Genomic DNA, 55345 nt, shown 5'->3' with positions numbered 1-55345 from the left:
GATTGCGCCGACAAGGCGACCCGATGGGGCTGTTGCCTGGCCCGCAGTTCAAGCAGCTGTCCCAGGGTCTTGCCGGAAAGGGCATCCCACGAAGGCGGGAGCGGATCATCGTGTGGCGCTTCGGATTCCATGGTTCTTGCCTCTGCTGCGGTTGGACGATGGGATCACGCCTGCGCGAGCAGGCGCGGCGCATCATGGCTTTCCTGCGTGGCGGCGCGGGCCTTGAGGACGTGCTTGAGCACCTTGCCGGTGGCGGTGCGCGGCAGATCGTCCACCACGAACATGCGCTCTGGAAATTTCTGGCGAGCCAGCCTGGCGTCTTCCAGATAGGCCAGAAGACCGGGAAAATCCAGTTCGCGTCCGGGCCGCAGGACCAGGTAGACGCAGGGTGTTTCGCCCATCCTGGCGTGGGGAAACGCGACTACCGCGGCCTCCTGGATGGCAGGATGCTGATGCAGGAGATCTTCGATCTCCTTGGGGCTGATATTCTCGCCGCCGCGGATGATCAGATCTTTCTTACGGCCGGTTACGGTGATGTAGCCGTTCTCATCGATGTAGCCCAGATCGCCGGTGTGGAAATAGCCGTCCGCATCGAAGGCCTCTTCGGTATCGCTCGGGTCGGTATAGCCCAGCATCACTTCCGGTCCTCGGGCCGTGACTTCGCCGGCCAGGCCAAGCGCGAGCGGCGCGCCGTTCTCCGGGTCCACGATGCGGACCTCGTGGTTGAAAATCAGGCCGTCGGTCGTGGCGCCCCTTTCCGCCGGGTCGCCTTCGGCGATACCGAGCGAAATGGTGGGCGCCTCGCTGCTTCCGTAGATGCGGAAGGTCTTGCAGTTCGGCAGTACGGCATTGGCGCGTTTGACGACCTCGGGTGGCACAGGGGCGCCGCCGCTGCCATAGAGCCGCAAGGAGGGCAGCTGGATGCCGCGCCGGTCGACTTCGGCCACCAGCTCGACCAGGAAGGGCGTCGCGCCTATGCTGAACGACGCTTGGTGCCGCTGGATCGCGTCCAGCGCGGCGCTCGCCTCCCAGCGCTCCATCAGCACGGCTTTGGTTCCCTGCAGGAAGGGCAACTCCAGCGCATACAGATAGCCCGTGATATGGGTAACCGGAGACGGCATGAGCAATACATCGTCCCTGGACAACCCCCAGAAGTCCGTGACGGCCTGGACTTCGGCGCGGAGGGTGTTCTGGCTGTGCAGAACGCCCTTGGGGTTCCCGGTGGTGCCAGAGGTATAGAGCAGAAGCTTGACGGCGTCGGGGTCGGTGCGGGCGAACGGCTCCAGGGGGGCATCGCGGCCTGCCCAGGAAGCATACGAGGCCAGCCCGTCCGCTTCGGCTCGAACCAGGACCAGGTGCTCCAGGTGAGGCAGATCCGGACGCAGCCGCTGGATCATTTCAAGGTAGTCGATGCTGCGGAAGCGATCAGGAATGAACAGGACCCTGGTCTTCGAATTGGCAAGGATGAACTTGAGTTCCGCATCGCGATAGATGGGGACGATGGGATTGCAGACGTACCCGCCGATGGCGCAGGCCAGATTGATGGCCAGTGTTTCGCGCCAGTTTGGCAGTTGGAAGCTGACGACGCTGCCGGGCCGCAGGCCACGGTCGCGCAATGTCCCCGCGAGGCGCAGCGCCTGATCCCACAGCTGCTGAAACGTCAGTACGCCGGAGTCGTCCGCCACGGCGACCTGGTCCGGGTAGTCGCGTGCGCATAGCCGCGCGCTCTCCGCCAGCGTGATGTTCTGCCACCGGCCGTCACCCGCATAGCGGGCCGCCATGTCTGGGTCGAGCCGCGTCTGCCAGCCACTCGCGTCTGTGTGCATTCCTGTCTCCCGCATTGTTTTTGCCGGCGCCCGCCTGCGTGGACGGGGCCGTGCCGATTGCGTTCAGCTCAAGCCGCCGCGCACCAGCTTCATATAGGTTTCGACCACCGATTCCGGCAGGGTCACGCCTGCGCCGCTTTCCGCTTCCGCGTCCTTGACGTAGCGCAGGTAGAGATAGCTGCGTGCCGCCATGAACATGTAGGCCAGGGTTTCCAGTTCCTGTTCGCGGTAGTTGACGATCTCTCCGGCCTGGACTCCTCTGGACAAGGCGTCGACGTAGTGTTGCGTGATCAGCTTGAAGTGCGCCAGGTACGCGACCGGCGCCGCGATTTCGGCTTCGTTGAGGATGCGGAAAAAACCCGGGTGGTCCTGCAGATACTTGAAGAACGCGCGGAATCCTCTTTCCTCCATGTCCAGCACATTCGCCGCGCCTTTCACCTGGCTGCGGATGAAGACCAGCATGTCCTGACCGACATGGGGCAGGAGTTCGTCGAACAGCGCTTGGCGCGATTCGAAGTAAAGATAGAACGTGCCTTGCGCGATCCCCGCGGCTTCGGTGATGCGGTTGATGGACGCATCGCCGTAGCCGTGCTTTCCGACGACCTGAGCCGCAGCGCGGAAGATGGCCGCCCTGGTTTCTCCGGCCCGTTCGTCGCGGGTTTGTTTTTTACGAGGACGGCCCTTGGGGCCGGCGGAAGGGGACGCGGAGGGCGCCGATGCCGGTTTATTCGGGTTGCGTGCAGTCATGGAGCATCATCAGTGTGTGACAAGTTCAGACCGCCAGATAGCGGTCGGCAATTTCAGGGTGGGCGTCGAAGTGATTCCAATCGCCCTCGAACACGATTCTGCCAGTATCGATCACGAATACGTAATCGGTACACTGCCGCGAGAACCACAGGTTCTGTTCCGCCAGCAGCAGCGCGGCGCCTTGCTGTTGGCGGGCCCGATTGACCTGCCCGGCCATTTGCTGGACCAGCAAGGGGGCGACGCCTTCCGTGGGTTCGTCCAGCAGCATGCACTTCGGTCTGGACATCAAGGCCCGCGCGACCGCCAGGATCTGCTGCTGTCCGCCGCTGAGTTGGTTTCCCATGCGCATCCGGAGTTCGGCAAGCGCTGGAAATAGTCCGTAGGCCTCTTGCAGCGGCAGGCAGCCCCGCGGGCCGCTGGCATGCCGCGCCAGCAGCAGGTTTTCCTCCACGGTCAGGTGGCTGAATATCCTGCGGTCTTCCGGCACCAGCGCCAACCCGGAACGCGCGCGCGCATGCGTGCCGATCTGCCTGAGATCGCTGCCCATGAAGCGCAGCGTGCCATCGACGGTGGGGCCGCCGCCCACGATGCTCTTGAGCAAGGTCGTCTTGCCCGCGCCGTTGCGGCCCAACAGGGCGACTCCCTGGCCGGCGCCGACCTCGATGCCGACGCCGTCGAGGATGAGGCTGTCGCCGTAGCGTGCGCGCAGGTTTTTCACTTCAAGCACTTTGCACCTCGTGGCCCAGGTAGATTTCCCTGACTTCGGGAGAGGAACGCACGTCCTCGGGCGTTCCGCTGGCGATGATCTCGCCGTAGTTCAGCACGGTGATGCGGTCGGCCAAAGAAAAGACGACGTCCATGTCGTGCTCGGTCAGCAGGATCGAAATCCCGCGTTCCCGCACCACCGATTTGATGGTTTTCACCGCCGCCGCCCTGTCTGGCGGAGACATGCCGGCCATCGGCTCGTCGAGCATCAGGAGTTTGGGCCGCAGCGCCAGGCTCATCGCGAGTTCCAGCCGTTTCCGGTCGCCGTAGGCCAGCACTCCCGAGACGTGATCGCGCTGCGAGGCCAGGCCCATTTTCTCCAAGGCGTCCAGGGCTTCGTCATAGACATCGGCGGCGGGCGCGATCCGCCAACTGAAGCCGCCGCCCGCGCCCTGGTGGCGGCGGCTGGCCTCGACGGCGACCACCATGTTTTCCAGCACGGTGTCTTCGCCGAAGACGCGGGCGACCTGGAAGGTCCGTCCCACGCCCAGGCGCACGCGCTGGTAGCCGTCGATGCCTTCGACCCTCTTGCCCGCGATCGAGATTTCACCCGCATCCGGCAGGAGTTCGCCGCTCAAGGTTTTGAACAAGGTGGTCTTGCCTGCGCCATTGGGTCCGATGACGACATGCGTTTCACCTTGCTGCATGCGCAGCGTTACGTCCTTCAGGACAGGAATGCTGCCGTACGCCTTGTAGAGTCCGCGCGCGTCGAGTATGTGCGTAGTCACGATGTCTGCCCCTGAATCTTCGAGCCGGAGCCGCCGTTGGCGGATTTCCCGCGCCGGCTTGCCGCGAACAGGCGCTGCGCGCCGCCAATGACGCCGCCGGGGAACGCCAGCACCACGATCAACAGCACCGCGCCTATCAGGATTTCGGAGAGGCCGACGATGTTGCGGGTCATGTGTTCGAGCCCGATGAAGATCACCGCCCCGGCGACGGGCCCCCAGAAGTAGGCGACTCCGCCCACCAGGCAGAACAGGATGGGCAGGGCGGAATATCCCCAGTGCGCGATTTCCGGCGTGAGCAGCTGGGCCGCCGGCGCGTACAGGCCGCCGGCCAGGCCGGCGAACGCGCCGCTGGCTACAAAGGCCGAGAATCGCATGGCGTGGACATTGATGCCGAGAAAGCGCACCCGCTCGGCATCCTGGCGGATGGCCGCCAGCAGCCTTCCGTACCGGTTGTGCCACAGGATGTACAGGATCAGGCCCAGGAGCGAGACGCAGACCAGCGTGACGTAGTAGAGGTTGCTGCCTTTTGCCAGGTCGAGGCTGAACAGGCCAAATTCCACGACCGGCCGCTTGATGCCTGTCATGCCGTCCTCGCGGCCCAGGAGATCCGATTTCGAAATCAAGATGTGCACCAGCTCCGCCAATGCGAGCGTCAGGATGGCGAAGTAGATGCCGCTGGCGCGGCGCAGGGCGACGACGGCGACGGCCGCGGCGACCAGCCCTCCCGCAATGCCCGCGGCCAGCCAGGCAAGGGGGAAGGGCACCTGGGAGTAGCTCTGCAGCAGCAGGCCGGTGGTGTAGGCGCCAGCCGCGAAGTACGCCGCATGGCCGAAGCTGACCATCCCGGTCAGGCCGAAAACGAGATTGAAGCTCAAGGCGAAGGTGGCGTTGATCAGCACCACCGACGCGAGAAACACCAACCCCTTGTCCGCCCACCACGGGACGCTGGCGAATAGCCCGATCACCACGCCCGCTACCGCGAGGTCGAACGAGCGCCGGCTTGTTGTACTGGCAAGCTGGTTCATTACCGTAGCCCCTTCAAAAGTCCTTGCGGACGCCACATCAATATCGAAATGAGGGCGATATAGAAGAACAGGCCGGGCACTTCCGCGAAGACGCGGTCGCCTATCGCCGTGATGATGCCCAGAAGAATGGCGGCAAGGAAGGCGCCGCGGATGTTTCCCATGCCGCCGACGATGATCACGCCGAAAGCCTGAATGATCAGGGCGCTGCCCATGTTCGGGGACAGGCTTTGGTTGACGGACAGCAGCGCGCCGGCGGCGCCAGCCAGCGCGATGCCCACGACCACGGTGCCCGTCAGCACCAGGCGCACGTTCACGCCGAGCAGCGAGGCCATCCAGGGATCGACCGCCACCGACTGCACGGTTTTCCCCAATTCAGTGCGATGCACGAGATAGTCGAGAAGGAGGAAGGCGAGCACGCCGCAGCCGATCACGAATAGCACGAAGTTGGGGGCCAGCACGCCGGCGATCTCGGTCGCGCCGCGCAATACCGGCGGAGGCGGCACGCTGAGAAAGTCGATGCCCCAGATCACCTTGACCGCGCCCTGGCAGAGCAGCAGCAGCGCGTAGGTGGCGATCAACGAATAGGATTCACTGACGCCCCTGAGCCGCTGGAACACCAGCCTGTCCATGGCGGCGCCCAGCACGCCCAGCGCTACCGCGCACACCACGGTGGCGAGCATGAAAGCCCAGAAGGAAGGCTCTCCAAGCCTGGCCAGCAGACTGTATGCCAGGTAGGCTCCCAGCATCACGAAGCCGCCATGTGCGAAGTTCAGGACGTGCAGGATGCCAAAAACCAGCGTGAGGCCGGCGGCGGTCAGGAAGACCGTCATGCCCCACGACAGGCCGTTGAGCGTCATCAAACCGTATTGGTCCATGATTCTCCGCCCTTTCAAGCAGCCCGCAAGCTCAAGGCCTTTCCGGGCGTGGCCGGGTCGATCACGTCCTCGCCGGGGATGCGGATGACGTCCACGATCTCGAAGCCTTCCGCTGCCTTGGCCGACCCGCGCAGGCGGTACATGACAACGGGCTTGATGGCCTGATGGTCTTCCTTGCGGAAGCGGCGAGGTCCGGTGGCGGTTTCGAACGTGACCGATTCAAGCGCATTCAGAACTGCCCCGGTATCGGCCGAGCCAGCCGCCTGCAGCGCGCGGGCGTAGGCCATCACCGCGGCATGCCCCTCGGAAATGAAGCCCAGCGTGAGCGGATCCTTGGCTCGGCGCACGGCTTCCGCCTGGAGCTCGCGGCTGACCGCGATGTCCTCGAACGCACCCGCGTACCAGTGCGTTCCCACCCACATGTCCGGCAGATCCTGTTTCATGGCCTTGGCCACGATCATTTCGTTGGCCGAGTCCACGATCAGCTTGGCCTTCTTGAAGAAGCCGAATGGTTCGGCCTGCTTGTACAGCGTCACGGCGTCGCCGCCATACACGGAGATCATGAAACCCTCGGCCGGGGTGGACATGGTGGCGGTAATGGCGTTGCGATAGTCCGCGGCGCCGTACTGCGTCTTCACCGGCGGCGCGATCACGGGTTGCTTCTGGGTGAGGGCCGGATAGAACTCGCGCAGGCCGTCTTCGAAGCAGCCCCAGGTGGTGCGGCCGTACTCGTGGTCGGGAATGACGCCGGCCCAGCGGTTGACGTCCGGATAGCGCTGCGCGGCCATCTTGGCGAGGGCGCGCTGGCGCATATAGGGATTGTCCGTGACACGGAAGTAATTGCGGACGAAGTTCTCCTTGGTGAGCTTTTCAGAGTGCGCGGCGCAGGTGATCAGCAGCGTCTTCTCCTGTTCCAGGATCGCGGCGATCGCCAGGGCCACGGCGCTGGAGACCACGCCGAACAGCATGTTCACGCCGGAGCCCGCCAGCTCGCGCGCGGCGACGGTCGCGTCCGCGGGTTTGGCTTTGTCGTCCCGGATGACCAACTCCAATTTCCTGCCAAGGACGCCGCCCGCCTGGTTGACCTGGTCAATGGCGATCTGCGCACCCAGCAGCATGGGCTGTCCCAGCGGCGCCTGGGCGCCGGACAGCGATGAAATGAAGCCCAGTTTGATGGACGGACTGGCTTGCGCAAAGGCGGCGCGGCTCCACAGGCTGCCGGCGGCCGTTGCGCTTGCGCCGCCCAGGGCGCCCAGTATCTTGAGGACGTTTCTGCGATCCATGTTCATGTCTCCTTAGCTTTTTTCTGCTTTGTTGTGCGGGGCTCGCCCCAGGGAACTTCAGATCAACCAGGCCTATGTCATGCGATGCCGATGTCGCCCGCGCCTCCAAACGCGGACCAACCGCCATCCACCGGCAGGGTTGCCCCCGTGATGAAGGATGCCCATTCCGAGGACAGGTAGGCCGCGGCATGCGCGATCTCCCTGGGATGGCCGAGGCGGGCCAGCGGCGTTCGCCGTGCTATCTGTCCGGTGTCCACCTTGTTTTCGCGTATCAAGGTTTCGACCAGGGGCGTGCGGATATAGCCGGGCGCGATGCAGTTCACGCGGATGCCCAGGCTGCCCCACTCGCTGGCCAGCGATTTGGTCAGCATGATCACGCCCGCCTTGGACGCGCCATAGGCGTTGCGGCGGGGAAAGCCGCCCAGGCCGACGATGGACGAGATGTTGATCATCGATCCGGAGCGGCGCTGCGCCATGTGTGCACCCACGGCCTTGCACATGAGGTAGGTGCCGGTCAGGTCCACATCCACGATCCGCTGCCAGGATTGTGCGCTTTGCTCCAGGGTCGGGGTGTAGGTGTCGGGTATGCCGGCGCAGTTCACGAGCACGTCGATGGCGCCCATGGCGTCTATGGCTCCCGCCGTGGCGCGCAGGCAGTCTTGTTCCACGCAGACGTCCGCCTGGAACCGGGTAATGGTGTCCGGTTCCGTCGCACCGTGCGGCTGGAGGTCAGCTGAACTCACTTGCGCGCCGAGCTCCAGGAACAGATCGACCACCGCCGCTCCGATGCCGCTTGCGCCGCCGGTGACCAGCACTTTCTTCCCGGCCAGGTCGATTGAGGGCTTGTCAGGCATAGGCTCCGGACCACTTGTAGATGTTGTTGCGCTGGACCGCGGAGGAGCCGCCGATGATGGGCAGCAGCAGGGCGTCCCGGACATAGCGCTCCGCGTCGAAATCCTTGACGTAGCCATAGGCGCCGAAGATGGTCTGGCATTCCAGCGCGACCGAGCGGGCGGTTTCCGTGGCAAAGAGCTTCGCCATGGATGTTTCGACCCCGCAGCGCTGGTGTTCGTTGGCCATCCAGGCGGCGTGGTAGAGCACGAGGCGCGCGGCATGCAGTTGTGTCTTCATGTCGGCCAGCTTGTGCTGAATGGACTGGTAGTGGTTGATGGTCTTGCCGAATTGCTGGCGTTCGCCCGCGTAGGCCCAGGCATCGTCGAGCGCGGCGCGGGCGATGCCGATGCCGATGGCGGCGACTTCGAGCTTTTCCACGTCCAGGCCCGAGCCCACGATCATCTGCCAGCCGTTGTTCCAGCCGGCCTCGCCGCCCATCACATTCTCGAATGGCACCTCCACGTCCTCGAAGATCACGTCCGTGGTCGCGGCTCCTTTCATGCCCAACCCTTCGATGGGCGTGATCGTCACGCCTTTGGTGTCGGGCGGGATCATGATCATGGACAGATTCTTGTAGCGCTCGCCCTCGCCGCCGGAGCGCACCAGCGCGTAGATGTAGTCCGATATCGCCGCGCCCGAGCAGAAGCGCTTGGCGCCATTGATCCGCACGGCGTCACCCACACGTTCGGCGCGGGTCTTGACGCTGGCCAGGTCGGCGCCGGCGTCCGGTTCCGTCCAGCCGTAGGCAAAGACGAGCGTACCGTCCACGACCTTGGGCAACAGTTCGGCTTTCTGCGCTTCCGTGGCGCATTCGACCAGATTCATGCCCGCGTAGCAGGCGCTCATGATGTAGGGCACCGATACCGCCAGGCTGCGCCTGGACAGTTCTTCGATGACGACCATGGTGGCTAGGATGTCGCGGCCCGCGCCGCCATACGCTTCGGGCACGGTGAGCCCCATGACGCCGAGGCGCGCCAGTTTGTCGAAGACTTCGCGCGGGAAGTGGTTGCGCTTGTCCCAGTCGGCGGCGGCGCCACGCGGCATTTCCTTTTCGACGAACCGCTCGAGCGTGTCGCGCAGCTGCCGGATGTGATCGGGTTCCGTGAAGTTCATCAGTGGCTCTCTACTTTCCAGAGAAGACCGGACTGCGTTTTTCGCGGAAGGCGTTCACAGCTTCTTGATGGTCCTGGGTGGAATTGGAAAGCGCCTCGTAGGCCAGGGAGGCGTCCATGATCGAGTGCGCCAGCTGCTTCAGGCCGATGTTTGCGGATAGCTTGGTCCAGCGGATGGCCTTGGTAGCGCCCGCGGCCAACTTGTCCGCGAACTGCCCCACGCGTTGCTCCAGGTCCGCCGCGGGGACCACATGATTGATCAGGCCGATGCGTTCCGCTTCCGTCGCGGTCATCAGGTCGCCGGTCATCAGGTATTCCTTGGCGCGCGCATAGCCGATCAGTTGCGGCCAGATGACGGCGCCGCCGTCGCCAGCCACATAACCAACACTGACGTGCGGATCGCCGATCTTCGCGGCGTCCGAGGCGAAGATCACGTCGCAGAAAAGCGCGAGCGTGGCACCCAGCCCTGTCGCGTGCCCATTCACTTTTGCGATGACAGGCTTTTCGCAGTCCAGCAACGAGAACACGATCTGCTTGCCTTCGCGGGCCGTCTTTTCGAACGCGCCGGGCTGGTCGATCATTTTCTGCATCCAGGCTATGTCGCCGCCGGACGAAAAGGCCCGGCCCGCTCCCGTCAGGATCACGACGTCGCATTCCGGGTCGGCCGAAACATCGACGAAGACCCGGGCCAGCTCTTCGTGCATGGCTTCATCGACGGCATTGAGCTTCTCGGGCCGGTTCATCGTGATTTCCAGGACGCGCTTGCGGCGTTCGAACGTCAGGCTCTTGTACTCAGCAAAGTTCATCTAGACCTCGTGTGGAGAGCAGGAGACGCCAGGAGTCTCTTGCGTGGAGTTCGCCTGGAAGAGCCGGCGCGCGTGCCGCGTCATGGCAAGTCGTCAGGCGGTTGGTGCATTCTGGCAAAAAATGAACAATGAGTCATTATTCATTTTTGGTTTTTTGATGGGTGTTTTCCCTAGTCGGAGAGCTGGCGCGGGCCAGACTTTTCCCTGCCGGGTGCGGTACGCCCGGCCTGGCGCTCGTCGCACCTGATTCGCTTATTCCGTGATTTCCGCGGCCGACCAGACCGCAATCCGGTTCCGTCCCGAATTCTTCGCCCAGTACAAAGCCTGATCGGCCTTGCCCATGACCTTCTCGATGTCGAAATCATCCGACGGCCACAGCGCGATGCCGATGGAAACCGTGACATGCCCTACCGCCTGGGGCATGGCGTGGTTGGCCGTCGCCGCCCGGATGCGCTCGGCCACCCTCTCGGCGGCGTCGCGCGAGGCGTCCGGCATCAGGACAAGAAACTCTTCGCCGCCGACGCGGCACGGCGCGTCTTCCGCCCGGACGCAGGTCCTCAGGATGGCCGCCAGCGCGATCAGCACCTGATCGCCAGCCGCATGCCCGCAGGTGTCGTTCACGCGCTTGAAGTGGTCCAGGTCCAGCGCGAGCACCGCGAAAGGCCGGTTGGTCTGCCGCAGCGTGGCGATTTGCAGCGCCAGGCCCCTGCGGTTGATGAGACCGGTCATGGGATCGGTGATGGTGTCCGCGTTCAGCTTGTCGATGCGGCGGGTCTGGGAACTCTGGCTCGTTGTCACGGCATTCCTGAGCCGCGCGGCTTCGTAGTACCAGCCCTTGATCTTGTCCAGGTCGCCGGCCGAGGCGCCGGGCTGATCCCTTTCGATGACCTGTGCCAGTTCCTCCAGCGGCCGGGAGATCCAGCGGCCCAGCAGGTAGACGACCAGGAACATGATCAATCCGACCGGCAGGGCGTAGAGCACGATCCTGCCGGTCAGGCTCTGCAGCGGACTTAGGGTTTCGTCCAGGGGCCGCTGCGCCACCACGCCCCAGCCGCCGTTCTTGAGCGCGGCGTACCCGGCCAGCAGATGCGTGCCGCGCGTATTGACCACGGGCATCGCGCCGGTTTCTCCGCGCAACACCGCCTCGACCACCGCGTTGTTCCGTTCGCTGGTGCCGATGCGCTCCTTGTCCTTGTGATAGATGATGTTGCCGTCGCCATCGACCACATACAGGTAGGAGCCGTCGCGGTAGAAGTGATCTCCCACCAGCTTGTCGAACTCGTTGCCTTGCCTGAGCGACATGGCAGTGAGGATCGTGCCGGCGTAGGCGCCCTGGGCATCCTTGTAGGGCTCCGAGAACGCCAGTATCAGCTGGCCCGCCATGCCTACGTAGGGCGTCGAGATCTGGCCCGTCAGTTTCTTGGGGCCGGACGCCAGTTGCTGGCGCACCAGCGTCTTGCCTTCGAAGTCCGGATTGGCCGGAACGGTGGCCAGGATGGTGCCGTTCTTGTCGGCGATCGCGGCGGTCATGGCGCCGTCGGTCTGGTGGACCAGGCGCGCAAGTTCATCGTCCATGGCGGACCTGGAGCCCAGCAGGCCAGGCGCGCGTTCGGCGGAGAGGACCAACTGCCGTTGTATGGATTCGATATAGAGGTCGGTGACCTCGGCCAGCTTGACCGCGTAGGCCCGATTGGCCTCCAGGGTGTTGGCGATCAGTTGCTCGCGCTGCACCAGGTAGGCCGCATACAGCGTATTGACGAAGGCGATGATTCCGCTCGCGAGCGCGAGCACGGTGACGAGCCGGCGCAGCTTCAGTCTGGGCATCGCGGCGGTGGCCAATGCGGGGCTCCTTCAATACTCGATCGGTCGATTGAATCGGCGCCTTCCGCAACGCTGGGGACTCAAAGAAGAAGGGCGGCCTTGCGCACAGAGCGATCAGTTTTGCGGCAAGCCTGCGGCAAGTCAAGAGCATCCGCGGCTGCCCGGCAGCCAGGGCGCGCGGCCAATTGTCCGTTGCGCAATCACGGGTGTTCGCTGCGCAGGCACTGGCGGTGGGCATGGCAGGGCGCCGCCCGGCGATGCCGCGGGCTGGCGCGGTTCTTGCTTCTGCTATGGGATGCGGCGCGATCCCTCCTCTCGGGCGGGACGCAGGCATGGATACCAAACCACCTGGAGGAAAAATTGAACTTTACCCAGACCGAAGAGCAGGTCATGTTGCGTTCAGCGGTTGAACGGCTCGTGCAGTCCTTGTGCACTCCCGAAAAGGTGCGGCAATGGGACCGCGACGGCACGTATCCGGAGGAAGTCTACGCGGCCATGGTGGACGCGGGCTTTGTCTCCATGGTGGTCCCGGCCGAGTACGGCGGCATGGGCAGCCCGATGTCCGATTGCATCATTCTCTACGAAGAGGTCGCCAAGCCCAGCGTGGACTTCGCCACGCGCATTGCGCTGCAGGCCTGGGGCTGCTCGATCCTGGCGGATGTGGCGCCGGAAGAACTCAAGCGCGAGATCCTGCCGCGCGTGGCGCAGGGCCAGGCCAAGCTTTCGTTCAGCCTGACCGAACCCAACTCGGGGTCGGACGCGGCGTCATTGACCACGAGCGCGCGGCGCGACGGCGATGACTGGTTGATCAACGGCCAGAAGGTGTTTTCCAGCGGCGCGGACGCGCCCGACAACCATATCGTTCTCGCCGTCAGGACCGCGAAGAGCGAAAAGCGGCACGATGGCATTTCCCTGTTCCTGGTGCCCAACGATCTCAAGGGCATCACCATCCGGCGTCTGGACGTCATCGGCCGCCGCGTATTGGGTTTGTCGGAGATCTACTTCGATGACGTGCGCGTGCCCTCCCGCTATCTGCTGGGAGAGGAAGGCAAGGGCTGGGGATACATCGGACGCCATCTCGAGCGCGAGCGCATCACGCTCGCTGCGAACTACCTGGGCTGCGCCAGCAGCGCCTTGAATGACGCCACGATCTACGCCCAGGAAAGAAAGCAGTTCGGGCGTCCCATCGGCCAGTTCCAGGCCATCGCGCACATGCTGGCCGATATGGCGACCGAGGTGGAGTGCGGCCGCTGGCTGACCACCATGGCCGCCTGGCGCTATGACAACGGCTTGTCGTGCCGCAAGGAGGCCAGCATGGCCAAGCTCTACGTTTCCGAGATGCTTCAGCGGGTCACCGCCTCGGGCATGCAGATCCTGGGCGGACACGCCTACACCACGGATCACGCGATGCAACGGCATTGGCGCGATGCCCGCAACGCGACCGTCGGCGGCGGCACCTCGCAGATTCAGCGCGAACTGATCGCGCGGGAATTGGGACTGTAAGCGCTTGACGGCAGGGCGGCCCGGTAGCGGGCCGCCCTTTGAGGGGCGATGCGCCGGCCGCCTAGTCGGCGGTGATGCCTACCTTCTTGATGATGGCGCCCCAGCGTTGCGTTTCATCGCGGATCACCCGGGTCGTTTCTTCCGGCGAGCTGCCCACGGCCTCCATGCCGCGCACGCGCATGGCCTCGCGGAACTTCTCGCTCCTGCCTATATCCATCAGCGCCTTGCTCAGGCGGTCCGTCACCTCCGGCGGCACGTTGGCCGGGGCGAGGATGGCGTACCAGCCGAACACGTTGAAGTCCTTCACGCCGGATTCCTCCACCGTGGGCACGTCGGGCATCAAGGCGCTGCGCGCGTTGTCGGCCACGGCGATGGGACGGACCTTGCCGGACTGGATAAGCGGCAGCGCGCCTCCCACCGTGGCGAATGTCGCGTCGATCCGGCCGCCCAGCAGTTCGGTAAACGCCAGGGACTCGCCCTTGTACGGGATGTGCATGATGGGCATGCCGGTGCGGTCCTTCAGCATTTCCATCGTCAGATGCGCGGTCGAGGCATTCCCTGCGGACCCATAGTTGAGCGCACTGGGATTCTTCTTGGCCCGGTCGACGAGGTCGGCGACGGTCTTGATCGGCTGATCGGGGTTCGTCACCAGCACCAGCGAGAATTTTGCGATCAGGGAGATCGGCGTGAAGTCCTTGAGCGTGTTGTAGGGCAGGTTCGGATACAGAGTGGTGTTGACGCTGGCCAGGCCTTGGCTGGCCAGCGCCAGGGTGTAGCCGTCGGGGCGCGACTTGGCGACGAAGTCCGTGCCGATGATGCCGCCCGCGCCGGTGCGGTTTTCGACGATGACGGATTGGCCCAGGCGTTCCGAAAGATCCTGGGCCAGCGTGCGGGCCAGGATGTCGGAAAGGCCGCCGGCGGCGTAGGGGGTGATCAGGCGTATGGGCTTGTCCGGATAGCTGCCGGCCGCCGCCTGCCCTTGCAAAGCCAGGCTGGCCAGCAGGGCCGCCGCGGCCAGTAGCGGTTTTCTGAAAAAGGTCATTCTTATCTCCAGTTCCGCCTTTCACCGGCGGAAAACACATATGTAGTTATTGTTCAGCCTGCCTCTGCGGGCGGGCTGGCAACATGAACGCAGGGCGCGTCGGGGATAACCTCGCAACATCCGTGCCAGGGGCTGGCGCCGCCCGCCTGCCCGGCAGGGGAGCTATCCACATGCGCGTTGGTGTTCATGGTCCGATCAGCAGTGTATGGGCGGCGCACAGCAGTTGCTCCATCTACTTCCTGCCGAGCCCATGTTCCTTGACGACTTGCAGCGACAGCGCAAGCTGCTCCTTCACATAGGCGGAGAATTCGTCAGGGCCGGATGTCGAGATCGAAATGTGGTGAACGGCAAGCGCGCGCGCCACGTCCGGCTGGGCGAGAACCGCATTGATCTCCGCGCTCAGCTTCCGGCGCAGTTCCGGCCGCATTCCGGAAGGACCGAAGAACCCGCCCCACGGCACCAGCGGCATGTTGGTATAGCCGGAATCGGTCATCGTGGGCACGTCGGGGAACTGCTCCAGGCGTGTCCGGGTGGTGGTCATGAGCGCGCGCACCTTCCCTTCCTTGATGAAGCCCATGGTCGTGGTGGGCGTGGCGAACATGACGTCGATCCTGCCGCCCACCAGATCCACCACGGCAGGCGGCTCGCTGTTGTAAGGGATGTGATGCAGCTTCAGGCCGGCCATGCCCATCAGCTGCGCCATCGCCACGATGGAGGACGAACTGCCGGACGCATAGGTCAGCTTCTTGGGGTTGGCACGCGCGTATTCCACGAACGCGCGGGCCGTCATGAATGGCAGGCTGGTGTTCACGACCAGCAGGAAGGGGAACTCGCCGACCCGGGCGATGGGAGACAGCTCGGTCAGCGGGTCGTAGATCGGTTTGGCATTGAAGGTATTGATGCCGGTGATGGCGGTGTTGGTCGAGAACAGCAGCACGTCGCCCGAGGGATCCGCCTTCATGACCTCCTTGACCGCGATGTATCCTTCGGCGCCGGGCTTGTTGTCGATGAGCACCGCGCGGGACAGGGACCGGCTCAGGTTTTCTCCGATGATGCGCGCCGCGGTGTCGGTGGCCGAGCCCGATTGGAAGGGCACCACGATTCTCAAGGGCCTGTCGGCCGCCCGGGCGGGCCCGGCCAGGAGGGGGGTGGCCAGCATGGCGCCCAGAATGTGTCTTCTGCGAGGGTTCACGATGTTCTCCGGCGGTACAGCAGGGTGGCCGTCATTTCCTGGGCTACCGTGCCGTCGTGCTTGACGCACTGCCGCTGAAAGGTGACGACGCCACGATCCGGCTTGCTGCTGGCCTTTTTGTCGACGACCCGTGAATGCAGCCTGATGGTGTCGCCATGCTTGACGGGGTCCAGCAGTTTCCAGCCGTCGATCTGTAGCAGGGCCAGCAAGGTTCCGTCGTTCAGGCCGCTGGCATACTGCAGGCCGCCCATGATGGCGTACACCAGTGGTCCGTGCGCGATGGGTTCGCCGAATGGCGTGGTCTTGCAGTACTCGAAATTGGTGTGGACTTCGTTGAAGTCGCCCGACAGGCAGGCGAAATTGACGATGTCCGTCTGCGTGATGGTGCGGGCCGGGCTGACGAATTCCTGGCCGATCTCGAAGTCATCGAAGTACCGGCCGCGTGCGGAGGGAGTCGTGGTCATGATTGCGTTGTCCTTGTAATGGTTGCCGGATGCGGCACAGCCGCGTTGAATTCAGCCTTTGTCGCTGGCCAGGATGGCGGTGCCGTGTGAGGACAGGATGCCGCCCTCGTTGTGCACGAGCGCAACCTCCGCGCCTTCTACCTGGCGATCGCCCAGGCCGCCGCGCAACTGGCGCACCGCTTCCACGATGCCGAACAGGCCGCCCGCGGCGCCGGCGTGCGCATGCGAGAGCATGCCGCCGTGGGTATTGATGGGCAGCTTGCCGCCGATGCGCGCATGTCCCTGCTCGAAGAACGCGCCGCCTTCTCCGGGCCGGCAGAAGCCCAGTTCCTCGGCCTCCAGGATGGGGACGATGGAGAAGCAGTCGTAGAGTTCGGCCACGTCGATATCGCCGGGCGCGAGTCCCGCCATTTCGTAGGCGATGCGACCGGATTCGGCCGCGCCGAACTCGGTCAGGCTGGGGGCGCACATCAGATGCTCATGTGTGTGGTATTCGCCTATGCCTTGCAGGTAGGCGGGCTTGCATTTCAAGTCGCGCGCGCGCTCGGCGGACGTCACGATGAAGGCGCCGCCGGCATCCGATATCAGGCAGCAATCCAGCATGCCCAGCGGATCGGCGATGGGCTTGGCCGAGATCACCTGGTCCAGCGTCAAGGGCGTTTTCATGTGCGCGTTGGGATGCAGCAGGGCGTGCGTGCGCGTGTTGACCGCGACATGCGCGAGCTGTTCCCGCGTGGTGCCGTACTTGTGCATGTGGCGCAACGCGATCATGGCGTAGAAGCCGGGTATCGAGGTGCCGTAGGGCTGTTCGAAATAGGGGTGTCCCACCGCCGTCAGCGCCGCCACGGCCGCGTCCCGGCTTTGGCCGGTGGCCCGGTTCTCGCCCGCGCACACCAGGATGGTCTCGGCCTGGCCGCTGACGATGGCCTGCGCCGCATGCTTGAGCATGACGACCGGGCTGGCGCCGCCCACGATCATCGACGCGTTGAGCCTGGGCTTGATGCCGAGGTACTCGCAGATGACCGATCCCAGCATGAAGTACGGTTCAGTGAAGGAATAGGCCGTCAGCACGCCGTCGATGTCGGACACCTGCAAACCGGCGTCGTCCAGCGCGCGCTTGGCGGCCTGGGCGTTGAGGCCCAGGCCCGTCATGTGGGGAACCTTGCCGATGTCCGATTCGCCCACGCCGACGATGGCGACTTTGTTCTTTAGCGATGCGCGTTCTTTCATAACCATCCCAGTCAGGCCTCGGTTCTTTTGAATTGGGGAATCAGGGCGCCATCGCCGCGGTCTTCGAAAACCACGCCGACCTTGTCCCCTATCCGTACCGAAAGGGCATCGGCGCCCACGATGTTGGCGACCATGCGCGGGCCTTCGTCGAGTTCGATCAGCGCGGTGACATAGGGCGTCCTGGACGCGAACGCGGGCAGCGGCGCGCGGCGGATGATGGAAAAGCTGTAGACGCTGCCTGTGCCTTTGCTTTGCACCCATTCGAGTTGATCCGACCAGCATTCGGGGCAGAGATGGCGCGGCATGAAATGCAGTGCTGCGCATGCCTTGCATCTCCGGATCAGCAGTTTGTGTTCGCGGGCTCCATCCCAGTAGGGCTGGGAGTCGGCATTGGCGATGGGTTGAGGCAGATCCTGGCTCATGCTTTGTCTCCCTGGTTCACGACCGCCGCGGCGCCGGGAAAATCGGGGCGGCGGCGTTCCAGGGCGGCGTTCAAGCCTTCGCGGAACTCGGGGTTGGACATGGCCAGCACCTGACCGAAGCCCTCGAATGCCAGCATGTCGTGCAGCGAGGTTTCGAAACTGCGCGCCATGACGGCCTTGGCCAGCCCCATGACCTCGGCGGGCCCTTCGGCCAGGCGTCTGGCCTCGGCGAGGCCGGCGTCATACAGGTCGGCATCGGCGACGACCTTGGATACCAGGCCCAGATCAGCGGCCTCCTGCGCGGAGAACGTGCCGCCGCTGAACAGGAAGTTCTTGGCGCGCGCCATGCCGATCAGGCGCGGCAAGTGGTACATGACCGCGATGTCAGGCACGACGCCCAGCCTGAAGAATCCGGACATGAACTTCGCGCTTTCGCCAGCGATGACCACGTCGCCGGTCAGCGCGAGGCCCATGCCGCCGCCTACTGCATGACCGTTCACGCCGACGACGACGGGCTTGTCCAGCGTGATCAGCGGCGTGAGCCAGCGGCTCAGATTGCGGAAGCGCCGGTGCACCGTCCACGGATCGCAGGCCGTGCGCAGATGATTCAGGTCGCCGCCGGAGCAGAAAGTCGGGCCGTCGCCCGTCAGGAAAACCGCGCGTATGCCGGGCTCGCGCTCGGCCAGGGCGATCGCCGCGCCGAGCTGTTCGCGCATGTCCATGGTCATCGAGTTCCGGCTTTCCGGGTTCGCCAGGCGGATGATGAGTACGTCTCCGTCTCTTTGTGTTGCTACCAGCTCCTGTGCTGCCATGTAGGACGCTCCAATGGGTAAAGGGGGGTGTTTGTGTAAAAGCAAAGTTCGTGCCAGATGCGCCGTCCGCGGGCCGGAGCAGGGCAGGCGTACGGATCGCCTGCCGGGGTGTACTCGCGGCATACACGCGGATGCGGGACTGTGTTTGTGTGTTCGCGGCGGCGGAGCCGCAAGGGCCCGCCGCACTGGCTATTTGCGCGCCTGCGCCGCCGCCAGCGCGCGTTGGTGTCCTGGCATGGCCGTGGCCAGCGCGAACGCATCGGCCTCATGCGCCATGGCGCTGTCCATGGGCTGGCTCCAGCTCTGGCGGCTGACCGACTTGGTCAGCATCAGTGCTTCATGGGGCAGCGCCAGCAGCTCGGCCGCCAAGGCGCGGCTGGCCTCGGCCAGGGTTTCCCGCGGCACCACGCGACGGGTCAGGCCGCGCAGGCGGGCCTCCTCGGCATCCATGGCGCCGCCCGTGAGCATCAGGTCCAGGGCGGCGGGGACGCCCAGTTTCGACTGCAGCAGATAGGAGCAGCCGCCGTCCGGGATCAGGCCCAGGCGCACGAAGGGGAACCGCAGCGTCGCGTCATCCGCCATGACCAGCAGGTCGGCGGCAAGCGCCAGCGAAGCGCCGCCGCCGGCCGCCGCGCCCTGGACCGAGGCGATGACGATCTTGTTCATCCTGATCAGCGCCATGTGGTGTTGCTGCGCAGTCAGGATACGGTCGCGCCAGGCCAGCGGGGTCGTCGGCAGATCGCCGGTATCGGCCCCGACGCAGAAGGCGCGGCCCAGCCCTTGCAGCAGCACCACATGGATGTCGGGGTCCGCGGCGATGTCCTGCAGGTGGGCGCCGAACTCGGCGCGCATCGCCGTCGACAGGGCATTGAGCTTTTCGGGGCGGTTCAACGTCAAGACGGCAAGGCCGCCTGTTTTTTCCAACAGGACCGTGGCTTGGGCGCTGGCGTTTTCCTGGTGATGCGCGGACATGATGCTTCTCCTTGAAGGGTGGGTGGTGAACCTTCAAGCAAAATGGATGCCAGCATTCAGCCGCAGCGGCCGGGGGCGGCGAAGCCGCGGATCGTGTCCGCGGCGCACGCAGTTCGCACCGCCGGAAGACACACGCTGTGCGCCGGGATCGCGGCCGCGCTCAAGCCTGGCCTGGCGGCCTGTACCACTGAGGGTAATGCTCCTTGACCAGCGGGCCGTCCTCTCTCAACGCGTGGCAAGCGCCGATCTTCAAGGGGCGTTTGGCGGGATCGTCCTCCTCCTGCGGGGAGATCTTGCCTTGCAGGATCGTCTGCACGGCCAGGGTCGGCAGCAGCGTCGCCAGCTCGGACAAGTGCGAGCAGCGCTCATGGGCCGGGATCCGCTTGGCGATTTCCTGGCGGAAGCCCTTGAGCAGGTTCGCGCCGACCAGCCGCTCCAGCCGCAGCTGGGCTTCGGGACAGACGGAGGGAAAGGGCATGCGGTGCATGCCGGCCTCGGCGCCCAGCACATCCAGGGCTTCGTTGATGGTCACGCGGATCGCCATCAGATGTATGGGCACGCCGCAGTCGAAATGCCGCATCTGTGTGGTGAAGGGCTGGGGCTTGACGTCCTCGATCAAGGCCTCCAGGTCCCACAGGCCGTCCTCGCGCTCGTAGGCCTGCAACTGGATGGTGCGCGAGTGGGAGGATTTTCTGGCGCTGGCAGGAGGGGGAAGAAAATGCGAAGGCGACACCATGGAGTGGTCTCCGAGTCTGGTTCGAGGGACCGGGAAGCTGGCTCCCGGTCCCGCCAAAAAGGAAGGAGGGGCCTAGCGGGTTGCGCCGCTTTCGGCCAGTGCGCTGATCTCGCTGTCGGATAGCCCGGCCGCGGCAAGAATCTCGTGGCTGTGCTCGCCCAGGCGTGGCGCAAGGCGCTTCACCTCGCTCGGAGTCTTGCCGAACTTGACGGGCGGCCTGACGTGAGTCAGCACGCCTTCGCTCGGATGTTCCTGTTGCACGAACATGCCGACCGCCGCCAGATGGGGGTCCGTGAACAAGTCCTCCAGGCTGTTGACCGGCGCGACAGGAATGCTCAGCGGCCGCAGCTGGCTCAGCCATTCGGCGGAGGTCCGCTCGGTCATGATTTCGCCGAGTATCTTGTACAGGGTTTCGTAGTTCTGGCTGCGGTGGTTCGGCGTGTCGTAGCGGGGATCCTTCGCCAGATCATCGCGGCCGACCAGTTGGAAGAAGTCCTTCCAGTTCTTGTCGGTGTAGGGCAGCACGCAGAGATAGCCGTCCTTGGTGCGGTGCGGCTTGCGCAATTGGCTGAGCACGCGCGGATAGCCTGCCTTGCCGTTCTGCGGGTCGAAAGCCCGTTCCCATTGATGTTCTATCAGCATGAACGAGGCCAGGGACTCGAACATCGGCACTTCGATGCTTTGCCCTTCGCCGGTGCGCAGCTTGTGGAACAGCGCGGCCAGGACGCTGTAGGCGATGGTCAGGCCGGCGACCTTGTCGCCGATGATGGTGGGCGTGAAACGCGGTTCTCCCGCCAGATGGGCATTGACGGAGCACAGGCCGGACACGCCCTGGATCATGTCGTCGTAGGCAGGATCGTCGGCATAGGGACCGCCTTCGCCAAAGCCATAGGCGCCACAGTAGACGATGCCAGGGTTGATCTCCTTGATCTGCGCATAACCCAGGCCTAGCCGTTCGATGGCCGCCGGGCGCATGGCATGGACGAAGACATCGGCCGTGGCCACCACGCGCAGCAGCGCTGCGCGCGCCTCGGGGATGCGCAGGTCCAGCATCAGGCTTTTCTTGTTCCGGTTGACCGACAGGTGTATCGGCCCCATCGCCCGGCTACGGCCTGCGCCCATGTGGCGCATGATGTCGCCGTCGGGGCTTTCCACCTTGATGACGTCCGCGCCCATGTCGCCGAAGATCTGGGTGGCATAAGGCCCCATTACCACTGACGTCAGGTCGACGATCTTGATTTGAGACAAAGGACCAGGCATGACACTCCTCTACGCTTCTTGATGGTTCGTTGGTTTTTTCGTTACACAGAAATCGGCTGGTGCGCCCGCAGCCCCGATCGAAGGACAGGGTTTGCTGCATGGCATCAAATGCGTTCCTGATTCATTTCTTTCAAGCAATTTCCATGCCATTGCGGGCCACGCCGCGACAGGGGCGGCGGAGCGCCTTGCGCGGCGGGGCATCGGCCGCAAGATGTAGCGCCGGCGCGGCCTGCGGCGCTGCAGCCGTGGAGTACACTCGTCGCCACCAACATGCCGCCACGAAAGACACGGAAGGCAGATGCAGAGCGAGAGGATATGGTAAGAGACACCGAAGGGATACTTGTCCTGGACGAGGGCGGCCAGATTAAATTTTCTTCGGGTTTGGGCACGGAGGAAGTGATTGCGCGGATGCTCTCCCGCCTGTGGGCCGATCGTTCCAGCACCCCGGTCAAACGCCTGTTCGCCCTGCCTGGCATCGAGCCCGCTCACAGTGTCGCTGCGCTGGTTTGCGAGCAGGGCGCGTGTTTCCTGATCTTCTCCACGGGCGGGGATGAGCTGACGGAGTTCATTGCCACCGTCGATTGCGCCGCGGATATCTTCCGGTACTTCATCACCAATCCCTATGAGGCCATGAACGTCGTCGACGCGGCGGGCAATCTGCTTTACATGAGCCCGATCCACGAACGTTCGATCGGCTTGAAGCGCGGCGACGCCATCGGCCGGCCGGTCAGCGATGTGATCGAGAACACCCGCTTGCAGGAAGTGGTCGTCACAGGCAAGCCGCAGATCGGCGAGGCCCATGAGGCCAAGGGCGTCACCCGCATCGTTTCGCGCATCCCGATCTTCGACCGCGACAAGAAGCTGGTGGCGGCGATCGGCCAGGTCATGTTCAAGGGCCCGCAGGCGATTCCGCAAGCGATCCAGGACATCTCCAACGAGCTCGCCCGCGTGCGGCAGGAGCGCGATTTCTATAAGCGCGAACTCTCCGGCATACGCAACCGTTCCTACGGGCTGGATCAGATCGTGGGCAGCAGCAAGGCCATCCGGCAGCTCAAGGAAGACATTCTGCGGGTCGCGCCGCTGGACGTGCCGGTGTTGCTGGTGGGGGAAAGCGGAACGGGCAAGGAGCTGGTGGCGCACGCGCTGCACATGCTCAGCCCGCGTGGCGACAAGCCGCTGACCCTGATCAATGCGGCCGCGATGCCCATCAGCCTGGTGGAAAGCGAGCTGTTCGGCTATGAAGGCGGCGCGTTCACCGGCGCCGACAAGCGCGGCCGCAAGGGTAAGTTCGAGCTTTCCGATACCAGCAGCCTGTTCCTCGATGAGATCGGCGACATGCCGATGGAAATGCAGGTGAAATTGCTGCGCGTGCTGCAGGATGGCACGTTCCAGCGCGTGGGCGGTGAACGTCTGCTGCACTCGGATTTCCGTCTGATCTCGGCCAGCCATCGGGACTTCCAGAAGATGGTTGCGGACAATACGTTCCGCCTGGACCTGTTCTACCGCATCAGCGCCGTGACGCTCTACCTGCCCTCGCTACGGGACAGGCCCGAGGATATTCCCGAGCTGGCCGATACCTTCCTGGCCGCCTTCGCCAAGCGCCAGGGCGTGGCCAGGAAGTCCATCGACGACCATGTCATCCAGTACCTGCAATCGCGCAGCTGGCCGGGCAATGTGCGCCAGCTGCAGCACGCGGTGGAGCGGGCGGCGATATTCAGCGACGGCAGCCGCCTGACGCTGGAGAGCTTCGGCGGTCTGGAGCATCCGGGCGGCATCGGGGCCGAGAAGGAGTACCGCCCCTTGCAGGCGACCGCGGGCTCGGGCCGCTTCGACATGTGGGAAGCGAAGCAGCGCGTCGAAATGGAGCTGATCGCGGACGCCATGGAGCGCACCGGCGGCAACAAGAAGCGGGTCGCCGAGGAACTGGGAATCTCCCGCTCCTATCTGTACAAACAGCTGCGCCTGATGGAAGGCGGCAAGGAGAGCTGAGTCCCGGCCCCGGGATGTCAGGACTGCACGACCCCGGCGTTGAACAGCTCCTGCTGCTGCGCGGCATCCAGACCGAGTTCACCCAGGATTTGCCGGGTGTGCTCGCCGCGCCGCGGCGAGCGCTTTTCCTGGCTGCCCGGCGCCGCCGTGCCCGGCAGCCGGGCGATCGGCACGCGGCATGGGCCGCCTTGGTCGCTCAGCGCGAATATCCGCTGTTGCTCAACCTGTGCGTCGGCCAGGAAGCCGGCGTAGTCGGAGACTTTTCCGCAGACCACGCCATGCCGGTTCAGGCGCTCGACCCAATGCGCCGTCGGCTTGGCGCGGAAGATCCGTGTCAGCGTTGAATTGATCTCCTCGCCGTGCGCGTAACGCCCGGTCGCCGTGCTCAGCCGCGGGTCGGCGAGCCAGTCGTTCCGTCCTATGGCCTGGCACAGGCCGGCGAACATCCGGTCGTGCAGCGAGGTGACGTTGATATGCCCGTCCTCGGTCTCGAAGGTGCCAGCCGGCACGCTCAGCGCCTGCACGGCGCGTCCGGCGTTGAGGGCTTCGTCGATGATGGCGCCGCTTTGCACCGCGGCCGCGGCTTCCAGCAGGGAGACCTGCACCCGCGAGCCTTGGCCCCGCACGGCGCGGCGGTACAGCGCGGCGCCCGTGGCCTGCGCCGCATAGATGCCCGTCGTCACGTCGATCAGCAGGATGCCGACCTTGCGCGGCGCGCCGCGCGCGTCGCGGTTGACCACCATCATGCCGCTCATGGCCTGCAGCGTCGAATCCGATCCCGGCCGTTCGGCATAGGGGCCGTCCGGACCGAAGGCGGACACCGAGACATACACCTGATCGGGCCTGGCTTTCGAGAGTTCGGCGTATGACAGGCCCAGACGCTCCATGACGCCGGGGCGGAAGCTCTCTATGACGACGTCGGCACGCAACGCCAGCTGGCGCAGGAGGTCGCGGCCGGCCTCGGTCTGGGCGTCGACGCAGATCGAACGCTTGCCCAGGTTGTAGGCAATGGCAAGCGCGCTCATGCCTTCGGTCTGATGGCCGATGGCGCGGCTCCAGTCGCCGGCTGGCGATTCCGCTTTGATGACCTCGGCGCCTTGTTCCAGCAGGAGCATGGCGCAGTAAGGTCCGGCGACTCCCTGGCTGAGATCCAGGACGCGCAATCCGGCGTAGGGCTTATCGGGCGAGGCGGGCATGGGGTGGGGCTCCTGAGCAAGTCTGGCGTGTCCGGGCTTTCCCGGATGTGTTTGGGTATGAAGCAAAACCCGTACCACGGGGGCTTGCGCCGCGGATGCAGGTCCTGCCGCGCCACGAGTGTCCTCATAGTACGCATATGTGTTCACCCAGGAGGCAAGGCCGGCGGCTGGCTGGCGGCCGCGGTGTTGCGTTGCTGGACGGTGCGCAGCGAGACCGGGCCTGGCATGGAATTTGCGTTTGACCAGGAAGGATGCAGACGTGGATTTTCAACCAGGAAGTCAGGAGCAGACATGAACCATGCAATCAATAAGATGGCCACCCGAGTGGCCACGATCGCGTTGGCAGCGCTTACCGCGACCAGCGCTGGGGCCGCCGAATATCCGAGCAAGCCAATCAGGATGATCGTGCCGTTCGCGGCGGGCGGGCCGACCGACACGTTGGCGCGCAGCCTGGCCGAGGCGATGACGGAACAGCTGGGCCAGAAAGTGATCGTGGAAAACAAGCCGGGAGTGGGCGGGAACGTAGGCACGGCCCAATTCGCGCGCATGGCCCCCGACGGCTACGCGGTGCTGCTGGTCACCAATGGCCCGCTGGTGGCCAATCAGATGATGTTCAAGAACCTGGGCTTCGATCCGAAGAAGGACCTGGATCCTGTCTCCTTCGTGGCCTATCTGCCCAATATGGTCGCCGTGCATCCCAGCGTGCCGGCAAAGACCATCAAGGAGCTGATCGCGCTGCTGAAGGCCAACCCCGACAAGTACAGCTTCGCATCGGGCGGGGACGGCACCAGCACCCACTTTGCGGGCGAACTGATGAAGTCCATGGCGGGCGTGCAGATGACGCACATTCCCTACAAGGGGGATGGCGCGTCGATGCCGGACGTCGTCGGCGGACAGGTGCCCATCGTGTTCGGCAGCATCTTCGCCGCCAAGCGCTTCGTCGACGGCGGCATGCTCAGGGGATTGGCGGTGACGTCCCTGGACCGGGTCCCGTCCATGCCGGACATGCCGACGGTGGCTGAATCCGGCTTGCCCGGCTACGACCTGACCGCCTGGTACGGCGTGGTGGTCCCCGCGGGTACGCCCAAGCCCATCGTCGACAAGTTGAGCCAGACCATCGCCCGGGTCGTGGCGTCGCCGGACTTCCGCGCGCGGGTCGAGGGGATGAGCGGCATACCGAAAAGCACCACTCCGGAAGAGTTTGCCGCCTTCATGGAAGCGGAGCGTCCCAAGTGGAAGAAGCTCATCGAGGAATCGGGAATCAAGATCAACTAGGCCGCTCGCGCCGGGAACACAAGTGAAACAGGAGAAAGCGATGTTTGCTGCAGATGTGCTGAAAGGAAAGGTGGCGTTGATAACGGGAGGCGCGGGCGGCATAGGGCTGGAGATCGCCACGGCCTATGCGCGCCTGGGCGCCAAGGTGGTGGTGGCGAGCCGCAACCAGGAGCGGCTGGACGGCGCCGTGGCGTCGCTGGCGGCGCAGGGCCTGGAGATCCTGGCCGTGCAAACCGACGTCAGAGTCTACGAGCAGATCCAGGCCGCCATAGAAACCGCGGTCGAGCGCTACGGCGCGCTGGACATTCTGGTGAACAACGCCGCCGGAAACTTCCATTGCCCGACCGCCGAACTGTCGCCCAATGGCTGGAAGACGGTCATAGACATCGATCTGAACGGCACGTTCTATGGCTGTCATGCCGCCTACAAGCATCTGAAGGCGGCCCGCGATGGCGGCTGCATCATCAGCATCGCCACCATGCTCGGCCTGAGCGGCTGGCCGGGCGCCGCGCACGCCGGCGCGGCCAAGGCCGGGATCATTTCCCTGTCGCGCGCGCTGGCGGTGGAGTGGGGCGGCGACAACATCCGCGTCAACACCATTTCGCCTGGGCCCATAGGCGACACGGAAGGGGTGCGCCGCCTGTATCAGGAGACCGGCCGCGAGGAACTGGAGCGCAAGAAGACAGCCCTGGGCCGGTTCGGCAACAAGTCCGATATCGCCAATGCCGCCGTCTATCTGGCGTCGGACCTGGGCGCCTACATCACCGGCGAGAACATGGTGGTGGATGGCGGCCGCTGGCTCAAGTACGTGGCGGCCTGAGTGCGCGGGCGGCAGGCCGGCCGCCGCCCGCTGCCCGTTCAGCCCGCTGGCTTGACCAGCGGGCACTCGCTTTGCGACAAGGGACGGTAGGCCTCGTCCCCTGGAATGGTGTCCAGGATTTTCAGCAGATCCCATTCGCCCTTGGACTCCGCCGGGGTCTTCACCTGCGCCAGGTACATGTCGTAGACCATCCGGCCATCGGCGCGGATGCGGCCGTTCCTGGCGTAGAAATCATTGATCGGCATTTCCTTCATCTTGGCCGCCACGGCATCGGCGTCGTCGGTGCCGGCGGCCTGCACGGCCTGCAGGTAATGCAGGGTGGCCGAGTAGGCGCCGGCCTGCACCATGGACGGCATGGATTTCTGGCGTTCGAAATAGCGCTGTGACCAGGCGCGGGTTTCCGCGTTGCGGTCCCAGTAGAAGCCGGTGGTGAACTGCAAGCCTTGCGCGGCCTGCAGGCCCAGGCCCTTGATGTCGTGCAGGAAGACCAGCAGGGTGGCCAGTTTCTGGCCGCTTTGCGTGATGCCGAATTCCGAAGCCTGGCGCACCGCGTTCTGGGTGTCCGTGCCGGCGTTGGCCAGGCCTATCACCTTGGCCTTGCTGGCCTGGGCCTGCAGCAGGTAGGAAGCGAAATCGGGGCTGGACAGCGGCGCGCGCACATTGCCCAGGATCTTGCCGCCGTTCGCCTTGATGACATTGCCGGTGTCGCGCTCCAGCGAATGGCCGAAGGCATAGTCCGCCGTGATAAAGAACCAGCTGTCGCCGCCGGCGCGGGTCACGGCGCGGCCCGTGCCGTTGGCCAGGACGTAGGTGTCGTAGACATAGTGCACGCCATAGGGCGAGCACGCCGCGTTGGTCAGGTTGGACGAGGCCGAGCCGGCGAACAGCGTGATGCGCTTCTTTTCCTTGCCCAGGGTTTGCAGGGCCAGGGCCGATGCGGAGTCGGTGGATTCGATGATGGCGCTGACGCCGTCGCGGTCATACCACTGGCGCGCGCGCGTGGCTGCGATGTCGACCTTGTTCTGGTAGTCCGCGGACAGGACTTCGATGGGGCGGTCCAGTACCTTGCCGCCGAAGTCCTCGGCCGCCATCTTGACCGCGGTGACCATGCCGGGGCCGCCGTGCGCCGAATACACGCCGGTCATGTCGACGATGGCGCCGAGGCGAAATGGGGCGACGCCCTGTGCGTGGCCAGGGAATGCGTACAGCGAACCGCCTAGCAGCGCGGCCATGACTACGGTTGTCTGTTTCATGGGATATGTCCTGCCTTCTCAGGTTGGGCGATGCACGGGGGATTCCATATGGACGACGTACTTGCCGGTGGCGCGGCCTTGCTCCAGAGCGTGCAGGGCGATGGCCACCTCTTCCAGCGGCAGGCTGGCGGCCAGCCTGGGACGGATCAGTCCTTGTTCGCGCATGCGCAGCAGCCGCGCCTGCGCCTGCGCGATCTTCTCGGGCTGGCGGTCGCGGTAGTCGCTCCATTGCAGGCCGATGACGCTGATGTTCTTGAGCAGCAGATAGTTCGCCTTCAGCGTCGGGATCTGGCCCGCCGCGAAGCCGATCACCACCAGCCTGCCGCACCAGGCCAGGGCGCGCAGCGAAGCCGCGAAGACCTCGTCGCCCAGGGGATCGAGCACGATGTCGGCGCCACGGCCATCGGTTGCCGCCCAGACCTGATCGCGCAGACTGTCGCGCAGGTTTGCCGCCGACAGATCGATCACGTGGTCGGCCCCCATCTCGCGGGCCGCCTGCGCCTGTTGCGGCGTGTTGACGCCGGCCAGGGCGATGCCGCCCAGGGCCTTGACCAGTTGCACCGCGGCGCCGCCGACGCCACCGGCTGCGCCGTTGACCAGCACGGTTTCGCCGGCGCTGAAGCCACCGCGTTCCAGCAGCGCCAGATAGGCGGTCTGGAACACCAGCCCCATCGCGGCGGCGTCTTCGTGGCTGACGCCGTCGGGCAGCAGGTGGCAGTGGGCGGCGCGGGCGACGGCCTGGCTGGCGTAGGCGCCGTGCTCCATGTGCGCCACCACGCGATCGCCGGGCTTGAAGCCGGTGACGCCCGGTCCTGTGCGCAGCACGGTGCCGCTGGCGTCCTTGCCCGGCACGAACGGCAAGGGCGGCAGGATCTGGTACCTGCCCGAGACCACCAGCGTGTCCGGATAGTTCACGCCGGCCGCGGCAACCTGGATCAACACCTCGTCAGCGCCAGGCACGGGGTCGGCGACGGTTTCGACACGGTGGTCGCCGGCGGGCGCGAAGTTCCTGACCAACAGGGCTTTCATTCTGTCGCCTCCTGCGCGGCCAAGATGCGCGCCGTGTGTGCTCCCAGGCCCGGAGCCTGGACCTGGGATGCCGGCACGCGCAGGCCGGGATCGATGGGAACCGGCAAGGCGGGCATGGTCCGGCCCGCGCCGTCGGCGACTTCGCGCGAGAACAGGCCGCGCGCAATGAAGTGCGGGTCTTCGGCGGCCTCGCGCAGGCTGGCGACCAGGCTGACGCAGGTATCGCCGTCGCCGAACGCTTGCATCCATGCCTCGGCGCTGCGCTGGATCAGGACGGCCGCGACGCGCTGGCGCACGCTGGCGTCGTCCTCGGCCGCATCGGACAGCTCCGGCAGGCCGATGACCTCGACGAAGGCGCGCCAGAACTTGTCTTCCAACGGCGCCACCGCCAGGTGGCGTCCGTCCGCCGTCTCGTACACCTGGTAGCGGCAGCTGCCGCCCGTGACCTTGTCGCTCCCGGGCCGAGGCCACTGCCCCTGGCTCCAGCCATTGCCCAGCCCCCAATACATAAGCGTGAAAAGGTTGTCCGCCATGGCTACATCGAGGTGGCGTCCCTTGCCGTCGCGGTCGCGCTGGCGCAGGGCCAGCAGGATGTTCATGAAGGCGGGGTAGGCGCCGCCGGCCAGGTCCGCGGTGAGCGTGGGCGGCACCAGAGGCCGTCCTTGAGCATCCCCCGTCAGCGACAGCATGCCGGTCAGCGCCTGGTAGTTCAGGTCGTGGCCGGCCATGCCGGCCCTGGCGCCTTCCTGCCCATAGCCGGTGATGGAGCAATACACCAGGCGCGGGTTGATGCGCGCCACGCTGTCGTAGTCCAGGCCCAGGCGCTGCATCACGCCGGGGCGGAATTGTTCGATCAGCACGTCGGCCTCTTCGATGAGCCGGCGCAGGCGCGCGCGCTCGCCTTCATTCTTCAGATCCATCGCCACCGAGGTCTTGCCGCGGTTGAGCAGGGTGAAGTTGACGCTGTCCTCGCCAAACCGGGGCAGGTAGCCGCGCATCTCGTCGCCGCCGGCCGGCCGTTCGATCTTGATGACGCGCGCGCCGGCCTCGGCCAGCAGCAGCGTGCATAGGGGGCCGGGCAACAGGGTGCTGAAGTCCAGCACCGTGATGTCGCTAAGCGCTTGCATTGCCGCTCTCCTGGAGGTGGCGCTGCCACGCGACGCGCGCGCGCCGCGCGGGGGCGTAGGCTTCCTGGCCCAGCGTTTCGTACAAGGCCTGGCTTACCCGGTAATGGTGGTGCAGGCCGGTACGGCCGAGCAGGGCGATGGGGCCTTCGGGATACCCCAGGCCCAGGCGCAGGGTGGTGTCCATGTCATCGGCGCTGGCCAGGCCCTCGTCCAGGCGCCGCAGCGCCGCGTTGTAGTAGGGCCGCACCAGGCGGTTCAGGATGCGGCCGGGAAAGTCGTTGCAGACGGCGACTTCCAGGCCGGCCGCGGCGAAGGCGGCTCGTGCGGCCTGTAGCGCCTCAGGACTCGTGTAGGGTTTGCGCACCAGTTCGATGAGCCGGGTCGGCGCGTCGTCGCCCAGGCGGAACCGTGCGAACCCGACCACGTTACGGGCGCGGCCGTCGTCGTCGTCGCCCGTATGCACGCCCAGGCATTCCAGATCCAGTTCGATGGCGACGAAGGGCGCCTGCTGGCTTTCTGCCTGTTCCTGCCGGTAGCGCTGGCCGGCCTGGGCGCCCAGGTAGACCCGTCCCTCGCCGCTGGCGTGGGCTTGCGCAAGGAAGTCGTGGGCTTGGGGGAAGGACGCGCTGTTCCCGGTGTCGATGATGCGGTAGGCCATGGTAGTCATGCTCCGAAGATCTTGTCGTTGTCGTAGCGATGGAAGCCCGCGCCGCTCTTGCGGCCCAGGCGTCCTGCGCCAATCATGCGTTTGACCAGAGGGGGGCAGGCCGCGCGCGGCTCATGGGTGCTGCCGTGCAGCGCCTCGCACAAGAGCTTCTGGGTGTCCATGCCGACCATGTCCAGCAAGGTCAGTGGTCCCAGCGGATAGCCCAGGGCGGTCTTGACCGCCAGGTCTATGTCGGCCGGTTCCGCGACCCCCTGGTCCACCATGTTGATGACGTCGTTGTGCCAGGGCACCAGGAAGTAGTTGAGGATGAATCCCGGCGTGTCGCGCGTGAGCACGGGTTGTTGGCCCAGCGCCTCGCAGAACGCCCATGCCTGATCCAGCGCTTCGCGCGAGGTGTTCAGGCCAGGCGAGACTTCCACCAGCTTCATCAGCTGCGCGGGCAGGCAGAAATGCATGCCCACGACCTGGGTGTCGCGGCCGCTGCCGCCGGCGATCTCGGTGATCGACAGGGTGGAGGTATTGGAGGCGAACAGCGTGTGGGGCGCGCAGATCTGGTCCAGCTTGCGGAACAGTTCGTGCTTGACCTGGATATCCTCGAACACCGCCTCGATGATGATGTCGCAGTCGGCCAGCGATTCGATGTCATTGCTGGCATGCCAGTTGGCCAGTATGGCCTCGTCCTGGCCGGCCGCCAGCTTGCCGCGTTCCACCGACTTGCGCAGAAAGGCGGCCGCCTGCCGGCGCCCCTGTTCGGCGAGTTCGGCGCGGGTGTCGTAGGCGCGCAGCTTGTAGCCGGCGCGGGCCACGACGATCGCGATGCCCGTTCCCATGGTGCCGCATCCGACGACGCCTACGGTCTTGATGGTGTTCATGGACTACTCCTTGGTCAGAAAGCTGCGGCCGATGAGTTGGCGGTGGATCTGGTTGGTGCCCTCCCAGATCTGGGTGATCTTGGCGTCGCGCATCAGGCGTTCGACGCGATAGTCCTTGCAGTAGCCGTAGCCGCCCAGCAGCTGCACGGCCTCGGTGCTCATGCGCATGGCCAGGTCGGTGGCCTTGAGCTTCAGGATCGAGGCCTCCATGCCTATGTCGTCGGCGCGGTTGTCGACCATGCCTGCGACGCGCCAGAGCCAGGCCTCGCAGGTCGCCAGCTCGGCCGCCAGGTCGGCGACCAGGAACTGGATGCCCTGGAACTCCAGCACGCGGCGCTTGAACTGGCGCCGCTCGTTGATGTAGGCGACGGCGTCCTCGAAGGCGGCGCGCGCGATGCCCAGCGCATGCGCGGCCACGCTGGGCCGCGAGCGGTTCAGCGAGGTCAGCAGGATGCGCAGGCCGTCGCCCGGTTCGCACAGCAGGTTGGCGCGGGGGATGCGGCAGTTTTCGAAAGCCAGCGTGGCGGTGCTGGAGGCGCGGGTGCCCATCTTGTCCTCGGTGCCGACCACCGTCAGGCCCGGTGCGCCCTTTTCGACGATGACCGCGCTGATCGCCTGCTTGGCATCGTCGATGCCGGCCCACTTTCCGAACAGCAGGTATACGTCGGCCACATCGCCGTTGGTGATGAAGGTCTTCTGGCCGTTGATGACGATCTCGTCGCCCTGGGCCTCGAAGCGGGTGCGCATGCCCGTGGCGTCGGAACCGGCCGAGGGCTCGGTGATGACCAGCGAGGCCAGCCCGCCTTCGGCGATGCGCGGCAGGAGGCGTTGCTTCTGTTCCTCGTTGCCGAATTCGATCAATGGCTTGATGGCATGGAAATTGGTGGCCCAGACGATGCCGGTGGAGGCGCAGGCCGCGGAGATTTCGCGCACGCAGGCCAGATAGCAGGAATAGGACAGCGGCGAGCCGCCGTAGGCTTCAGGAATGAACATGGCGTTCAATCCCAAGGCGTTGATGTCGGCCACGTTGTCGTGGGGGAAGGCGCCGCTGCGGTCCAGTTCGGCGGCCCTGGGTGCGATGCGCTCGCGCGCCAGCTCCCGCACCGAGTCGAGCAGCATGGCTTCTTCGGGGCTCCAGGGCATGGAGGCGTCCAGGCGTTGCAGTACGTTCATTGATTGCTCCTAGCTGCTTGGGCGGGGCTCAGACCATCAGGCTTTGGCCGCCGTCCAGATAAATGGTCTCGCCAGTCAGAAAGCGCGAGCGCAGCGAGAACAACATGGTCACCGCGTCGGCGACTTCGGCGGCTTCGGCCGGGCTGCGGCGCGGAATGCGCTTCTGCAGGTGTTGGGCCAGCGGTCCGCTGGTCATGTACTCGCGGTTCAGGCTGGTCATGACGTAGCCCGGCGCCAGATTGACGACCTGGATGTCGTCGGCCGCCCATTCCACAGCCAGGCAGCGCGTAATGGCGCCCACCGCCGCCTTGGAGGCGCAGTAGGACAGGTTCTTCTTGACGCCGAGCTTGTCGTAGAACGAGCCCATGTTGACGATGACGCCGCCGCCGTTGGCCTGCAGCAGCGGATAGGCGGCCTGGCTGGCCATGAGCACGGACGTGGCGTTGCTGCGCATCAGGGATTCAAACGCCGCGGGCGCCAGCGTGGCGGCCGCGCCGTCGGTGTGCTGGCCGGCGTTGTTCACCAGGCCGGCGATGCGGCCTGCGGCGCGTTCGGAGACTTCGGCGAATGCGCGCTGGATTTGCGCGGCGTCGCCGACGTCGCAGGCCACGGCATGCCAGCGCGCGCGCAGCGCGTCGGGCACGTCCGCCAGTTCTGGCGCCTGGCCCGAGCGTGACAGGCAGGCGACCTGAAAGCCGGCCCGCGCGAGGGAGAGGGCGATTTCGGCGCCGATGCCGCGGCTGGCGCCGGTGACGACAATGGTGGATTCAGGCATGGTCATGCATCCTTGAAGCAGGGGGGGCGTTTTTCGAGAAAGGCCTGCATGCCTTCGGCGGCGTCGGCGCTGCGATAGGCCAGGGTGGAAAGGTCGCGCTCGATGCGCAGTCCCAGCTCCAGCGAGGTCTGCATGCCGCGCTGAACCGCCTGGCGGGCGAAGTCCAGCGCGAGCAGGCCGTGCTGGAGCAGCGGCGCGAGATAGGCCGCGCCGATGGCCGCGGGCTCGCCTTCCTCCGCAATCTGGTTCACCAGGCCGATGCGCTCGGCTTCATCGGCTTTCACCGTGCGGCCGGACAGGATGAGTTCGAGCGCGCGCCCTTCGCCCACCAACCGGGGCAGGCGTTGGGTCCCGCCGTAGCCGGGAATGAGGCCCAGCTTGACCTCGGGCAGACCCATGCGGGCCGCGGGCGTGGCGACCCGGAATGTGCAGGCCAGCGCCAGCTCCAGGCCGCCGCCGAAGGCATAGCCGTGGATCACGGCAACCGAGGGGATGCGCAGCTGGCTGATGCGTTGGAACACTTCCTGGCCCAGGCGGGCGCCTTCGTGCTCGTCGCGCAGCGTGCGTCCCACCAGCTCCGGTATGTCCGCCCCGGCGCAGAAGGCCTTGGCGCCGGCGCCCGTGATGACCAGTCCGCGCGCGGCCGAGGCCGACACGCGCTCGATGGCCTGGTCCAGGTTCCGCAGTTGTTCGAAGCTGAGCGCGTTCAGCGCCTTCTGCCGGTCCAGGGTCAGCACGGCGATGCCGCCCGGCAGGGTTGATTCCTGAATCATGCGTGTCTCACTTGGTGTTCGTGGCGGCGCCTTGCCAGCGCACGGGGATGGGCGCGATCTTTTCGTCCTTGATCCAGTCCATCAGCGCGCGCTTGAGGATCTTGCCGCTGGCGGTCATGGGAAAGCTGTCCAGCAGGATGTAGTACTCGGGCATGTCGTACTTCGACAGGCCGACCTCGTTGAGGTGATGGAGGATTTCGTCGGCCTGCGGCGCGCTGCCGGGCTGGGGGACGATGGCCAGGCACACCATCTCTCCCAGCCTTGGATCCGAAACGGCGAAGGCGGCGGCCCGCAGCACCTGCGGGTGGCGATGGGTGAGATCCTCGATGCGCGCGGGGTGGATGTTGTGCCCGCCCCGGATGATCAGGTCCTTCTTGCGCCCGACGATACGCACGTTGCCCTCGGCGTCCTGCACGCCCAGATCACCGCTCATGAACCAGCCAGAGGCGTTGAACGAGGCTTCGGTGGCTTCCTGGTTGCTGTAGTAGCCCAGCATCAGGAGGCCGCCGCGTCCGCCGATCTCTCCGATTTCTCCCGGCTCGGCTTCGGCGTCGGGATCCTCCTGTTTCCAGATGCGGATCTCGTAGCCCTTGCAGGCTTGTCCGCAGGTGCCCACGATGACGCCGGTGGGGGCGTCGGGCAGTGTGTACTGGTGCGAACCGTTCTCGGTCATGCCGTAGACGTTCTGCGGCTTGATGCCGATGTGCAGGAATTTCTCCGCCAGTTCCTGGGGGATGGGCGAACCGGCCATGTAGAAGGCCTGGACCTCGCCCAGCCTGTCCAGCCCGCGGCGCTTCATTTCCGACAGCAGATCCATGGCATGCGTGGGCACGCCCATGACGTAGGTCGCCTTGCAGGTCTGCAGCCAGTCCAGCGGCGCCAGTCCGGCGGCCGGATCGTGCAACGCCAGCTCCATGCCGGCCACCAGCATCTGCTCCAGCGCCACGGTGCCGATGTGATGGCTCATGGGGCTGAGGCTGAGGGCGACGGTATCCTGGGTGTGGTGCCAGTCGCGCACCAGCGCCCGGCCATTGGCCAGCAGCGTGTTATCGCTGTGCATCACACCCTTGGGGGCGCCGGTGGTGCCGGAGGTGAAGGCCAGGTAGGTGATCTTGTCCGGGTTGAGCACCGGCGGGGTCCGCACGGGCGGCAGGTCGGCGGCGTCGGGGAAAGCATGGGCGCCCGGGGGCAGCGGCATGTCCGGCCGCGGCAGGGCGTAGAAGCGCTTGAGGCTGGGTATCTCGTCCGCCAGCGCGAAGATGTCCTTCTTGTCGGCATCGGCGCCATAGCCGACGGCGGCGACCAGGGCGCGGCAGCACATGCGCCGTGCCAGCTCGACCACTTCGGCCACGGTGTAGTTCTGGTGCAGCGATGGGCAATAGACATAGCCGCCGCGCGAGCAGGCCAGGAACAGGATGACGGTCTCGGCGCGGCTCGGCAGCCAGGCCGCCACCCTGTCGCCCTGCCGCAGTCCGGCCCGGTGCAGGCTCTCGGCCACGCTGTCGACGTGCTGGAGCAGCTGGCTCCAGGTCAGGCGCCGGTATGGGTCGCGCAGGGCATAAGCGTCGGGCCGTTCACGCGCGTGATGGCGGGCCAGCGTGTACAGGGTGTCTTGCTGCCAGATGCCGGACAGGTAGTACTGGCGGGCAGCGTGCGGGGTCTGCAGCGTGAGTAGGGTGTTCATGTTGGGCGTCTCGTTGCGGCCAGGCTCGCTCAATGACCGAACTTGCCGGCGTCCGGCGCGCGCTTTTCCGCGAACGATGCCGCCAGTTCGTCATGTTCCGACGTGTCGAGGTAGCCGCGCAGCAGCAGGTCGTGCGCCATGCGCGAAAGGCCGCCCACGCCGCCATGGCGCGCATTGAAGGCGCCCTTGATCGAAGCCAGCGCGAAGGCGCCGCGGTCGGCGATCTTCAGGGCATGTTCCATCGTGGCCTGGCGCAACTCCGCAGCCGGCACGACCCGGTTGATCAGGCCCATTTCCACGGCTTCCTGCGGAGAGATCTTGGGGTTGCTGTACCAGATGTCCTTGGCCCGCTTCTTGCCGACCAGGTCTTCCAGATACCAGGTGCCATAACCGGCGTCGAAGCTGCCGACCATGGGGCCTACCTGACGGAACATGGCCTTGTCCGAGGCGATGGTGATGTCGCAAACCATCTGCAGCACGTTGCCGCCGCCCACGGCGTAGCCGTTGACCGAGGCGATCACGGGCTTCTGCAGGCGGTCGATGCTCTCGTACATATCCAGCGTCGGCAACACGCCTGCGTAGAGCTGGCTGTCCTGCATGCCGTCCTTGCGTCCGCCCAGGCAAAAGAAGCGGTCTCCGGCCCCGGTGATGATGAGCACGCGGGTGCGCGTTTCGCGCCGGACCGCGTTGATGCAGTCGCGGATCTCATGGCACATCGTTTCGGTGAACATATTGCCGTCGTCGGGGCGGTTCAGCGTCAGAATGCCGACGGGGCCTTGTTCCTCGTACAGGATTTCCTGGAACTCCATGGTGCTGTCCTTGATCTGTGGGGTTATCGAGAATGGAATGGGTCAAATCACGCCGCGCTCGCGCAGCGCGTCGATGCGTGGACCGGCGTATCCCAGCCAGCCGCGCAGGACGTCGTCGGTGTCTTCGCCCAGGGCGGGCGGGGACTTGCGGTGGACGTGCTGGGAGCCGTCAAAGCCTATGCCCAGCCCCACCTGAGGAATAGCGCCGTTGGAGGCGCGGGCGCGATAGATCAGGCCCTTGTCCAGCAGGTCCGGGTCTTGCGCCACCTGGTCCAGCCGGTTGATGGGGCCGGCGGGAATGCTGTGCTCGGCGAACAGCGCCAGCCAATGCGCGCGCGGCTGTGCGCGCAACAGCTCGGCGATGCGCATCACGATGGCCTCCCGGTGCGTCCTGCGGTGCGCATTGCTGGCAAACTCCGTGCGCGCGCCAAAGGCCGGGTCTCCCACGGCCTGCCAGAAGCGCTGCCAGATCCTGTCGTTGCCCAGTCCCAGCGACAAGGGGTCATCGGCCGTATCGAAGACCTGGTAGATGGCGATGACCGAATCCTTGCCGCCCGAGCGCCTGGGCAGCTCGCCGGACCCCAGATAGGGCAGCAGCCGTGGCGAGACGAAGCGCGTCATGCTCGACTGCATCGAGATGTCGATCTGCGTGCCGCGGCCATGCTGGCCGCGCGCGATGTAGGCTGCCAACACCGCCAGCGCCAGGTCCTGGCCGGCCAGCAGGTCGGCGGCCGGCGTGCCGACTTTCTGCGGCGCGGACTCCAGTTCGCCCGTCAGGTCCATGATCCCCGCATAGCCTTCGGCGATCAGGTCGTAGCAGGGAAAGTCGCTGCGCGGACCCGTCAGGCCGAAGCCGGTGAGCGAAGCATGGATCAGCGCCGGGTAGGCGGCTTTCAGACTGTCATAGTCCAGTCCAAGCTTGCGCTGCACGCGGGGCACCATGTTCAGCACCAGCACATCGCTTTGCGCCAGCAAGCTATCGAGGACTTCGCGCCCTTCGGGCTGAGACACGTCCAGCGTGAGGCTGTGCTTGTTGCGGTTGACGCTGAGGTACCAGAGCGAGACGTCCTGCAAAAAGGGCGGGCCCCAGGCGCGCGTGTCGTCTCCGGCGCCGGGCTTTTCCACTTTGAGCACGGTCGCGCCCAGGTCGGCCAGCAGTTGCGTCGCGTACGGACCAGCAATCGAGGTCGTCAGATCCAGGACGCGCAACGGTGCCAGCAGTTCCAGGCCGTTTTTTTGCGAATCCGCGTAGGGCAGGTTTTCTTGCGGTGTCATCAGTCATCCAGGGTGGAAGTCACGTGGATGACATCAAGCAAGTTTCGTGCCATCTTATAAAAAAGGGAGCGCTGCCGGGCTGGCCACGCCTACGGATACGTCCGGAAGCGGCGGGTGTCCTCGGCGCAAACACTTTCCCAAGAACACGAAATCACTCGGAGACACAGGCGTCATGGAAAACGAGATGCGCGGCGTCGTGGTGCTGGACGCCAGCGGCGAAGTGCGCTTTGCCTCGGGGATCGGTTCCGACTCCCGGCTGCTGCGTGACCTGTCCAAGCGCTGGGCGGCTCGCGCCTTGCGGCCCATTCCTGCCTGCTTCGCGCTCGAGCACCTGGACGAGCCGCTCAGCGTGCTGCACGTGGCCACGCCTGACGCGGCGTGCTTCCTGGTCAGTCGTCACGACGAAGCGGACCCGCTGTTCAAGTTCGTGGCCAGCGTCGACTTCGCCGGCGATATCCTGCGGCATCTCATCACCAATCCGTACGGCGCGATCAATGTGGTCGATGCCCAGGGCACCCTGCGCTACATGAGCCCGGTGCACGAGAAGTTCTTCAAGTTGTCGCGCGGCGAAGGCGTGGGCCGTCCGGCGCGCGAGGTCATCGAGAACACGCGGCTCGACACCGTGCTGCGCAGCGGTAAGGCCGAGATCGGCCAGACCCAGGAGATGCACGGCACCACGCGCGTCGTGAGCCGCACGCCTATCTTCGATCGCCAGCGCCGCGTGGTCGGCGCCATCGGCCAGGTCATGTTCAAGAGCCCGGACGCGCTGCAGAAGATGAGCGCCGAGATTTCCCGGCTGCGCAAGGAGGTGAACTTCTACAGGCGTGAACTATCCAGCATGGATCGGCCGAATCGCGGTCTGGATGCGATCATCGGCGACAGCGAGCCGGTGGCGCGGCTGAAGGAACAGATCGTCAAGATCGCGCCCTTGGATGTGCCCGTGCTGCTGTTGGGCGAGAGCGGCGTGGGCAAGGACGTGGTGGCGCATGCCATCCATATGCTGGGTCCGCGGGCCAGCGATCCGATGGTGGTCATCAACGCGGCGGCGCTGCCTGTTTCCCTGGTTGAAAGCGAGCTCTTCGGCTACGAGAGCGGCGCGTTCACGGGCGCGGACCGCAAGGGCAGGCCTGGAAAGTTCGAACAGGCCGACGGCGGGTCGCTGTTCCTGGATGAGATCGGCGACATGCCGCTGGAAGTGCAGGTGAAGCTGTTGCGGACCTTGCAGGACGGCACATTCCAGCGTGTTGGAGGCGAATCGCTGCACCGCTCGAACTTCCGCCTCATCTCGGCCAGCAACCGCGACTTCCATCAGATGCTGGATAGCGGCGCCTTCCGCCTGGACCTGTTCTACCGCATCAGCGCCGTGACCCTGCGCCTGCCCTCCTTGCGCGAGCGCCTGGAGGATATTCCGATACTGGCCGGCACGTTCCTGAAGCAGTTCGCGGATCGCCACGGCCTGCCGGTCAAGGAGATCGAGCCAGCCGCCTTGCGCTTTCTGCAGTCTCTGCCCTGGCCGGGAAATGTGCGCCAGTTGCAGCACGCCATCGAGCGCGCCGCCATTTTCTGCGACGGCGATGCGATCCGGGTGGCGGATTTCGAGATGGCGGGCGAGGCGCGCGGCGCCTACCACCTGGATACCGTGCGCGTGGCTACTGCGGCGCCGCGCGACGGCTCCATGAAGGAGGTCAAGGACCGCATGGAGGCAGATCTCATCGTGGATTATCTGCAGCGCTTTCACGGCAACAAGAAAAAGGCCGCGGAAGCGCTGGGCATATCGCGGTCCTATCTGTACAAGCGGCTGGCGGAGATCAAGGGATCGCCTGGCCAGTGACAGGGGCCGCTTGCGTGCAGCGGTTGCGGCTTGCGCCTGTGGCGCGATTTGGTCGAGGCAATTTCACGTTTCGTCGAAAATGGCGTGATCTCTCTTGCGCAGCTGACGAAAATCGCTCCATTTCGACCCGCGCCGCTGTGGTTGCGCAGGAGGGATTGCGGGATAGGCCGTTGCTGCCTTTACTCAGCGCTGCGCCACCGCGCGCCGCAGGCGCTGCGAGGCGACCCGGCCCAGTACGACGGGGGCGACGCCGTTGTTGAACGCTACCTCGGTCTGCGCGCCGGGAAGTTGCGAAAGATGGGAGACATGTTCCAGATTCATGATGACCGACCGGGACAGGGCGCAGAAGGGCGGGCAAGGCAGTTGGGCCGCCAGCCGCTTGAAGGTGATGTGCATCAACTCGTTGGCGTGGGTAGCGCTGCAAAGAAGAACATAGTCGCCTTGCGCTTGCGCCACGGTCAGTTCATGGATCTTGATGAGCTTGGTGCCGTTGCGCGTGCGCAATGTCAGGTGGCCGCTGGCGCGGGGGCGCAGGCGCGCCAGCGTCTGTTCAAGCCGGTCGGGCCGTACGGGTTTCAACAGATAATCGACGGCCTGGACGTCGAAGGCGCGGGCGGCGTAATCGCTGTGCGCGGTGACGAAGACGACGGCGGGCGGGGCTTCCAGCTCGTCCAGCAGGTCGAAGCCGGTGGCGCAAGTCAGTTCGATGTCCAGGAACAGGGCATCCGGACGATGCTCGCGGACCAGCGCTCGCGCCTGTTCCAGGTTGGCGGCTTCGCCCGCGACCTGGACGTCGGCCGAGGCTTCGAGCAGCCGGCGCAGGTAGCGCCGCGCCGGGGCTTCATCGTCTATGACAAGCACGCGCAGCATTTTCCTCCCTGGCGCCGTGATGTGGCGGGTATAGTCGTCGGGTCTGGCACGCGGGTAAATATAAGGCCTAGGCAGTTTCCAGTGAACCCTTTGCTGGTCCGGAGGGCGTGTCCATGCAGTTCAAATTGATCAGCCAGGGCTTGAGCCCCGGGGAGTCCTCGCTCGGTTTCTGGCGGGCGCAGACGCTGGGCTGGCTCTTTCTTGCGATCGTGGGGTTCTTCATCCGGCTGGCGATTTTTGGCAACGCCACCGCCGCCTTCTGGCTGACCGTGGCGCTGGAGCCGCTGGCATTCGTCCTGACCAGCGCGGCAGCCGTGCTGCACGGCCGCCGCTCGGGCAGGGGCGACCCGCCCTTGCTGGTGCTGGTCAGCGCGGTGCTGTTCTGCCTGACTGCATCTGCCCTATTGGCGTCGATCGCCTACGGCATCCACAGCCTGTTCCTGCCCGGCGCGATCCGGGTGCTGCCGGGCAACCAGTACCGGCTGGGCTTTCTCTACTACATGGGCATGCTCTCCATCTGGACGCTGATCTACTTCGGCGTGTCGGCCGAACTGAGCGCGCGCACCGAGCGCCTGTCCAAGATGAAGGCGGAAACGCGTTCCTTGAAACTGGAGCTCGAGCATCTGCAGCTGCAGATCGAGCCGCATTTCCTGTTCAACTCGCTGAACACCATCGTGGCCGAGATCGCCGAACGTCCCGCCATCGCGGAGGAAATGACCCGCAGCCTGGCCGAGTATCTGCGCTACTCGCTGGACCGGCGCGGACGCGGCCTGTCCAGGCTGGAAGAGGAGATCGAGGCCGCCGAGGCCTACGTGCGCATACAGGCGTTGCGCTTTGAAAAGAAGCTTGAACTACATTGCCAGATCGATCCGGCCACGCTGGAGATCAGTCTGCCGCGCATGACGCTGCAGGGGCTGGTGGAAAACGCGATCAAGCATGGCATGCGTTCGGAGCATGCGCATTTCCCCATCGGCATACGCACGAGGTTGCAGGGCGGGGAGTTGCTCATCGAAGTGGAAAACCCCGGCCGGCTGCACGCGCCCTACGATCTCGCCAACGGCGGGGGCGGACTGGGGAATCTGTGCCGCCGCCTGACGCTGAGGTATCCGGACAGGCACGAGTTCCTGCTGGAGCAGCGGGGGGAAAGAACGGTTGCTCAAATCAGGTTGAGGGGGGAGCCCCTACCCGTCTGACCTCGGAGCAAGCCCGCCGCTTTCGTAATGTGGAGGCGCGGGCTGGAATCGAACCAACCTACGCGGATTTGCAATCCTGCTGCATAGCCACTCTGCCACCGCGCCATTTGTTTTGTCCTAGGACATATATAATTGTGATCGAGGACAAAATAAATTGCAAGCGTCCGCTGCGGACTGACTGCTGTTTCGCGTGGCCGCCGGCCACGCGGCTGTCCTTGTTGCCGGGCCGCCATGGGGGCGTCCCGGATTCGATCGAGGACAGCAATGCAGTTCCAGTTTCCCATCGTCATCATCGACGAGGACTTCCGCTCGGAAAACACGTCCGGCCTGAGCATCCGGGTATTGGCCGAGGCCATCAAGGCCGAGGGCTTCGACGTGCTGGGGACGACCAGCTACGGCGATCTCAGCCTGTTCGCGCAGCAGCAAAGCCGCGCCAGCGCCTTTATCCTGTCCATCGACGACGAGGAACTCGCGCATGGCGAGGGTATCGCGCCTGCGCTGCTGGCATTGCGGGAATTCATCAGCGAAGTGCGGCGGCGCAATGCCGACGTGCCGATCTACGTCTACGGAGAAACCAAGACCGCGCGGCACATTCCGAACGACATCCTGCGTGAACTTCAGGGCGTGATCCATATGTATGAGGACACGCCGGAATTCGTGGCGCGGCATCTGATCCGCGAGGCCCGGGCCTACCTGGAAGGCGTCAAGCCGCCGTTCCTGAAGGCGTTGCTGGACTACGCCGAGGACGGATCCTATTCCTGGCATTGCCCGGGGCATTCCGGCGGCGTGGCGTTCCTGAAGAGTCCGGTGGGCCAGATGTTCCATCAGTTCTTCGGCGAGAACATGCTGCGCGCGGACGTCTGCAATGCGGTGGAGGAACTGGGGCAGCTGCTGGACCACAACGGCGCGATCGGCGCGAGCGAGCGCAACGCCGCGCGCATTTTCAATGCGGACCACTGCTATTTCGTGACAAACGGGACCAGCACCAGCAACAAGATCGTGTGGCACCACATGGTGGCGCCGGGCGACGTGGTGCTGGTGGACCGCAACTGCCACAAGTCCATCCTGCACAGCATCGTCATGACGGGCGCGATTCCCGTCTTCCTGCGCCCCACGCGCAACCATTTCGGCATCATCGGGCCGATTCCGAAGAGCGAGTTCGATGTCGAAACGATCCGCGGGAAGATCCGCGCCCATCCGCTGCTCCAGCACCTGGACGCCGATGCGGTACGTCCGCGGGTGATGGCGCTGACGCAGTCGACCTACGACGGCATCATCTACGAAACCGAGACGATCAAGGCGGCGCTGGACGGCTACGTCGATGCCTTGCATTTCGATGAAGCCTGGATGCCGCACGCGGTGTTCCATCCGTTCTATGGCGCCTATCACTGCATGGGCAAGCAGCGCGCGCGGCCCAGGGAATCGCTGGTGTTTTCCACGCAATCCACGCACAAGCTGCTGGCCGGCATCAGCCAGGCCAGCCACGTGCTGGCGCAGGATTCCATGACGCGGCAGCTGGACCGGCATCTCTTCAACGAAGCCTATCTGATGCACACCAGTACCAGCCCCCAGTACGCCATCATCGCCAGCTGCGACGTGGCGGCGGCCATGATGGAGCCGCCGGGAGGCACGGTGCTGGTGGAGGAGAGCATCGCCGAGGCGCTGGATTTCCGCCGCGCGATGAAGGAAGTCGGCACGCATTTCGCCGACGGCGACTGGTGGTTCAAGGTCTGGGGTCCGCAGGCGTTGGCGCCGGAGGGCATAGGCTCGCCCGAGGACTGGATCATCCGCGCCGACGGCGCAGATTCGTCCTGGCACGGATTCGGCGCGCTGGCGGACGGCTTCAATATGCTGGACCCGATCAAGTCCACCATCGTGACGCCTGGGCTGGACCTGGATGGCAACTTCGCGGACAGCGGCATTCCGGCCTCCATCGTCACCAAGTTCCTGGCCGAGCATGGCGTGATCGTCGAGAAGACCGGCCTGTACAGCTTCTTCATCATGTTCACGATAGGGATCACCAAGGGCCGTTGGAGTTCGCTCCTGACCGCGTTGCAGCAGTTCAAGGACGACTACGAGCGCAATCAGCCCATGTGGCGGATCCTGCCGGAGTTCTGTCGCAAGCATCCTCGCTACGAGAACATGGGTTTGCGCGACCTGTGCCAGCATGTCCATGCGACCTATGCCAGGCATGACATCGCCCGGCTGACCACGGACATGTACCTGACCGACGTCACGCCGGCGATGAAACCCTGCGATGCCTACGCCTGCATCGCCCAGCGTCGCACCGAGAGGGTGGAGATCGATCATCTGGAAGGCCGCATCACCACCAGCCTGATCACACCCTATCCCCCTGGCATACCTTTGTTGATACCGGGCGAGGTGTTCAGCCGGACCATAGTCGATTACCTGAAGTTCTCGCGCGAGCTGAATCGGGAGTGCCCAGGGTTCGGGACGGACATCCATGGCTTCGTGGAACTGCGCGACGTGGACGGAAACCCGCGCTACTACGTGGATTGCTTGCGGTAAGCCCGCTTTATGCGGACCGGGAATCCGTGTCAAACTTACGCCGCGAGTTGGCCCGGCCAGGGGCCTCCATTGACTTGGCGTGGGCCGGCCGCTGTCCATGCCAGGAACGGGATTGTCTTAGGACTCTATGAAAATACAAGGAAAGACCGCCGCGGAGATCTTCGATTGCGTGCGAGCGATGGCTCAGTCGGGGCAGCTGCCTCCGGGCCATGCGCTGCCGCCGGTACGGGATCTGGCGGTCGAACTGGATATCAACCGCAATACTGTCGCCGCCGCCTACAAGCGGCTGGTGACGGCGGGCATTGCCCTGACGCAGGGCCGCCTGGGCACCATCATCCGCGCCCAATCCGGTCCTGGCGAACAGGAGGGCGCGTTGTCGGACTCGCCGCTGGCCGATCTGGCCAGCGGCAATCCCAATCCGGCCTGGCTGCCGGACTTGAGCGCCGCGCTTGCCATCCGGCCCTATCAGCCGCGGCTATATGGCGAGCCCACCGTCAACGCCGGGCTGGAGAGCTATGCCCGCGCCTGGTTCGCGCCGGACTGCCCGGCGCCTTTCGAGATCAACCTGTCCCACGGCGCGGTGGACGCCATCGAGCGGCTGCTCAGCTCGCACCTGGTGGCTGGGGACAAGGTGGCGGTCGAGAATCCCTGCTTCCTGAGCAGCATCAACATGCTGCGCATCGCCGGCCTGCAGGCGCTGGGCGTGCCGGTCGACGCCGAAGGCATGCAGGCGGCGGCCCTGGAGGCGGCGCTGGCCAAGGGCGCGCAGGCCGTGATCCTGACGCCGCGGGCCCACAACCCCACGGGCTGCAGCCTGAGCGAAAAGCGGGCGAAGGCGCTGGCGCGGGTGCTGGCCAAGTATCCGCATGCCATGGTTATCGTGGACGATCATTACGCCTTGCTGTCGGGCAAGGAATACCACTCGGTGCTGCCCTCCGGCGCGCAGCGCTGGGCGCTGGTGCGCTCGTTCTCCAAGACGCTGGGCCCCGACGTGCGGCTGGCCATGGTGGCCAGCGATCCCGCGACGTCGCGTCAGTTGCGCTTGCGGCTGGCTTCCGGCACCAGCTGGGTCAGCCACCTGCTGCAGGACATGGTCGAGGTCACGTTGGGCCGGCCCGAGGTTGCCAAGCAGATGGCCCAGGCCCGCAAGGATTACGCGCAGCGCCGCAAGGCCCTGGAGGGCGCCTTGCTGGAGCAGGGCGTGCCGTGCGCCGCTGACGGCGACGGCCTGAACCTGTGGGTGCCGCTGGATACCGACGATCAGGCCGTCGCGCTGGCCCTGGCCCATCGCGGCTGGCTGGTGCGCCATGGCGACGCCTTCGGGGTGCAGGAACCTGTCAGGGGCCTGCGCATCACCATCTCGGCGATCGAACCGGGCCAGTGCCGCAAGCTGGCGCGGGATATCCGGGAAAGCATGGTCTAAGGCCTGTGCAAGGCTCCTTTTAATGTGAACAGGTTCTAGCCGCCGGCGTCAACGCCGGTCGGCCATGGCTTGTCCCAATCTGACGGTGCGCCCCGTTTTCCAGCCGGGATGGAAACGCCAGGCGCTGCCCGGCATCAGCACCACCACGGTGGACCCGAGCTGGAAATGCCCCATCTCCGCGCCTTGCGGCAAGCGCAAGGGCGGCAGGCCGCCGTAGTCCCACTGCTGAATGCGACGGCCATGCGGCGCCACCGGGCCATGCCAGGCCGTGGCGATGCTGCCGACGATGGCGGCGCCCACCAGCACCATGGCGTAGACGCCATGGAGGGGATGTTCGAACCAGCAGACCACCCGTTCGTTGCGCGCCAGCAGGCCGTCCATGCCTTGCACGATCTCCGGCCGGACGGAATACAGCGTTCCCGGCACATGGCGCATGCCCAGCAGACGTCCCTCGCAAGGCATGTGCACCCGATGGTAGTCGCGCGGACTCAGATAGATCGTGGTGAACCAGCCGCCGCCCAGCGCGCGGGCCAGGTCGGCATCGGCCAGCAGCGCGGCCGCGCTGTATTGGCGCTGCTTGGCCTGGATCAGTTGCCCCAGGCTGATGCGGCCGAACTGGCTGACGACGCCATCCGCCGGACTGGTCCAGTCCGCGTCGGCCAGCTGGCGGGCGCCGGGACGCAAGGCGCGCGTGAAGAACGCGTTGAAACTGTCATAGGCCTTCGGATCGGGGAGCAGGGCCTCGCCGAGATCGATGCCGTACCAACTGGCATACCCGCGGATCAGCGGCTGGGCTACCCATGACTGGCGGCATGAAGCCAGCCGGCCGGCGCAGCGCGTCAGCCAGAGCTTGGGCGCAACGCGCTGGAAAAACAGGGAAAGAGACGTAGACATGAAACTCGCGGCTGCGGCGTGGGCGGTATGGCATTTATTGTCCTGAATCGTAGTGTAGTATGACATAGGACAAAATCGAGATTCAGAAACCCGTCGATCGCTTACCGAGAGGCCGTTGCCGCAACACCATGGTTTCCCTACACAGCCCGCGCGTTGAGACCTTGTCGCCCTACGTGCCCGGAGAGCAGTCGCCGGGCGATGGATGGATCAAACTCAACACCAACGAAAATCCCTATCCGCCGTCACCCGCCGTGGTGGCGGCCATCGCCGCCGCGGCGGCCGAAGGCCTGGAGCGCTATCCGGATCCACAGGCCGGGCATCTGCGCGCGGCCATCGCGCAATATCACGGGGTGCCGGCGGCGCAGGTCTTTGCCGGCAACGGTTCCGACGAAGTGCTGGCGCTGGCGTTCTGCGCGTTCTTCCAGCATGGTGTCCAACCCTTGCTGATGGCGGACGTGACCTACGGCTTCTATGAGGTGTATTGCCGCTTGTTCGGCATACGCAGCGCGCAGATCGCGGTGGACGACGGCCTGAGGCTGGACCTGGATGGTTTTGCGGCGTTGGGCGCTGCGGATGCCGGCATTGCCGGCATGGTCATCGCCAACCCGAATGCACCCACGGGAGAATGCCTGCCGCTGGACCGCGTGCAGCGGCTGCTGGAGATCCAGCCCCGCCGGCTGGTGCTGGTGGACGAGGCCTATGTGGACTTCGGCGGACAATCCGCCATTGCCCTGGTGCAGCGGTATCCGAACCTGCTGGTGATCCAGACGCTGTCGAAGTCCCGGGCGCTGGCCGGCCTGCGCGTGGGGTTCGCGATTGGGCAGGAGCCGCTGATTGCCGCGCTGGAACGGGTGAAGAACAGCTTCAATTCCTATCCGCTCGGCCGCCTGGCGCAGGCGGGCGCCGCAGCGGCCTTTCAGGACCGCGCCTATTTCGAGGAGACGCGGCAGGCCATCATCGGCACCCGTACCTTGCTCTGCGCGCATCTGCGGCTGTTGGGCTTCGACGTCTTGCCGTCGCAGGCGAATTTCCTGTTCGTGCGCCATCCGCGCTTCGATGCGCGGGCGCTCGCGGCTGGTCTGAAGGACGCGAAAATACTGGTGCGCCATTTCCAGCGGCCGCGCGTGGAGCAGTTCCTGCGCATTTCCGTGGGCACCGAGGAACAGGCGGCATGCCTGGTGCGGGTGCTGCGCGCCATGGTCCAGCCGTAGCGGCACGGACGGGACTCGCGGCGCTTATCGCGGACGCGACGCAAGGCAGCCTTCCGAGTCGCACTCTCCGCGGCTGGAATCATCTGGCGCAGCAGCCTCGACGGCAGGGACATCGTTCTCGCCCTGCAGTCTGCCGATGGCCGCGCCCAGGGCCAGGTCGTCGATGCTGCCGAAGTGCTGCAGGCGCACGCGTCCCCGGCGGTCCAGCAGGACCAGGCTGGGCGTGCCGCGCAGCCCATAGGCTTGCATGGTCATCGGCACGGCGCCATTCGCGGCAGGGCGGTCGATGCCGATGGGAAAGCTCCACCGGTACTCGTGATTAAAGGCCCGCAGCGCGGCGGGGCCCATGACGTCGTGGTGTTCGAACACGGTATGCAGGCCGATGACCGCCACATCCTGTCCGCGGAACAGCCGGTGCACGCGTTCGGCCTGCGGCAGCCCATGCGACAGGCACCCAGGACATAGCATCTGAAATGCGTGCAGCAGCACGACCTTGCCGCGCAGGGCGGCGAGATCGATGGGGCCATCCGCATTCAGCCATTCGTCTGTCAGCAAGGGCGGGGGCAATGCGTGGGGCAGGGTATCGGATCGGGACATCTGCAGGCTCCTGAGGCGCGGCGGGCGGGTGAGGGGCTCCGCCCGCCGCGATGGGTGAATTACGCGGCGCGGCGCAGTTTCACGGCCGGGAAATCCACCGGCACGGCAAAGGCCACGTTGACGTAGTTGGTGAACAGGTTGAGCGCGACGTGCGCCAGGATCTCGACGATCTCCTGGTCGCTGTAGCCTGCCGCGCGCACGGCTTGCACGTCGGCGGCGCTCACTTGCCCGCGCGCCTCCACCAGCTTCAGCGCGAAGCGCAGCGCCGCGGCGGTCTTGGGGTCGGCGGCGTCGCCGCCTTGCGCGGCAGCCATTTCCTCGGCGCTGGCGCCCGCCTTGCGCCCCAGGGCCGTATGGGCTGCGAGGCAGTATTCGCAAGCGTTGCGGTCGGCCACCGCCACAGCGATCTGTTCGCCCAGCTTGGCGGGGATGACGCCGCCACCGAGCGCGCCGAATGCGCCCCACATGCTCTGCAACGCCGCCGGCGAATTGGCGACAGCCTTGAACATGTTCGGCGTAGCGCCAAAGGCGCCGTGGATCTGCGTGAGCAGCGCCTTGCGGTCCGCACTGGCGTTGCTGGCATCGATAAGAGGAACTCGGGACATGTCGGTAACTCCTGGAAAAGAAAAAAAGGCCGCCGGTATCGGACGGGCTGGAGAAATCGTACGTAGAATGGCTGGACGTAAGGTGTTGTTTAATCCATAGAAATTGTCATTTCGTCCAAGATATGAGCGATCCTGTTCCTCTCCAGGTTGACCGGCTGTCGGCGTTGCTGGACCGTTTCCGGGTGCGCGCCACGCTGTTCCACACGGGTGCGCTATGCGGCACCCAGGCTTTCGAAGCCGTGCCGGGGCGTGGCTTTCTGCACGTGTTGCGCCGGGGCGAGATGGAAGTGCGGCATCGCCCGGGCGAGACCGCCACGCCGCGCCTGCGCCTGGCCGAGCCGACCCTGCTGTTCTACCCGCGCGCGGTGCATCACGAGTTCGTGAATCCTCCGCGGGATGGTTCGGATTTCACCTGCGCCGCGCTGGATTTCGACGGCGGCGAACGTAATCCCATCGTGCAGTCCCTGCCGCCCGTGGTGCGGATTCCGCTGGACGCGGTCAAAGGCTTGCGGCCCGCGTTGGACCTGCTGTTCGCCGAGGCGGATCATGTGCGCTGCGGCTCGCGCCTGCTGGCCGACCGCCTGTTCGAAGTGGTGCTGATCCAGCTGCTCAGGTGGATACTCGATCATCCGCAGGACGTAGGCGTGACCAGCGGTTTGGTGATGGGGCTGTCGGATCCGCGCCTGGCCAGGGCGCTGGTGGCGCTGCACCGATCGCCATACGAAGACTGGTCCCTGGCCAGGATGGCGGCGATGGCGGGCATGTCGCGCAGCGCCTTCGCGGCGGCCTTCAAGGACGCTACCGGTGCTACTCCCGCGGCCTACCTGACCGATTGGCGGCTGAGCCTGGCGGCGTCCATGATGCGATCGGGCCACGCCGTCAAGCTGGTGGCGGCGGAGCTGGGGTTTGCCAGCGCCTCGTCCCTGTCCAAGGCGTTCCGGCAACGGATGGGAGTGTCGCCGCGCGAATGGCTGGCCGCCAACGCATAGCACCCGCCGGTCCCGTGCCAGCGTGATAATATTGACCTATGACAAAACTTCAGGCGGCATAAGCGTAATGGAAAACGCCGGCCGTTATTCCTACGCGAGGTTCGGGCATGAGCGAGCAAGACCCTGGGCAAGACAACGGCACCCAGACACAGCATGACCAGCATGGCCGTTGGCCGCAGGCGCAGTCGGTCGAGGACTTCCGCCGCAATCTGGCCACGGTCAACGAGCGCATCGCCGATGCGGCGCGGCGCGCCGGGCGCGATCCGGCGACGGTGCGCCTGCTGCCGGTGAGCAAGACGGTGGAAGAGGCGCGCATCCGGCTGGCCTACGAGGCCGGGTGCCGCTACCTGGGCGAAAACAAGCTGCAGGAAGTGTCCAGGAAATGGGAAGCCATGGCAGACCTGACGGACCTGCGCTGGTCGGTCATCGGCCATCTGCAGACCAACAAGGCCAAGCTCGTGGCCCGTTACGCGGCCGAGTTCCAGGCGCTCGATAGTCTGCGGGTGGCCGAAGCGCTGGATCGCCGGCTGCAGGCAGAAGGCCGTCAGCTGGACGTGTTCGTGCAGGTCAATACCTCGGGCGAAGCCAGCAAGTACGGGCTGCAGCCGGAAGAGACCGCGGCCTTCCTGCGGGAACTGCCTGCGTTTTCGGGGCTGCGGGTGCGCGGCCTGATGACCCTGGCGCTGTTTTCGGCCGAAGCGGCGCGGGTACGCGAGTGCTTCATCCTGTTGCGCACGCTGCGCGACCAGCTGCGCCAGGACGCGCCCGCGGGCATAGGCATGGATGAACTGTCCATGGGCATGTCCGGCGACTACGAGATCGCCATCGAGGAAGGGGCCACCGTGGTCCGCGTCGGCCAAGCCATCTTCGGCGCGCGCAACACGCCCGACTCCTATTACTGGCCCACCGACAACGGCGCGCAAGCGCGTGAACCGGAGTAGCGCGCATGCCGGTGTACCGACTCATCATCAAGCGTGACGGCCGCCTGATCGGCCATTTCGAATCCACCGCGGCATCCGCGCTGGACGACAGTCGCGACATCGCCGCGCGGCTGCCGGCCAAGGACGGTTATCAGCTCAGCCTGCAGGTTGCCGACGGCGAGCGGCGCCTGCTGGAAAGCACGCCGCAAGGCATTCGGCTGCTGGCGTCGGAAAACGTGTTTGTCTCAACCCCCGAAGGCTTGCTGGGCGGCCTGGACCGTCACCCAAGCCCGCAATAGGAGTCCCTGGAATGAGCCTCAGCGCCTTGGCGATCCGCCACGTTCCCTTTGAAGACCTGGGCATATTGGCGCCGGTCCTGGCGGAGCGCGGCTACAGCGTGCGATACCTGGAAGCCGGCGTCGACGCCATCGATACCGCCGCCCTGGGTAATGCCGATCTCGTCGTGATCCTGGGCGGCCCCATCGGCGTCTATGAAACCGGCCGCTATCCCTTCCTGGCGCAGGAGCTGCGCGCCATCGCGCACCGCCTGCGCCAGGACAAGCCGACGCTGGGCATCTGCCTGGGCGCACAGCTCATGGCGGCGGCGCTGGGGGCGGACGTGGTGTCCACCGGCCGCGCGGAGATCGGCTATGCGCCGTTGACGCTGACGCCGCAAGGGCAGGATTCCGTGCTGAATGCGGTCGCGTCCGTGCCCGTGCTGCACTGGCATGGCGACCAGTTCGCCATACCCGAGGGCGCGTCCCGCCTGGCCGAAACGCCGGGCTTCCCGAACCAGGCGTTTGCGCTGGGATCCAGGATACTGGGCCTGCAGTTCCATCTGGAGGCGGATTCCGCGCAGATCGAGCGTTGGCTGATCGGCCATGCCTGCGAACTGAGCCTGCGCCAGATCGATCCGGCCGCCATTCGCGAGGACGCACTGCGTTACGGCCCGCAGCTCGAACGCTGCGCGCGCAACGCGATGGAGCGGTGGTTGGACCAGATCTGAGTTTGTCCCATGCCCTGACGCCCGCCGGCGCCCGGGTCTCTCCACATCGATAGCCTTGCATAGGCATCCGGGGCGCTCCGCGCCTCGTTCCGGCCCGCCGCAGCTTGCGGCCATCGGCGTTTCTCCCGGCCGTGATCCTTCGTGCTGAATCTAAGGGTTAAACCCAGTAGCCGCCTCGATGCGCTGTCAATAGGATCCCGTTTTATATAAATGGGATCCCATTTGTATTTATCATTTTCCTTTCTTCAGGACGGACAGCACATGACCAGCATCGACACCATCACAGGCAAGAAGATCATCAACGAGGGCGGCCGCGGCGGTCCGCTGACCGAAGACCATCAGGGCATGCGCGCCCGCCACGAGAACGACCTCGAGTGGACCAACCTGCGTTACGAAGGCCAGTTCGCGAAGATGATGTTCCATCCGACGGCAGAGGATCCGACGATTCCGAACGCGGGCATCGTGCGGTACGAAAAGGGCTCGGGGCACCCGCTGCACAACCACTACTTCGCGCAGGTCTGGTACATCCTGGACGGTCAGTTCCTCATCGAAGGCAAGCTCCACGGCAAGGGTTCGATGATCTTCCATCCGGATCCCCATTTCGAAAGCGAACTGCAGACTATCGAGGCCGGCACGATCCTGTACGTGCAGTACGTCGGCCCGCATACCCGCCAGGGCGCTATCTACGAGGGCCGCTTCAACGTCAGCGAACGCAAGAGCCTGGCGGAAGAGACCACCGCCGTGTAGTCGGACGCAAAAAAGAAAACAAGGGAGACCGGGATGAACGCCATCTCACAACAGCCGTCCTCGCGCACCAAGAAGCACTACGTGACCGCGGGCCTGTCCAGCATGATCGGGACCACCATCGAGTGGTATGACTTCTTTCTCTACGGCATTGCGGCCGCGCTGATTTTCAACAAGATCTACTTTCCCGCGATCGACCCCATCAGCGGGACGCTGGCGGCATTCGGTACCTATGCGGTCGGATTCATCGCGCGTCCGTTGGGCGGCATCGTCTTCGGCCACTTCGGCGACCGCGTCGGCCGCAAATCGATGCTGATGATCAGCCTGATGCTGATGGGCGTGCCCACCATCCTGATCGGCCTGACGCCAAGCTATGAGGCGATAGGCTACTGGGGCGCGGTGGCCCTGGTCTTCTTCCGCTTCCTGCAAGGCCTGGCGGTAGGCGGCGAGTGGGGCGGCGCTGTGCTGATGGCGGTGGAGCACGCGCCAGAAGGCAAGAAGGGCCTGTTCGGCAGCCTGCCGCAGGTCGGGGTCGCGCCCGGCTTGATCCTGTCGTCGCTGGCCATGGGCGCGGTCTCCAGGCTGCCGGAGGCGGAGATGCTGAGCTGGGGCTGGCGCCTGCCATTCCTGGCAAGCGTGTTCCTGCTGCTGGTCGGTTGGTACATCCGCGCCAAGGTCAGCGAATCGCCGGAATTCAAGCAGGCGCAAGCCCAGCCGAAACAGGACGCGCTGCCCTTGAAGACAGTGCTCAGAGACCACAAGGTGCCGGTGTTGGCCGCGCTGGTGGCCTGCATCTCCGAAAAGACCTGGTTCTACACGCTGGCGACGTTTTCATTGACCTACGCCGTGGGCACGCTGGGGCTGCCGCGTGAAACCATATTGACGGGTGTCATATGGGGAGCGGTCGGGGCGTTGTTCACCATTCCGCTGTTCGGGCTGCTGGGCGACATGATCAGCAAGCGCGCGATATTCATCGCCGGTGCGTTGGGCATCTCACTGTTCAGCGCGACGTTCTTCTCGTTGCTGGAAGAGAAGACGGCGTATCACACGAACATCGCCATGCTGGTGGCATTCGGCCTGGTCTACGCCGCGATGTATGCGCAGGAATCCAGCCTCTTCTCCAGCATGTTCCCGCCTGCCGTGCGCTACACGGGCATCTCGCTGGCGGTGCAGATAGGCGGCGCGATAGGCGGCGGCACCGCGCCGCTGGTGGCGACGTACCTGCTGTCGCTGGGCGATGGCTCACCGCGGCTGATCGTGTTGTATCTGGCGGGACTGGGCCTGATCGCGGCAGGGTGCGGGCTGCTGATGCGCCCCTATGGACGGCAGCGCGGCGCGGGAGCGGCAAAGCTGGCTAGCGCCGCGTCTCCATCCATTCGATGACGAGTTCGGTCGTCCGGGATATGTGCGTGGCCATCGCCTCGCGAGCGGCGGGGCCATTGCGCAGGGTCAGCGCCGCGATGATGTCTTCGTGCTGCTTGATGTTCTCTTCCATCAGGCGCGGGGGCATCTTCGAGGCGAATCCCAGCACGTTGGACACGATGCTGCCCTGCAACTCAGCGACCAGCTCGTGCAGACGTTCGTTGTGGCTGGCCTGCGTGATCAGGCTGTGGAACTTGGCGTTGAACTTCAGCCAGTCGGAACCGCTTTCGCTGCGCACGCGCGAGCGCAGGGCGTCGGCGTAGTGCTTCTGATGCTGCGCCAGCAGTTCCAGGTCCCCGTCGTCGATCCAGTTCACCGCCAGCTGCGCGGCCAGCCCTTCGAGTTCGGCGCGGATCTGGAAGGCTTCGCGGATGGCGCGGATGGACGGCACGGTGACCACGGCGCGGCCTGTACTGGTCAACGTGATGGCGCGGCGCGCTTCGAGAAACCGCAGCGCCTCGCGGATGGGGGTGCGGCTGGTTTCGAACTCGGTCGCAAGCTCGTATTGGCTCAAGGCATCGCCGGGCAGGTATTGCCCGTTCCTGATCCGCCGCAGAATCTCTTCCGAGATCTCGATCGAGGATCTAGACGTGTTCCTGGTCTCGCTCATGCTCGAATCCGTGTCGCTTCCTGTGCGTTTCGGCAGGCGCCATACGGCTTGCAGGAGGCCAGGCGGATAGGTGCCCCTGGCGTCTGCGCTGCGCCCTTCCGCCGGCATGGTAGCACGCGGCTTTCGGGGGAATCGGGGCCGAATCTACCTTGGCGGCTTGCGGCCTTCGGGCCGCTTCTGCAGCCAGTCCACCACGAACTCTCCAGACTCGTGGATATGCGTGCGCATGGCCGCGCGCGAGGCGGCGGTGTCGCGCGCCGTCAGCGCCT

At 65.4% G+C, this 55345-nt stretch carries 54 protein-coding genes and 1 tRNA gene (2 of these 55 cut by a window edge); 15 read left to right on the top strand and 40 right to left on the bottom strand.

Annotated elements, in window-relative coordinates:
- From BRO63_RS28150 to BRO63_RS28095, 12 genes are all read right to left on the bottom strand, one after another.
- Window positions 1-131 carry the start of a class I adenylate-forming enzyme family protein gene (locus tag BRO63_RS28150; RefSeq protein ID WP_088142946.1) on the bottom strand. The gene continues 1486 nt to the left of window position 1, outside the view, so the window shows 131 of its 1617 coding nt (coding positions 1-131); it begins with the start codon at window positions 129-131; its stop codon lies beyond the left edge, outside the window.
- 33 nt (window positions 132-164) lie between these two features.
- Entirely contained in the window at window positions 165-1826 is a 1662-nt protein-coding gene (locus tag BRO63_RS28145) for an AMP-binding protein (protein WP_088142945.1), read from the bottom strand.
- Between the two features lie 63 nt (window positions 1827-1889).
- The gene (locus tag BRO63_RS28140) at window positions 1890-2573 is read right to left on the bottom strand and encodes a TetR/AcrR family transcriptional regulator (RefSeq protein WP_088142944.1); all 684 of its coding nucleotides are present in this window, start codon (window positions 2571-2573) and stop codon (window positions 1890-1892) included.
- Window positions 2574-2598: 25 nt separating this feature from the next.
- Window positions 2599-3300: an ABC transporter ATP-binding protein gene (locus BRO63_RS28135; protein WP_088142943.1), complete on the bottom strand. Its 702-nt coding sequence runs from the start codon at window positions 3298-3300 to the stop codon at window positions 2599-2601.
- On the bottom strand, window positions 3293-4066 hold the full coding sequence (locus BRO63_RS28130; RefSeq protein ID WP_088142942.1) for an ABC transporter ATP-binding protein: 774 nt from the start codon (window positions 4064-4066) through the stop codon (window positions 3293-3295). Before BRO63_RS28130 ends, BRO63_RS28135 begins: the two co-directional genes overlap by 8 nt.
- Window positions 4063-5091, bottom strand: a complete 1029-nt coding sequence (locus tag BRO63_RS28125) for a branched-chain amino acid ABC transporter permease (RefSeq protein ID WP_088142941.1) — start codon at window positions 5089-5091, stop codon at window positions 4063-4065. Before BRO63_RS28125 ends, BRO63_RS28130 begins: the two co-directional genes overlap by 4 nt.
- Window positions 5091-5966 (bottom strand): branched-chain amino acid ABC transporter permease, encoded by an 876-nt coding sequence (locus tag BRO63_RS28120; protein WP_088142940.1) that lies wholly within the window; start codon window positions 5964-5966, stop codon window positions 5091-5093. Before BRO63_RS28120 ends, BRO63_RS28125 begins: the two co-directional genes overlap by 1 nt.
- Before the next feature lie 14 nt (window positions 5967-5980).
- Window positions 5981-7249, bottom strand: a complete 1269-nt coding sequence (locus BRO63_RS28115) for an ABC transporter substrate-binding protein (RefSeq protein ID WP_179215241.1) — start codon at window positions 7247-7249, stop codon at window positions 5981-5983.
- A gap of 77 nt (window positions 7250-7326) precedes the next feature.
- A complete protein-coding gene (locus BRO63_RS28110; RefSeq protein WP_088142938.1) occupies window positions 7327-8103 on the bottom strand; it encodes an SDR family NAD(P)-dependent oxidoreductase in 777 nt (258 codons plus the stop codon).
- Window positions 8096-9256: an acyl-CoA dehydrogenase family protein gene (locus BRO63_RS28105; protein WP_088142937.1), complete on the bottom strand. Its 1161-nt coding sequence runs from the start codon at window positions 9254-9256 to the stop codon at window positions 8096-8098. The genes BRO63_RS28110 and BRO63_RS28105 overlap by 8 nt, the downstream gene beginning before the upstream one ends.
- Window positions 9257-9266: 10 nt before the next feature.
- The gene (locus BRO63_RS28100) at window positions 9267-10061 is read right to left on the bottom strand and encodes an enoyl-CoA hydratase/isomerase family protein (protein WP_088142936.1); all 795 of its coding nucleotides are present in this window, start codon (window positions 10059-10061) and stop codon (window positions 9267-9269) included.
- Window positions 10062-10313: 252 nt separating this feature from the next.
- Window positions 10314-11900 (bottom strand): sensor domain-containing diguanylate cyclase, encoded by a 1587-nt coding sequence (locus tag BRO63_RS28095; RefSeq protein ID WP_088142935.1) that lies wholly within the window; start codon window positions 11898-11900, stop codon window positions 10314-10316.
- A gap of 342 nt (window positions 11901-12242) precedes the next feature.
- On the opposite strand from BRO63_RS28095, the gene BRO63_RS28090 reads away from it, so the two are divergent.
- Window positions 12243-13385 (top strand): acyl-CoA dehydrogenase family protein, encoded by a 1143-nt coding sequence (locus BRO63_RS28090; protein WP_088142934.1) that lies wholly within the window; start codon window positions 12243-12245, stop codon window positions 13383-13385.
- 61 nt (window positions 13386-13446) lie between these two features.
- Here the strand turns inward: BRO63_RS28090 and BRO63_RS28085 are convergent, their stop codons facing one another.
- From BRO63_RS28085 to BRO63_RS28045, 9 genes are all read right to left on the bottom strand, one after another.
- On the bottom strand, window positions 13447-14427 hold the full coding sequence (locus BRO63_RS28085; protein ID WP_088142933.1) for a Bug family tripartite tricarboxylate transporter substrate binding protein: 981 nt from the start codon (window positions 14425-14427) through the stop codon (window positions 13447-13449).
- A 232-nt stretch (window positions 14428-14659) separates the two neighbouring features.
- Window positions 14660-15619: a Bug family tripartite tricarboxylate transporter substrate binding protein gene (locus BRO63_RS28080; RefSeq protein ID WP_143219522.1), complete on the bottom strand. Its 960-nt coding sequence runs from the start codon at window positions 15617-15619 to the stop codon at window positions 14660-14662.
- Window positions 15616-16083 carry a MaoC/PaaZ C-terminal domain-containing protein gene (locus tag BRO63_RS28075; protein ID WP_020926807.1) on the bottom strand — a complete coding sequence of 156 codons (468 nt, stop codon included), beginning with the start codon at window positions 16081-16083 and terminating at the stop codon, window positions 15616-15618. Before BRO63_RS28075 ends, BRO63_RS28080 begins: the two co-directional genes overlap by 4 nt.
- Before the next feature lie 51 nt (window positions 16084-16134).
- The gene (locus BRO63_RS28070) at window positions 16135-17313 is read right to left on the bottom strand and encodes a thiolase C-terminal domain-containing protein (protein WP_088142931.1); all 1179 of its coding nucleotides are present in this window, start codon (window positions 17311-17313) and stop codon (window positions 16135-16137) included.
- Window positions 17314-17324: 11 nt separating this feature from the next.
- Window positions 17325-17735, bottom strand: coding sequence for a Zn-ribbon domain-containing OB-fold protein (locus BRO63_RS28065; RefSeq protein WP_088142930.1), 411 nt, complete (start codon window positions 17733-17735; stop codon window positions 17325-17327).
- On the bottom strand, window positions 17732-18547 hold the full coding sequence (locus tag BRO63_RS28060) for an enoyl-CoA hydratase/isomerase family protein (RefSeq protein WP_088142929.1): 816 nt from the start codon (window positions 18545-18547) through the stop codon (window positions 17732-17734). The genes BRO63_RS28065 and BRO63_RS28060 overlap by 4 nt, the downstream gene beginning before the upstream one ends.
- Before the next feature lie 189 nt (window positions 18548-18736).
- Window positions 18737-19519, bottom strand: coding sequence for an enoyl-CoA hydratase/isomerase family protein (locus tag BRO63_RS28055; RefSeq protein ID WP_088142928.1), 783 nt, complete (start codon window positions 19517-19519; stop codon window positions 18737-18739).
- 160 nt (window positions 19520-19679) lie between these two features.
- Window positions 19680-20255, bottom strand: a complete 576-nt coding sequence (locus tag BRO63_RS28050) for a DUF2889 domain-containing protein (RefSeq protein ID WP_088142927.1) — start codon at window positions 20253-20255, stop codon at window positions 19680-19682.
- 72 nt (window positions 20256-20327) lie between these two features.
- Window positions 20328-21515, bottom strand: coding sequence for a CaiB/BaiF CoA transferase family protein (locus BRO63_RS28045; RefSeq protein WP_088142926.1), 1188 nt, complete (start codon window positions 21513-21515; stop codon window positions 20328-20330).
- A 408-nt stretch (window positions 21516-21923) separates the two neighbouring features.
- Here BRO63_RS28045 and BRO63_RS28040 point away from each other — a divergent pair, with 408 nt between their 5' ends.
- A complete protein-coding gene (locus tag BRO63_RS28040) occupies window positions 21924-23504 on the top strand; it encodes a sigma-54 interaction domain-containing protein (protein WP_256942964.1) in 1581 nt (526 codons plus the stop codon).
- Window positions 23505-23521: 17 nt separating this feature from the next.
- On the opposite strand, the gene BRO63_RS28035 is transcribed toward BRO63_RS28040, so the two are convergent.
- Window positions 23522-24700, bottom strand: a complete 1179-nt coding sequence (locus BRO63_RS28035; protein ID WP_088142925.1) for a CaiB/BaiF CoA transferase family protein — start codon at window positions 24698-24700, stop codon at window positions 23522-23524.
- A gap of 291 nt (window positions 24701-24991) precedes the next feature.
- Between BRO63_RS28035 and BRO63_RS28030 the strand changes: the two genes are divergently transcribed.
- Both BRO63_RS28030 and BRO63_RS28025 read left to right on the top strand, forming a co-directional pair.
- Window positions 24992-25975 carry a Bug family tripartite tricarboxylate transporter substrate binding protein gene (locus BRO63_RS28030; protein ID WP_088142924.1) on the top strand — a complete coding sequence of 328 codons (984 nt, stop codon included), beginning with the start codon at window positions 24992-24994 and terminating at the stop codon, window positions 25973-25975.
- A 40-nt stretch (window positions 25976-26015) separates the two neighbouring features.
- Window positions 26016-26795, top strand: a complete 780-nt coding sequence (locus tag BRO63_RS28025) for an SDR family oxidoreductase (RefSeq protein ID WP_088142923.1) — start codon at window positions 26016-26018, stop codon at window positions 26793-26795.
- 38 nt (window positions 26796-26833) lie between these two features.
- Here the strand turns inward: BRO63_RS28025 and BRO63_RS28020 are convergent, their stop codons facing one another.
- From BRO63_RS28020 to BRO63_RS27970, 11 genes are read right to left on the bottom strand one after another with little or no spacing between them, the layout of a single operon-like run.
- Entirely contained in the window at window positions 26834-28048 is a 1215-nt protein-coding gene (locus BRO63_RS28020) for an ABC transporter substrate-binding protein (protein WP_088142922.1), read from the bottom strand.
- An 18-nt stretch (window positions 28049-28066) separates the two neighbouring features.
- The gene (locus BRO63_RS28015) at window positions 28067-29077 is read right to left on the bottom strand and encodes an NADPH:quinone oxidoreductase family protein (protein WP_088142921.1); all 1011 of its coding nucleotides are present in this window, start codon (window positions 29075-29077) and stop codon (window positions 28067-28069) included.
- A complete protein-coding gene (locus BRO63_RS28010; RefSeq protein ID WP_088142920.1) occupies window positions 29074-30204 on the bottom strand; it encodes a CaiB/BaiF CoA transferase family protein in 1131 nt (376 codons plus the stop codon). The genes BRO63_RS28015 and BRO63_RS28010 overlap by 4 nt, the downstream gene beginning before the upstream one ends.
- Window positions 30191-30871, bottom strand: a complete 681-nt coding sequence (locus tag BRO63_RS28005; RefSeq protein WP_256943423.1) for a 3-hydroxyacyl-CoA dehydrogenase family protein — start codon at window positions 30869-30871, stop codon at window positions 30191-30193. The genes BRO63_RS28010 and BRO63_RS28005 overlap by 14 nt, the downstream gene beginning before the upstream one ends.
- The gene (locus BRO63_RS28000; RefSeq protein ID WP_088142918.1) at window positions 30868-31743 is read right to left on the bottom strand and encodes a 3-hydroxyacyl-CoA dehydrogenase family protein; all 876 of its coding nucleotides are present in this window, start codon (window positions 31741-31743) and stop codon (window positions 30868-30870) included. Before BRO63_RS28000 ends, BRO63_RS28005 begins: the two co-directional genes overlap by 4 nt.
- A 3-nt stretch (window positions 31744-31746) precedes the next feature.
- Window positions 31747-32916 (bottom strand): acyl-CoA dehydrogenase family protein, encoded by a 1170-nt coding sequence (locus tag BRO63_RS27995; protein ID WP_088142917.1) that lies wholly within the window; start codon window positions 32914-32916, stop codon window positions 31747-31749.
- 28 nt (window positions 32917-32944) lie between these two features.
- On the bottom strand, window positions 32945-33691 hold the full coding sequence (locus BRO63_RS27990; RefSeq protein ID WP_088142916.1) for an SDR family NAD(P)-dependent oxidoreductase: 747 nt from the start codon (window positions 33689-33691) through the stop codon (window positions 32945-32947).
- Between the two features lie 2 nt (window positions 33692-33693).
- Complete coding sequence (locus tag BRO63_RS27985; RefSeq protein ID WP_088142915.1) at window positions 33694-34464, bottom strand: enoyl-CoA hydratase/isomerase family protein; 771 nt, start codon at window positions 34462-34464, stop codon at window positions 33694-33696.
- Window positions 34465-34471: 7 nt separating this feature from the next.
- On the bottom strand, window positions 34472-36148 hold the full coding sequence (locus BRO63_RS27980) for a class I adenylate-forming enzyme family protein (protein ID WP_088142986.1): 1677 nt from the start codon (window positions 36146-36148) through the stop codon (window positions 34472-34474).
- A gap of 29 nt (window positions 36149-36177) precedes the next feature.
- Window positions 36178-36957, bottom strand: a complete 780-nt coding sequence (locus tag BRO63_RS27975) for an enoyl-CoA hydratase-related protein (RefSeq protein WP_042797729.1) — start codon at window positions 36955-36957, stop codon at window positions 36178-36180.
- 42 nt (window positions 36958-36999) lie between these two features.
- Window positions 37000-38232 (bottom strand): CaiB/BaiF CoA transferase family protein, encoded by a 1233-nt coding sequence (locus BRO63_RS27970; RefSeq protein ID WP_088142914.1) that lies wholly within the window; start codon window positions 38230-38232, stop codon window positions 37000-37002.
- A gap of 172 nt (window positions 38233-38404) precedes the next feature.
- Here BRO63_RS27970 and BRO63_RS27965 point away from each other — a divergent pair, with 172 nt between their 5' ends.
- Window positions 38405-40063, top strand: coding sequence for a sigma-54 interaction domain-containing protein (locus BRO63_RS27965; RefSeq protein WP_088142913.1), 1659 nt, complete (start codon window positions 38405-38407; stop codon window positions 40061-40063).
- 183 nt (window positions 40064-40246) lie between these two features.
- Here BRO63_RS27965 and BRO63_RS27960 read toward each other — a convergent pair whose 3' ends face one another.
- Window positions 40247-40933, bottom strand: a complete 687-nt coding sequence (locus BRO63_RS27960; RefSeq protein ID WP_088142912.1) for a LytR/AlgR family response regulator transcription factor — start codon at window positions 40931-40933, stop codon at window positions 40247-40249.
- 113 nt (window positions 40934-41046) lie between these two features.
- Here BRO63_RS27960 and BRO63_RS27955 point away from each other — a divergent pair, with 113 nt between their 5' ends.
- Complete coding sequence (locus BRO63_RS27955) at window positions 41047-42126, top strand: sensor histidine kinase (RefSeq protein WP_088142911.1); 1080 nt, start codon at window positions 41047-41049, stop codon at window positions 42124-42126.
- Between the two features lie 30 nt (window positions 42127-42156).
- Here the strand turns inward: BRO63_RS27955 and BRO63_RS27950 are convergent.
- Window positions 42157-42231 (bottom strand) — tRNA-Cys (locus BRO63_RS27950).
- A gap of 159 nt (window positions 42232-42390) precedes the next feature.
- Here BRO63_RS27950 and BRO63_RS27945 point away from each other — a divergent pair.
- Both BRO63_RS27945 and ptsJ read left to right on the top strand, forming a co-directional pair.
- Window positions 42391-44655, top strand: a complete 2265-nt coding sequence (locus BRO63_RS27945; protein WP_088142910.1) for an Orn/Lys/Arg decarboxylase N-terminal domain-containing protein — start codon at window positions 42391-42393, stop codon at window positions 44653-44655.
- Window positions 44656-44782: 127 nt separating this feature from the next.
- Complete coding sequence (gene ptsJ, locus BRO63_RS27940) at window positions 44783-46078, top strand: MocR-like B6 salvage transcription factor PtsJ (RefSeq protein ID WP_088142909.1); 1296 nt, start codon at window positions 44783-44785, stop codon at window positions 46076-46078.
- 48 nt (window positions 46079-46126) lie between these two features.
- Here ptsJ and asd read toward each other — a convergent pair whose 3' ends face one another.
- Window positions 46127-46972 (bottom strand): archaetidylserine decarboxylase, encoded by an 846-nt coding sequence (gene asd / locus BRO63_RS27935; protein ID WP_088142908.1) that lies wholly within the window; start codon window positions 46970-46972, stop codon window positions 46127-46129.
- Window positions 46973-47100: 128 nt separating this feature from the next.
- Between asd and hisC the strand changes: the two genes are divergently transcribed.
- Entirely contained in the window at window positions 47101-48183 is a 1083-nt protein-coding gene (gene hisC, locus BRO63_RS27930) for a histidinol-phosphate transaminase (protein WP_088142907.1), read from the top strand.
- Between the two features lie 24 nt (window positions 48184-48207).
- On the opposite strand, the gene BRO63_RS27925 is transcribed toward hisC, so the two are convergent.
- Both BRO63_RS27925 and BRO63_RS27920 read right to left on the bottom strand, forming a co-directional pair.
- On the bottom strand, window positions 48208-48780 hold the full coding sequence (locus BRO63_RS27925) for a redoxin domain-containing protein (protein WP_088142906.1): 573 nt from the start codon (window positions 48778-48780) through the stop codon (window positions 48208-48210).
- Window positions 48781-48839: 59 nt separating this feature from the next.
- A complete protein-coding gene (locus tag BRO63_RS27920) occupies window positions 48840-49385 on the bottom strand; it encodes a carboxymuconolactone decarboxylase family protein (RefSeq protein ID WP_088142905.1) in 546 nt (181 codons plus the stop codon).
- A gap of 122 nt (window positions 49386-49507) precedes the next feature.
- On the opposite strand from BRO63_RS27920, the gene BRO63_RS27915 reads away from it, so the two are divergent.
- The 6 genes from BRO63_RS27915 (at window position 49508) to BRO63_RS27890 (ending at window position 54427) form a co-directional block, all read left to right on the top strand.
- The gene (locus tag BRO63_RS27915; RefSeq protein WP_088142904.1) at window positions 49508-50374 is read left to right on the top strand and encodes an AraC family transcriptional regulator; all 867 of its coding nucleotides are present in this window, start codon (window positions 49508-49510) and stop codon (window positions 50372-50374) included.
- 107 nt (window positions 50375-50481) lie between these two features.
- Window positions 50482-51315: a YggS family pyridoxal phosphate-dependent enzyme gene (locus tag BRO63_RS27910; protein WP_088142903.1), complete on the top strand. Its 834-nt coding sequence runs from the start codon at window positions 50482-50484 to the stop codon at window positions 51313-51315.
- A 5-nt stretch (window positions 51316-51320) separates the two neighbouring features.
- Window positions 51321-51593: a cytoplasmic protein gene (locus tag BRO63_RS27905; RefSeq protein ID WP_088142902.1), complete on the top strand. Its 273-nt coding sequence runs from the start codon at window positions 51321-51323 to the stop codon at window positions 51591-51593.
- A gap of 11 nt (window positions 51594-51604) precedes the next feature.
- Entirely contained in the window at window positions 51605-52300 is a 696-nt protein-coding gene (locus BRO63_RS27900) for a glutamine amidotransferase (protein WP_088142901.1), read from the top strand.
- 261 nt (window positions 52301-52561) lie between these two features.
- Window positions 52562-53047, top strand: coding sequence for a cupin domain-containing protein (locus tag BRO63_RS27895; RefSeq protein ID WP_088142900.1), 486 nt, complete (start codon window positions 52562-52564; stop codon window positions 53045-53047).
- Window positions 53048-53080: 33 nt separating this feature from the next.
- Window positions 53081-54427, top strand: a complete 1347-nt coding sequence (locus BRO63_RS27890) for an MFS transporter (RefSeq protein WP_088142899.1) — start codon at window positions 53081-53083, stop codon at window positions 54425-54427.
- Here the strand turns inward: BRO63_RS27890 and BRO63_RS27885 are convergent.
- Both BRO63_RS27885 and BRO63_RS27880 read right to left on the bottom strand, forming a co-directional pair.
- Window positions 54399-55076, bottom strand: coding sequence for a GntR family transcriptional regulator (locus tag BRO63_RS27885; protein ID WP_088142898.1), 678 nt, complete (start codon window positions 55074-55076; stop codon window positions 54399-54401). The genes BRO63_RS27890 and BRO63_RS27885 overlap by 29 nt on opposite strands.
- A 144-nt stretch (window positions 55077-55220) precedes the next feature.
- On the bottom strand, window positions 55221-55345 hold the final stretch of the coding sequence (locus tag BRO63_RS27880) for a GntR family transcriptional regulator (RefSeq protein WP_088142897.1). The gene runs 619 nt beyond the window's last position; the window shows 125 of its 744 coding nt (coding positions 620-744); its start codon lies beyond the right edge, outside the window; it ends in the stop codon at window positions 55221-55223.

This window comes from Achromobacter xylosoxidans, from assembly GCF_002192695.1.
GTDB lineage: Bacteria > Pseudomonadota > Gammaproteobacteria > Burkholderiales > Burkholderiaceae_B > Achromobacter > Achromobacter xylosoxidans_C.
This window is presented reverse-complemented; position numbering and strand designations above follow the sequence as displayed.

Bases quoted from the DNA above. Each gene is read 5' to 3' on its own strand.
- BRO63_RS28015 (WP_088142921.1), bottom strand. From the start codon at position 29,077: ATGAAAGCCCTGTTGGTCAGGAACTTCGCGCCCGCCGGCGACCACCGT.
- ptsJ (WP_088142909.1), top strand. From the start codon at position 44,783: ATGAAAATACAAGGAAAGACCGCCGCGGAGATCTTCGATTGCGTGCGA.
- BRO63_RS28045 (WP_088142926.1), bottom strand. From the start codon at position 21,515: ATGCCTGGTCCTTTGTCTCAAATCAAGATCGTCGACCTGACGTCAGTG.
- BRO63_RS28075 (WP_020926807.1), bottom strand. From the start codon at position 16,083: ATGACCACGACTCCCTCCGCACGCGGCCGGTACTTCGATGACTTCGAG.
- BRO63_RS28140 (WP_088142944.1), bottom strand. From the start codon at position 2,573: ATGACTGCACGCAACCCGAATAAACCGGCATCGGCGCCCTCCGCGTCC.
- BRO63_RS27990 (WP_088142916.1), bottom strand. From the start codon at position 33,691: ATGCCTGAATCCACCATTGTCGTCACCGGCGCCAGCCGCGGCATCGGC.
- BRO63_RS28030 (WP_088142924.1), top strand. From the start codon at position 24,992: ATGAACCATGCAATCAATAAGATGGCCACCCGAGTGGCCACGATCGCG.
- BRO63_RS28055 (WP_088142928.1), bottom strand. From the start codon at position 19,519: ATGTCCGCGCATCACCAGGAAAACGCCAGCGCCCAAGCCACGGTCCTG.
- BRO63_RS27915 (WP_088142904.1), top strand. From the start codon at position 49,508: ATGAGCGATCCTGTTCCTCTCCAGGTTGACCGGCTGTCGGCGTTGCTG.
- BRO63_RS28085 (WP_088142933.1), bottom strand. From the start codon at position 14,427: ATGACCTTTTTCAGAAAACCGCTACTGGCCGCGGCGGCCCTGCTGGCC.
- BRO63_RS28070 (WP_088142931.1), bottom strand. From the start codon at position 17,313: ATGAAAGAACGCGCATCGCTAAAGAACAAAGTCGCCATCGTCGGCGTG.
- asd (WP_088142908.1), bottom strand. From the start codon at position 46,972: ATGTCTACGTCTCTTTCCCTGTTTTTCCAGCGCGTTGCGCCCAAGCTC.
- BRO63_RS27995 (WP_088142917.1), bottom strand. From the start codon at position 32,916: ATGAACGTACTGCAACGCCTGGACGCCTCCATGCCCTGGAGCCCCGAA.
- hisC (WP_088142907.1), top strand. From the start codon at position 47,101: ATGGTTTCCCTACACAGCCCGCGCGTTGAGACCTTGTCGCCCTACGTG.
- BRO63_RS27905 (WP_088142902.1), top strand. From the start codon at position 51,321: ATGCCGGTGTACCGACTCATCATCAAGCGTGACGGCCGCCTGATCGGC.
- BRO63_RS28040 (WP_256942964.1), top strand. From the start codon at position 21,924: ATGCTCTCCCGCCTGTGGGCCGATCGTTCCAGCACCCCGGTCAAACGC.
- BRO63_RS27965 (WP_088142913.1), top strand. From the start codon at position 38,405: ATGGAAAACGAGATGCGCGGCGTCGTGGTGCTGGACGCCAGCGGCGAA.
- BRO63_RS28025 (WP_088142923.1), top strand. From the start codon at position 26,016: ATGTTTGCTGCAGATGTGCTGAAAGGAAAGGTGGCGTTGATAACGGGA.
- BRO63_RS28060 (WP_088142929.1), bottom strand. From the start codon at position 18,547: ATGGCAGCACAGGAGCTGGTAGCAACACAAAGAGACGGAGACGTACTC.
- BRO63_RS28035 (WP_088142925.1), bottom strand. From the start codon at position 24,700: ATGCCCGCCTCGCCCGATAAGCCCTACGCCGGATTGCGCGTCCTGGAT.
- BRO63_RS27985 (WP_088142915.1), bottom strand. From the start codon at position 34,464: ATGATTCAGGAATCAACCCTGCCGGGCGGCATCGCCGTGCTGACCCTG.
- BRO63_RS27945 (WP_088142910.1), top strand. From the start codon at position 42,391: ATGCAGTTCCAGTTTCCCATCGTCATCATCGACGAGGACTTCCGCTCG.
- BRO63_RS27895 (WP_088142900.1), top strand. From the start codon at position 52,562: ATGACCAGCATCGACACCATCACAGGCAAGAAGATCATCAACGAGGGC.
- BRO63_RS28145 (WP_088142945.1), bottom strand. From the start codon at position 1,826: ATGCACACAGACGCGAGTGGCTGGCAGACGCGGCTCGACCCAGACATG.
- BRO63_RS28100 (WP_088142936.1), bottom strand. From the start codon at position 10,061: ATGAACTTTGCTGAGTACAAGAGCCTGACGTTCGAACGCCGCAAGCGC.
- BRO63_RS27885 (WP_088142898.1), bottom strand. From the start codon at position 55,076: ATGAGCGAGACCAGGAACACGTCTAGATCCTCGATCGAGATCTCGGAA.
- BRO63_RS27910 (WP_088142903.1), top strand. From the start codon at position 50,482: ATGAGCGAGCAAGACCCTGGGCAAGACAACGGCACCCAGACACAGCAT.
- BRO63_RS27925 (WP_088142906.1), bottom strand. From the start codon at position 48,780: ATGTCCCGATCCGATACCCTGCCCCACGCATTGCCCCCGCCCTTGCTG.
- BRO63_RS27955 (WP_088142911.1), top strand. From the start codon at position 41,047: ATGCAGTTCAAATTGATCAGCCAGGGCTTGAGCCCCGGGGAGTCCTCG.
- BRO63_RS28005 (WP_256943423.1), bottom strand. From the start codon at position 30,871: ATGACTACCATGGCCTACCGCATCATCGACACCGGGAACAGCGCGTCC.
- BRO63_RS27970 (WP_088142914.1), bottom strand. From the start codon at position 38,232: ATGACACCGCAAGAAAACCTGCCCTACGCGGATTCGCAAAAAAACGGC.
- BRO63_RS27960 (WP_088142912.1), bottom strand. From the start codon at position 40,933: ATGCTGCGCGTGCTTGTCATAGACGATGAAGCCCCGGCGCGGCGCTAC.
- BRO63_RS27890 (WP_088142899.1), top strand. From the start codon at position 53,081: ATGAACGCCATCTCACAACAGCCGTCCTCGCGCACCAAGAAGCACTAC.
- BRO63_RS28050 (WP_088142927.1), bottom strand. From the start codon at position 20,255: ATGGTGTCGCCTTCGCATTTTCTTCCCCCTCCTGCCAGCGCCAGAAAA.
- BRO63_RS28000 (WP_088142918.1), bottom strand. From the start codon at position 31,743: ATGAACACCATCAAGACCGTAGGCGTCGTCGGATGCGGCACCATGGGA.
- BRO63_RS28020 (WP_088142922.1), bottom strand. From the start codon at position 28,048: ATGAAACAGACAACCGTAGTCATGGCCGCGCTGCTAGGCGGTTCGCTG.
- BRO63_RS27975 (WP_042797729.1), bottom strand. From the start codon at position 36,957: ATGGAGTTCCAGGAAATCCTGTACGAGGAACAAGGCCCCGTCGGCATT.
- BRO63_RS28120 (WP_088142940.1), bottom strand. From the start codon at position 5,966: ATGGACCAATACGGTTTGATGACGCTCAACGGCCTGTCGTGGGGCATG.
- BRO63_RS28115 (WP_179215241.1), bottom strand. From the start codon at position 7,249: ATGGATCGCAGAAACGTCCTCAAGATACTGGGCGCCCTGGGCGGCGCA.
- BRO63_RS27900 (WP_088142901.1), top strand. From the start codon at position 51,605: ATGAGCCTCAGCGCCTTGGCGATCCGCCACGTTCCCTTTGAAGACCTG.
- BRO63_RS28105 (WP_088142937.1), bottom strand. From the start codon at position 9,256: ATGAACTTCACGGAACCCGATCACATCCGGCAGCTGCGCGACACGCTC.
- BRO63_RS28065 (WP_088142930.1), bottom strand. From the start codon at position 17,735: ATGAGCCAGGATCTGCCTCAACCCATCGCCAATGCCGACTCCCAGCCC.
- BRO63_RS27980 (WP_088142986.1), bottom strand. From the start codon at position 36,148: ATGAACACCCTACTCACGCTGCAGACCCCGCACGCTGCCCGCCAGTAC.
- BRO63_RS28110 (WP_088142938.1), bottom strand. From the start codon at position 8,103: ATGCCTGACAAGCCCTCAATCGACCTGGCCGGGAAGAAAGTGCTGGTC.
- BRO63_RS27920 (WP_088142905.1), bottom strand. From the start codon at position 49,385: ATGTCCCGAGTTCCTCTTATCGATGCCAGCAACGCCAGTGCGGACCGC.
- BRO63_RS28125 (WP_088142941.1), bottom strand. From the start codon at position 5,091: ATGAACCAGCTTGCCAGTACAACAAGCCGGCGCTCGTTCGACCTCGCG.
- BRO63_RS28010 (WP_088142920.1), bottom strand. From the start codon at position 30,204: ATGCAAGCGCTTAGCGACATCACGGTGCTGGACTTCAGCACCCTGTTG.